Annotated in this window: 36 protein-coding genes, 7 tRNA genes and 3 pseudogenes; 17 read left to right on the top strand and 29 right to left on the bottom strand. The window is 73.4% G+C overall.

Annotated features, from left to right (window positions below):
- Window positions 1-112: 112 nt before the first annotated feature.
- Complete coding sequence (gene thrS, locus ABT084_RS30230; RefSeq protein WP_351050573.1) at window positions 113-2,092, bottom strand: threonine--tRNA ligase; 1,980 nt, start codon at window positions 2,090-2,092, stop codon at window positions 113-115.
- A 128-nt stretch (window positions 2,093-2,220) separates the two neighbouring features.
- Here thrS and ABT084_RS30225 point away from each other — a divergent pair, with 128 nt between their 5' ends.
- On the top strand, window positions 2,221-2,748 hold the full coding sequence (locus ABT084_RS30225) for a GNAT family N-acetyltransferase (protein WP_351050570.1): 528 nt from the start codon (window positions 2,221-2,223) through the stop codon (window positions 2,746-2,748).
- Between the two features lie 12 nt (window positions 2,749-2,760).
- Here the strand turns inward: ABT084_RS30225 and ABT084_RS30220 are convergent, their stop codons facing one another.
- Together ABT084_RS30220 and ABT084_RS30215 are read right to left on the bottom strand one after the other, a co-directional pair.
- Window positions 2,761-4,017 (bottom strand): hypothetical protein, encoded by a 1,257-nt coding sequence (locus ABT084_RS30220; RefSeq protein ID WP_351050567.1) that lies wholly within the window; start codon window positions 4,015-4,017, stop codon window positions 2,761-2,763.
- The gene (locus tag ABT084_RS30215) at window positions 4,017-4,601 is read right to left on the bottom strand and encodes a DUF4365 domain-containing protein (protein ID WP_351050565.1); all 585 of its coding nucleotides are present in this window, start codon (window positions 4,599-4,601) and stop codon (window positions 4,017-4,019) included. Before ABT084_RS30215 ends, ABT084_RS30220 begins: the two co-directional genes overlap by 1 nt.
- Window positions 4,602-4,847: 246 nt before the next feature.
- Here ABT084_RS30215 and ABT084_RS30210 point away from each other — a divergent pair, with 246 nt between their 5' ends.
- Complete coding sequence (locus ABT084_RS30210; protein WP_351050562.1) at window positions 4,848-5,573, top strand: 3'-5' exonuclease; 726 nt, start codon at window positions 4,848-4,850, stop codon at window positions 5,571-5,573.
- Between the two features lie 71 nt (window positions 5,574-5,644).
- On the opposite strand, the gene ABT084_RS30205 is transcribed toward ABT084_RS30210, so the two are convergent.
- Window positions 5,645-5,716, bottom strand: a tRNA-Val gene (locus ABT084_RS30205).
- A 39-nt stretch (window positions 5,717-5,755) separates the two neighbouring features.
- Window positions 5,756-6,214, bottom strand: a complete 459-nt coding sequence (locus ABT084_RS30200) for an SRPBCC family protein (protein ID WP_351050559.1) — start codon at window positions 6,212-6,214, stop codon at window positions 5,756-5,758.
- Window positions 6,215-6,403: 189 nt separating this feature from the next.
- Here ABT084_RS30200 and ABT084_RS30195 point away from each other — a divergent pair, with 189 nt between their 5' ends.
- Window positions 6,404-8,851, top strand: a complete 2,448-nt coding sequence (locus ABT084_RS30195; RefSeq protein WP_351050556.1) for an SCO7613 C-terminal domain-containing membrane protein — start codon at window positions 6,404-6,406, stop codon at window positions 8,849-8,851.
- Window positions 8,852-8,920: 69 nt separating this feature from the next.
- Here ABT084_RS30195 and ABT084_RS30190 read toward each other — a convergent pair.
- A tRNA-Val gene (locus tag ABT084_RS30190) sits at window positions 8,921-8,992 on the bottom strand.
- Between the two features lie 59 nt (window positions 8,993-9,051).
- The gene (locus ABT084_RS30185; protein WP_351050553.1) at window positions 9,052-9,519 is read right to left on the bottom strand and encodes a TIGR02611 family protein; all 468 of its coding nucleotides are present in this window, start codon (window positions 9,517-9,519) and stop codon (window positions 9,052-9,054) included.
- A 177-nt stretch (window positions 9,520-9,696) separates the two neighbouring features.
- Between ABT084_RS30185 and ABT084_RS30180 the strand changes: the two genes are divergently transcribed.
- Window positions 9,697-10,110, top strand: coding sequence for an SsgA family sporulation/cell division regulator (locus tag ABT084_RS30180; RefSeq protein WP_030011909.1), 414 nt, complete (start codon window positions 9,697-9,699; stop codon window positions 10,108-10,110).
- A gap of 204 nt (window positions 10,111-10,314) precedes the next feature.
- Window positions 10,315-10,869 (top strand): annotated as a pseudogene (locus ABT084_RS30175) (CGNR zinc finger domain-containing protein); the annotation flags it as partial.
- A 435-nt stretch (window positions 10,870-11,304) separates the two neighbouring features.
- On the opposite strand, the gene ABT084_RS30170 reads toward ABT084_RS30175, so the two are convergent.
- Entirely contained in the window at window positions 11,305-11,823 is a 519-nt protein-coding gene (locus ABT084_RS30170) for a hypothetical protein (RefSeq protein WP_351050550.1), read from the bottom strand.
- A 152-nt stretch (window positions 11,824-11,975) separates the two neighbouring features.
- Here ABT084_RS30170 and ABT084_RS30165 point away from each other — a divergent pair, with 152 nt between their 5' ends.
- Window positions 11,976-12,500 (top strand): DsbA family protein, encoded by a 525-nt coding sequence (locus tag ABT084_RS30165; protein ID WP_351050547.1) that lies wholly within the window; start codon window positions 11,976-11,978, stop codon window positions 12,498-12,500.
- A gap of 10 nt (window positions 12,501-12,510) precedes the next feature.
- Here ABT084_RS30165 and ABT084_RS30160 read toward each other — a convergent pair whose 3' ends face one another.
- From ABT084_RS30160 to ABT084_RS30150, 3 genes are all read right to left on the bottom strand, one after another.
- Window positions 12,511-13,338, bottom strand: coding sequence for a GNAT family N-acetyltransferase (locus ABT084_RS30160; protein WP_351050544.1), 828 nt, complete (start codon window positions 13,336-13,338; stop codon window positions 12,511-12,513).
- 81 nt (window positions 13,339-13,419) lie between these two features.
- Window positions 13,420-14,241, bottom strand: coding sequence for an aminotransferase class IV (locus ABT084_RS30155; RefSeq protein ID WP_351050578.1), 822 nt, complete (start codon window positions 14,239-14,241; stop codon window positions 13,420-13,422).
- An 83-nt stretch (window positions 14,242-14,324) separates the two neighbouring features.
- Window positions 14,325-15,416: a chorismate-binding protein gene (locus ABT084_RS30150; protein ID WP_351050541.1), complete on the bottom strand. Its 1,092-nt coding sequence runs from the start codon at window positions 15,414-15,416 to the stop codon at window positions 14,325-14,327.
- Window positions 15,417-15,684: 268 nt separating this feature from the next.
- Between ABT084_RS30150 and ABT084_RS30145 the strand changes: the two genes are divergently transcribed.
- From ABT084_RS30145 to ABT084_RS30125, 5 genes are all read left to right on the top strand, one after another.
- Window positions 15,685-15,757, top strand: a tRNA-Gly gene (locus ABT084_RS30145).
- A gap of 41 nt (window positions 15,758-15,798) precedes the next feature.
- A tRNA-Cys gene (locus ABT084_RS30140) sits at window positions 15,799-15,872 on the top strand.
- A 1-nt stretch (window position 15,873) separates the two neighbouring features.
- Window positions 15,874-15,945: transfer RNA gene (locus ABT084_RS30135), tRNA-Val, on the top strand.
- Window positions 15,946-15,966: 21 nt separating this feature from the next.
- Window positions 15,967-16,038, top strand: a tRNA-Val gene (locus tag ABT084_RS30130).
- 45 nt (window positions 16,039-16,083) lie between these two features.
- Window positions 16,084-16,158 (top strand) — tRNA-Val (locus tag ABT084_RS30125).
- A 258-nt stretch (window positions 16,159-16,416) separates the two neighbouring features.
- Here the strand turns inward: ABT084_RS30125 and ABT084_RS30120 are convergent.
- Window positions 16,417-16,602 (bottom strand): hypothetical protein, encoded by a 186-nt coding sequence (locus ABT084_RS30120; RefSeq protein ID WP_351050538.1) that lies wholly within the window; start codon window positions 16,600-16,602, stop codon window positions 16,417-16,419.
- 560 nt (window positions 16,603-17,162) lie between these two features.
- Here ABT084_RS30120 and ABT084_RS30115 point away from each other — a divergent pair.
- Window positions 17,163-18,452: a serine/threonine-protein kinase gene (locus ABT084_RS30115; RefSeq protein ID WP_351050535.1), complete on the top strand. Its 1,290-nt coding sequence runs from the start codon at window positions 17,163-17,165 to the stop codon at window positions 18,450-18,452.
- A gap of 75 nt (window positions 18,453-18,527) precedes the next feature.
- Here the strand turns inward: ABT084_RS30115 and ABT084_RS30110 are convergent, their stop codons facing one another.
- The 9 genes and pseudogenes from ABT084_RS30110 to ABT084_RS30070 form a co-directional block, all read right to left on the bottom strand.
- Window positions 18,528-19,370 carry a TrmH family RNA methyltransferase gene (locus tag ABT084_RS30110; protein WP_351050533.1) on the bottom strand — a complete coding sequence of 281 codons (843 nt, stop codon included), beginning with the start codon at window positions 19,368-19,370 and terminating at the stop codon, window positions 18,528-18,530.
- A gap of 79 nt (window positions 19,371-19,449) precedes the next feature.
- The gene (gene cobA / locus ABT084_RS30105; RefSeq protein WP_351050530.1) at window positions 19,450-20,670 is read right to left on the bottom strand and encodes a uroporphyrinogen-III C-methyltransferase; all 1,221 of its coding nucleotides are present in this window, start codon (window positions 20,668-20,670) and stop codon (window positions 19,450-19,452) included.
- A 783-nt stretch (window positions 20,671-21,453) separates the two neighbouring features.
- Window positions 21,454-24,819 (bottom strand): nicotinate-nucleotide--dimethylbenzimidazole phosphoribosyltransferase, encoded by a 3,366-nt coding sequence (gene cobT, locus ABT084_RS30100; RefSeq protein WP_351050528.1) that lies wholly within the window; start codon window positions 24,817-24,819, stop codon window positions 21,454-21,456.
- A 251-nt stretch (window positions 24,820-25,070) separates the two neighbouring features.
- The gene (cbiE, locus tag ABT084_RS30095; RefSeq protein WP_351050525.1) at window positions 25,071-26,324 is read right to left on the bottom strand and encodes a precorrin-6y C5,15-methyltransferase (decarboxylating) subunit CbiE; all 1,254 of its coding nucleotides are present in this window, start codon (window positions 26,322-26,324) and stop codon (window positions 25,071-25,073) included.
- A gap of 336 nt (window positions 26,325-26,660) precedes the next feature.
- Window positions 26,661-27,272 (bottom strand): annotated as a pseudogene (locus ABT084_RS30090) (GNAT family N-acetyltransferase); the annotation flags it as partial.
- A gap of 173 nt (window positions 27,273-27,445) precedes the next feature.
- The gene (locus tag ABT084_RS30085) at window positions 27,446-28,309 is read right to left on the bottom strand and encodes a MetQ/NlpA family ABC transporter substrate-binding protein (RefSeq protein ID WP_351050522.1); all 864 of its coding nucleotides are present in this window, start codon (window positions 28,307-28,309) and stop codon (window positions 27,446-27,448) included.
- 94 nt (window positions 28,310-28,403) lie between these two features.
- A complete protein-coding gene (locus tag ABT084_RS30080) occupies window positions 28,404-29,072 on the bottom strand; it encodes a methionine ABC transporter permease (RefSeq protein WP_351050520.1) in 669 nt (222 codons plus the stop codon).
- Window positions 29,069-30,154, bottom strand: a complete 1,086-nt coding sequence (locus ABT084_RS30075) for a methionine ABC transporter ATP-binding protein (RefSeq protein WP_351050517.1) — start codon at window positions 30,152-30,154, stop codon at window positions 29,069-29,071. Before ABT084_RS30075 ends, ABT084_RS30080 begins: the two co-directional genes overlap by 4 nt.
- A gap of 435 nt (window positions 30,155-30,589) precedes the next feature.
- Entirely contained in the window at window positions 30,590-31,237 is a 648-nt protein-coding gene (locus ABT084_RS30070) for an HAD-IA family hydrolase (protein WP_351050514.1), read from the bottom strand.
- 67 nt (window positions 31,238-31,304) lie between these two features.
- On the opposite strand from ABT084_RS30070, the gene ABT084_RS30065 reads away from it, so the two are divergent.
- Window positions 31,305-31,673: a hypothetical protein gene (locus ABT084_RS30065; protein ID WP_351050512.1), complete on the top strand. Its 369-nt coding sequence runs from the start codon at window positions 31,305-31,307 to the stop codon at window positions 31,671-31,673.
- A 76-nt stretch (window positions 31,674-31,749) separates the two neighbouring features.
- Window positions 31,750-32,130: a hypothetical protein gene (locus ABT084_RS30060; RefSeq protein WP_351050576.1), complete on the top strand. Its 381-nt coding sequence runs from the start codon at window positions 31,750-31,752 to the stop codon at window positions 32,128-32,130.
- A gap of 54 nt (window positions 32,131-32,184) precedes the next feature.
- On the opposite strand, the gene ABT084_RS30055 is transcribed toward ABT084_RS30060, so the two are convergent.
- The 3 genes from ABT084_RS30055 to ABT084_RS30045 all read right to left on the bottom strand — a co-directional run bounded on the left by ABT084_RS30055 (window position 32,185) and on the right by ABT084_RS30045 (window position 34,598).
- Window positions 32,185-32,682: a GNAT family N-acetyltransferase gene (locus tag ABT084_RS30055; RefSeq protein ID WP_351050509.1), complete on the bottom strand. Its 498-nt coding sequence runs from the start codon at window positions 32,680-32,682 to the stop codon at window positions 32,185-32,187.
- A gap of 37 nt (window positions 32,683-32,719) precedes the next feature.
- Window positions 32,720-33,238, bottom strand: coding sequence for an RNA polymerase sigma factor (locus tag ABT084_RS30050; RefSeq protein WP_351050506.1), 519 nt, complete (start codon window positions 33,236-33,238; stop codon window positions 32,720-32,722).
- A 151-nt stretch (window positions 33,239-33,389) separates the two neighbouring features.
- Window positions 33,390-34,598 carry a glycerophosphodiester phosphodiesterase gene (locus ABT084_RS30045; RefSeq protein WP_351050504.1) on the bottom strand — a complete coding sequence of 403 codons (1,209 nt, stop codon included), beginning with the start codon at window positions 34,596-34,598 and terminating at the stop codon, window positions 33,390-33,392.
- A 292-nt stretch (window positions 34,599-34,890) separates the two neighbouring features.
- Between ABT084_RS30045 and ABT084_RS30040 the strand changes: the two genes are divergently transcribed.
- A complete protein-coding gene (locus ABT084_RS30040) occupies window positions 34,891-35,520 on the top strand; it encodes a lysophospholipid acyltransferase family protein (RefSeq protein WP_351050501.1) in 630 nt (209 codons plus the stop codon).
- Between the two features lie 58 nt (window positions 35,521-35,578).
- Here the strand turns inward: ABT084_RS30040 and ABT084_RS30035 are convergent, their stop codons facing one another.
- The 3 genes from ABT084_RS30035 to ABT084_RS30025 all read right to left on the bottom strand — a co-directional run bounded on the left by ABT084_RS30035 (window position 35,579) and on the right by ABT084_RS30025 (window position 39,259).
- Window positions 35,579-37,075 carry a membrane-associated oxidoreductase gene (locus ABT084_RS30035; RefSeq protein ID WP_351050499.1) on the bottom strand — a complete coding sequence of 499 codons (1,497 nt, stop codon included), beginning with the start codon at window positions 37,073-37,075 and terminating at the stop codon, window positions 35,579-35,581.
- A gap of 88 nt (window positions 37,076-37,163) precedes the next feature.
- Window positions 37,164-38,711, bottom strand: a complete 1,548-nt coding sequence (locus ABT084_RS30030) for an MFS transporter (protein WP_351050496.1) — start codon at window positions 38,709-38,711, stop codon at window positions 37,164-37,166.
- On the bottom strand, window positions 38,708-39,259 hold the full coding sequence (locus ABT084_RS30025; RefSeq protein ID WP_351050493.1) for a TetR/AcrR family transcriptional regulator: 552 nt from the start codon (window positions 39,257-39,259) through the stop codon (window positions 38,708-38,710). Before ABT084_RS30025 ends, ABT084_RS30030 begins: the two co-directional genes overlap by 4 nt.
- Before the next feature lie 84 nt (window positions 39,260-39,343).
- Between ABT084_RS30025 and ABT084_RS30020 the strand changes: the two genes are divergently transcribed.
- Window positions 39,344-39,859, top strand: a complete 516-nt coding sequence (locus ABT084_RS30020; protein ID WP_351050490.1) for an HAD domain-containing protein — start codon at window positions 39,344-39,346, stop codon at window positions 39,857-39,859.
- Between the two features lie 66 nt (window positions 39,860-39,925).
- Here the strand turns inward: ABT084_RS30020 and argH are convergent, their stop codons facing one another.
- Together argH and ABT084_RS30010 are read right to left on the bottom strand one after the other, a co-directional pair.
- Entirely contained in the window at window positions 39,926-41,353 is a 1,428-nt protein-coding gene (gene argH, locus ABT084_RS30015) for an argininosuccinate lyase (RefSeq protein ID WP_351050487.1), read from the bottom strand.
- Window positions 41,354-41,488: 135 nt separating this feature from the next.
- Complete coding sequence (locus ABT084_RS30010) at window positions 41,489-42,682, bottom strand: argininosuccinate synthase (protein ID WP_351050484.1); 1,194 nt, start codon at window positions 42,680-42,682, stop codon at window positions 41,489-41,491.
- Between the two features lie 120 nt (window positions 42,683-42,802).
- On the opposite strand from ABT084_RS30010, the pseudogene ABT084_RS30005 reads away from it, so the two are divergent.
- Window positions 42,803-43,811 (top strand): annotated as a pseudogene (locus ABT084_RS30005) (hypothetical protein); the annotation flags it as partial.

Raw genomic sequence — 43,811 nt, 5'->3', positions numbered from 1 at the left:
TCCGGCTCACTCGTCATGGGATGCAGCATATGACCTTGCCGTCACGGACTAGGAAGGCCCCCGGGAAGTGATCACTTCCCGGGGGCCTTCCTCGTCCGTGACGGCGCACGGATCAGACCTGGACGCGGTCCTCGACGACCTTGACCAGCTTGGCCAGGGCGTCGGCCTTGGGGACGCCGTTCTCCTGCGAACCGTCGCGGTAGCGGAAGGAGACGGTACCGGCGGCCATGTCCTCGTCACCGACGATGATCATGAACGGGACCTTGAGCTTCTGCTGGTTGCGGATCTTCTTCTGCATCCGGTCCGACGAGGCGTCCACCTCGACCCGCAGGCCCTTCTTCTTCGCCTCGGCGGCGAACTCCTGCAGGTACTCGATGTGCGCGTCGCCGATCGGGATGCCGACCGCCTGGACGGGGGCCAGCCACGGCGGCATGACGCCCGCGTAGTGCTCCAGCAGCACCGCGAAGAACCGCTCGATGGAACCGAACAGCGCGCGGTGGATCATGACCGGCCGCTGCTTGGTGCCGTCGGGGCCGGTGTACTCCAGGTTGAAGCGCTCCGGCAGGTTGAAGTCGAGCTGCACGGTCGACATCTGCCAGGTGCGGCCGATCGCGTCCCGGCACTGGACCGAGATCTTCGGGCCGTAGAACGCGGCGCCGCCCGGGTCCGGGACCAGCGGGAGGCCCTGCTTCTCGGCGACCTGGCGCAGGGTCTCGGTCGCCTCTTCCCAGATCTCGTCCGAGCCGACGAACTTCTCCGGGTCCTTGGTCGACAGCTCCAGGTAGAAGTCGGTCAGGCCGTAATCGCGCAGCAGGTTCAGGACGAAGGTGAGGGTGCGGTCGAGCTCCTCCGCCATCTGCTCCTTGGTGCAGTAGATGTGCGCGTCGTCCTGGGTGAAGCCGCGCGAGCGGGTCAGGCCGTGCACGACGCCCGACTTCTCGTACCGGTACACCGTGCCGAACTCGAAGAGGCGCAGCGGCAGTTCACGGTAGGACCGGCCGCGCGCGTCGAAGATCAGGTTGTGCATCGGGCAGTTCATGGGCTTGAGGTAGTAGTCGGTACCACCGTCGAGCTGCATGGGGGGGTACATGCCGTCCGCGTACCAGTCCAGGTGGCCGCTCTTCTCGAAGAGGGTGCCCTTGGTGGCGTGCGGGGTGTAGACGAACTCGTAGCCCTCTTCCTCGTGCCGCTTGCGCGAGTAGTCCTCCATGACCCGGCGGATGGTGCCGCCGCGCGGGTGGAAGACGGCCAGGCCGGAGCCGATCTCGTCCTGGACCGAGAAGAGGTCCAGCTCGACGCCGAGCTTGCGGTGGTCGCGCTTCTCGGCCTCGGCGAGGAAGTCGAGGTGGGCCTTCAGCTCGTCCTTCGACGGCCACGCGGTGCCGTAGATGCGCTGGAGCATCGGGTTCTTCTCGCTGCCGCGCCAGTAGGCGGCCGCGTTGCGCATCAGCTTGAACGCCGGGATGTTGCGGGTGGTCGGCAGGTGCGGGCCGCGGCACAGGTCCGACCAGCACAGGTCGCCGGTCTTGGCGTCGATGTTGTCGTAGATGGTCAGCTCGCCGCCGCCCACCTCGACGTCCGCGCCGTCGTCCGAGGTCGCGGCCGAGCCCTTGAGCCCGATCAGCTCCAGCTTGTACGGCTCGTTCGCCAGCTCCTCGCGGGCCGCCTCGTCGGTGACGACACGGCGCGAGAAGCGCTGACCGCGCTTCTGGATCTCCTGCATCTTCTTCTCGACGGCCTTGAGGTCGTCGGGGGTGAAGGGCTTCTCGACGTCGAAGTCGTAGTAGAAGCCGTCCCGGACCGGCGGGCCGATGCCCAGCTTGGCCTCGGGGAACAGCTCCTGCACGGCCTGCGCCATGACGTGCGCGGTCGAGTGGCGCAGGATGTTCAGTCCGTCCTCGGAGGAGATCTCCACCGGCTCGACGGTCTCGCCGTCCTTGACCTCGTAGGCCAGGTCCTTCAGCTCTCCCGCGACGCGCGCCGCGACGACGGTGCGCTCACCGGGGAAGAGGTCGGCCGCCGTAGTGCCCGTGGCCACCACGCGCTCGTCCCGCTCGGAATCGCGTTGGATGATCACACGGACGTCTGACACCGGTCTCTCCTGACTCAGGGGGTGCGCGAGCGAACACTGCGCGCCTGAATCGTACCGAGCCGGACCGCTCAGCCGCTAAACGGTTACCGCGCGGCCCCCGGCCGCGGGGCCGACGTACCGTGGCGCGGGTGACCGACACCCCGCTGAGCGACACCCCCGCGACCGTCCCCCCGGCCGTCTCCCCGCTCGTCCGTCCGCTGGACCTCACCGACGACGCGACCGCCGCCGCCGTGTACCGGGTCGGGCGGGCCGCCTACACGGTGGAGGCCGAACTGATCGGCTTCGACGGCATACCGGCGCTGCGGGAGAGCCTGGCGGAGCTGCGGGCCCGCCCGCTGAACTGGCTCGGCGCGGTGTCCCCGGCCGGTGAGGTGGCCGGGTTCCTCGCCTGGGAACGGGTGGCGGAGCCCGGGGCCGCGCGCGCGGAAGCCTCCATCGACCGGCTGTGCGTGGATCCGGCCTGGTTCCGCCGGGGCATCGGCTCCCTGCTGCTGCGGCACCTGCTGGACGACGTGCTCCCGGGCCGCTCGGTCGGGGTCACCACCGGCGCCGCGAACACGCCCGCCATGACCCTCTATCCCCGCATGGGCTTCACGCGGGGCGCGGACTTCTCGCCCGTCCCCGGCCTGGTGATGGCGTCCTTCACCAGGCCCTAGGAACGCCCGCGTTCAGGCGTCGGGGTCCGCGTCCGGGTCCGGGTCCGCGTCCGGGTCCGCGAAGGGCAGCCCGTCCGAGGGCGGGAAGTCCGCGTACAGGGACTTCATCAGCCGGTCCCGCTCGACCTCGTCCAGGCAGACCGGCGTGACCTCCGCCGCGTCCGTCAGCCGCCGGAAGCCGCCGCGCCGCTGGAGGCGCCCGCTGAGCCGGACCGGCAGCCCGGCGAGGTGCGCGTGGCCCGCCACCCGGTACGCCTCCTCGCCGAGCGCGACCCGGACGTACGGGACCTCCGCGCCGGACAGGACGCGCAGCCGGACGGTGCCCCCGCCCCCCGGCCCCGAGCGCCGCATCCGCACCACCGCGCCCACGATCCGTACCGGTACGGCGGGCTCGTCCCGGGTGTAGCGGGCCGCCGCCGCGCGCAGCACCGGCAGGTCGCCCGGGGAGAACTCCACCGGCTCCGGCCGGGCGGCGCAGCCCGCCGGGACCCCGGCGGCCGGCGACCAGGCCAGCGCGATGCGGGCCCCGCCCGAGCCCCTGACCAGGGCGATCAGCGCGTCCGCCAGCTCCCGGCTGACCCCGGCCCCGACGGCGGCGTCGAAGGCTTCCATGCCGCCGGTGGCCCGCTGGTAGTCCACGGCCTCCCGGGCCGCGTGCAGCGCGTGGTGCAGCCGGGTCACCGGACCCCGGCCGCCGTCGACGGGGACGTACGCCGTGAGCCTGCGGCCGCCCGGAGCGGGACCCACCAGCACGCCGTCCAGGGCCCGTTCGGCCTGCCCCCGGTGCCGGGCGCCGTGATATCCGGCCCGGGCCCGGTCGGCGAGGGCCCCGGCCAGCAGGAGCTGGCGGGCCGCCGTGCGCAGCTGTTCCTGCGCCGACCACGAGGCTTCGCCCCGGGGCCCGTACAGCCCCTCGGCCTCGGGTATCTCGCGGATCCAGCGCACCTCGTCGCTGGGCACGCTCAGCCCGTACAGCACCTCGCGCGCCGACGGCAGCCCGCTGCGCGAGAGGGCGGTGAGCGCCTCCTCGACCAGGTCGGCGCAGTCGGGGAAGGCCCGGTTCTCGGGGACGAGCAGGCTGGTCCCGGCGAGCCCGGGCGGCGTCCAGCGCCCGTACCGCCCCGCGGAGCCGCCGCGGCGCAGCCAGCCGTGCCGCCGCAGCAGCGCGGCGAGCACGGCGGGGTCCACCTGCGCGGGATCGGGCGTCTGCGCCCCGTCGGTGTCGGCGGTGTCCGGCGGTCCCGCCGGTTCCAGGTTCGGCCAGTGCATCAAGGCGTCCCTCCCGACCCGACCCGGGTCATGATCTCGCACAGCGCCCGGTCGTCGAAGATCCGCGCGGTCGGTATCCGTACGGTGGTCCGGCGCCGGCCGGTCACGGGGTGCCCGGCCAGATTGGTCCAGTAGCAGCAGTGCCGCAGGTCGAGCCGGTCGTGCCCGGCGCTCAGCCACTCGCCGCGCTCCCGCGGTACGAGCATCACGACGAGGATCTTGGGCACCGCGGCCGGGGTGCGGGCGAGCTTGACCAGGTGCTCGTTGTCGAGGGTGAAGGCGAAGGTCGGTCCGGGCGGGTTCGGCGGGGTCTGGTAGGTGGCCTTGAGCTGCACCTTGACCGTCACCTCGTCGTCTATGGCGTGCTCGGGCGAGCCGTGGCTGACGTGCCAGTCGATGCCGTTGTCCGGAAAGGGCTGGGAGAGGGAGCAGCCGGCCGCGGCCGCGACGGCGTGCAGGTAGCCCACCTGGAGGGTCTCCATGCAGGCGGTGGTGGCGAGTGTGCCGCGCAGCGGTCCGGTCCCGGTTCCCGGCTCGGTCCGCCCGTGCAGCGCCCCACCCGGTTCGGGATGCGCGAGCGCCATGGCTCCCCATGCCTTTCGGGCTCTGCGTGAGGCGTTGTGCTCATGAGGTCGGGGGCCCGCGGCGCGACAGCGGCGGCATGGCGGTGACGGTCGCTCACCCGTGCGGTCCCCCAAGGGAGTTGTCTCCGCACCCGGCACCCCGCAAACGGCGTACACGGCAAACAGCACGGGTATCACCGTTTCGGGCAGGGGTCGCGCGCCACGGGCGTCGGTGCCCATCTGCCGATCGGGGACGAGGAGTTCGCCATGACGCGCTGGTACGAGGGCCCGCTGGCCGCATTTGACACCGAGACCACCGGGGTGGACGTCGAGCGGGACCGCATCGTGTCCGCCGCGCTCGTCGTGCAGGAGTGTGCGGGCGGCCGGGCCCGCTCCACCCGGTGGCTGGTCAACCCGGGGGTCCCGGTACCCCCCGGCGCCACGGAAGTGCACGGACTGACCGACGACCACCTCCAGCGCAACGGGCGCTGGCCGGCGCCGGTCGTGGACGAGATAGCGCAGGCCCTCGCGGAGCAGCAGGCCGCGGGCCGGCCGGTGGTGGTGATGAACGCGCCGTTCGACCTGACCCTGCTGGACCGGGAGTTGCGCCGCCACCGGGCGTCGCCGCTGAGCCGCTATCTGGACAACCGGCCGCTGACCGTGCTGGACCCGCGGGTGCTGGACAAGCATCTGGACCGCTACCGCAAGGGCCGCCGTACGCTGACGGACCTGTGCGCGCACTACGGCATAGAGCTGGAGGCGGCGCACGACGCGGCGGCGGACGCGATGGCGTCGCTGGAGGTCGTCCGGGCGGTGGGGCGGCGGTTCTCGGGGCGGCTGGAGCGGCTGTCCCCGGCCGAGCTGCACACCTTGCAGGCGGTGTGGCACGCGGCACAGGCGCGCGGGCTGCAGGCCTGGTTCGCGCGCAACGGCACCCCGGAGCCGGTGGATCCGCACTGGCCGCTGCGTCCGGAGATGCCCGCCGCGGCCTAGGCCGTCCCTTCCGGGACGGCCCCGGACATGCGGAAGGCCGGTCCGTCTTTCGACGGACCGGCCTGTCCCGGTGGGCGATACTGGGATCGAACCAGTGACCCCTTCGGTGTGAACGAAGTGCTCTCCCGCTGAGCTAATCGCCCGGGAACGGATCGAACAATACAGGCCCGGAGGCCGTGCGTTCAAACCGCCTCCGGCCGGCCCGCCAGAGCGGCCGCCAGCCCCCGCCGCCCGGACCGCATCATCAGCGCGTGGTTGAGCCGGAAGACGGGCCGCCCGGGCACCGCGAGCCGCCGCATCAGCGCCCGGCGCACCTCGACCTCCTGCTCGTACAGGACCCGGGTGCCGCGCCCGCGCGGCCGTACGGTCCACCGCGCCCACCCTTCGAGGTCCCCGGTCAGGGCCACCTCCAGGACGCCTGCGGCCGGGTCGCGCAGCAGCTCGGCGGCGATGACCTCCAGCTCATAGGGCAGCACGGAGCGGAAGGACCCGGCGCCGCTGCGCGGGCCGAGCGTCCGCACCGCGCGGACCTGGGGCCACCAGCGCGGGTACTCCTCGGCGCGTTCGAGCACGGCGTAGACCCGCTCGGGCGGGGACGCGAGGTCCCACACACTGCGGAAGCGGTAGTGGCTCCAGTCCATGGGTCCAGTGTGAACTCCTGGGGCGCGCCCGGGGACCCGCTCGGGAAACGCGTTCACGAAGGGGACCGCTCGGCCTGAACGCGCGTGCGTGCGCAGGCGTGAGCACGCCGGTGAGTACGCACGCGTGAGTACGCGGATGAGTACGCGCACCCATGTCCCGGGGGCGTGAGCGGCGCCACACTGCGCAGCATGGAGAATCCGCTGCCGCCCGCCTCGGAGCTGGCGTTCATCGACCGGGAGCTGGCCCACCTCGACGCGAGGCGGCTGCAGTTGCTCGGTCGCCGGGAGTGGCTGGTCCGGGTGCTGAACGCGCCGGTCGCGCCGCCCGTGTCCGGGCCCGTGCCCCCGGGGCGGCCCGCGCCGGGCCGGGGGCCCGGGCCGTCCTGGCCGCCCGCGCCGCCCGTCGCCGCACGGCGGGAGACCTCGGCGCCGGGCGCGCAGAACGTGCTGCTGGTGCTGGGCGCGGTGCTGCTCGCGGTGGCCGCGCTCGCCTTCACGCTGGTCAGCTGGGGGTCCCTCGGGATCGGCGGGCGGGCCGTGGTGCTGGCCGCGCTGACGGGTACGGCGCTGGCGGTGCCCGCGCCCCTGCTGCGCCGGGGGCTGGCCTCGACCGCGGAGTCGGTGGCGGCGGTGGGGCTGCTGCTGACGGTGCTGGACGCGTACGCGCTGCGCGAGGTGGCCCTCGGGGACGTTCCGCCCGCCTGGTACGCGGCGGGTGCGTCCGCCGTGCTGGCCGCGCTGTGGTCGGGGTACGGGATGAGCCTGCGGAAGCTGCGGCTGCCGCTCCCGGTCGCGCTGGCGGCGGCCCAGTGGACGCTGCCCTGCCTCGCGCTGGCGCTGCATGTGGGCCGGACCGCGGGCGGCTGGACCCTGCTGGTCCTCGCGGCGCTGAACGCGGCGCTCGGGCTGTGGGCGGGCCCTTCCGCGGCGGCGGCGCCCCGGGTCTGGCCCGCGGTGCGGATCCTGGCCGGGGTGTTCGCCGCCCTGGCGGGTCTGGGCGCCGTGGGTGTCGGCCTGGCGCTGGCGGCCGACGCGTCCACGCCGGGGGGCGGGCTGTCGGCGGCGGCACTGCTGGGGGCCGCGGGGTCCGCGTTCGTCGTGGTGGCCTGCCGGATCCGGCAGGAGCAGCTCGTGCCCCTGCTCGCGGGGGCCGGGGGCCTGGTCTGGGTCCTGGTCGTGCAGACGCTGGTGATCCCCCGGGGGACCGCCTGGGGTCCGGTGTTCTTCGTGCTGGTGTCGCTGCCGCTCCCGGCCGCGCTGCGGGTGACCGCGCTGCCGGTGCGGGTGCGGCACGGGCTCGCGGGGGCCGGGGTGGCGGTGGCCGGGCTCGGCGGTCTGGTCGCGTTCCTGTGGGCGCTGCGGGTACTGGTGGCGCCCGCTCCGGTGCTGGACGCGGTGTGGGGCGCGGGGAGTCCGCGGGTGGAGCTCGACTGGCGCGGGCCGCAGGTCGTGGTCGTGGCGCTGATCGCGGCCGCGGTGGCGCTCTGGCTGGAGCGGGCGTCCGGGCGGCGGGAGGCCCGGGTGGCCGCGGTGCCGCTCGCCTGGGGCGCCCTGTTCGCGGCGCCGGTGGCGTTCTCGGTGCCGGTGGCGGGGGTGTGCGCGGGGCAGCTGGCGGTGACGGCGGCCGCGCTGCTGGTGGCCCTGGGGCTGGCGCGGGCGCCCGCTGCCGCCGGGGTGCGGATCGCGGCGGGTGCGTGCGGGGCGGCGGGGGCCGCGAGCCTGACGGTGGCCGCGCTGGACGGACGTGCGGCGACCTTCGCGGTGTGGGCGGCGCTGGGCGCGCTGTGCGCGGCGGGCGCGGCGTACGGGCGCGGGCCGCTGGCACCGCGGGCGGTGGCCACCGTGGTGGGCACCGGGTACGCGACGGGGCTGCTGCTCGCGCTGGCGGCCGTGCTGGAGCTGCCGGCGCGCCAGTGGCCGCTGCTGGTCCTGCTGGTCCCGGCCGCGGCGGCGCTCCCGGGGCCCCGGGCCGGTGCGCTGCGGATCCCCCTGGAGGCGGCCGGGGCGGCCGCGGGGGGCCTGGCCCTGGTCCTGGCGCTCGGGGCGGGTGAGGCGCCCTTCCTGGCCCTGGTCCTGGGCCTGGCGGGGGTCGTGTGCGCGGGGGCGGCGGTGCGGGTGGACCGGCGCGCGGTGGGCTGGGCGGCGGGGGCGCTGTTCCTGGCGGCCGCGTGGGTCCGGCTGGCGGCGTCCGGGGTGAGCGTGCCGGAGGCGTACACGCTGCCGGTGACGGTGCCCGCGCTGGTGGTGGGGTGGCTGCGGCGGCGCCGGGATCCGGCGGCGTCCTCGTCCTGGGCGACGTACGGCCCGGGGCTCGCGGCGACCCTGCTGCCGAGCCTGATCGCGGTCTGGGCCGACCCGCACTGGACGCGCCCGCTGCTGCTGGGGCTGGGCTCCCTCGCGGTGACCCTGGCCGGGGCGCGCGGGCGGCTCCAGGCTCCGCTGGTGCTGGGCGGGGTCACCCTGGGGCTGGTGGCGCTGCACGAGCTGGCGCCGTACGTCGTCCAGGTGGTGGACGCGCTGCCGCGCTGGCTGCCGCCGGCCCTGGCGGGGGCGCTGCTGCTGGCCGTGGGGGCGACGTACGAGAAGCGGCTGCGGGACGCGCGGCGGCTGCGGACGGCCCTCGGGAAGCTGCGCTGAGGGGCGGCGGGAGCGCCGGGAACGCCAGAGGCCCGGAGACGGTGAAAGTCTCCGGGCCTCTGGTCCGGGTGGGCGATACTGGGTTCGAACCAGTGACCCCTTCGGTGTGAACGAAGTGCTCTCCCACTGAGCTAATCGCCCGGACGCACCGCAAACATTACCGCATGTGAGCGGCGCTCCCGACCAGCGCCGGACGGTCGCTACTTCTTGACGTTCCAGGGCAGGACCAGCCCGTACTTCCACAGGTAGAAGCCGATCAGCGCGCCCGCGATCACGAGGCCGACGCTGGTCAGGATGATGTTGCGGCGGCGGACCTTCGGGTCGAGGGCCTTCTGGGCCGCCTCGGAGACCTTGCGCTTGGTCCAGCGCAGCACGACCTGGGCCCAGGCGAACTCGGTGGCCCAGATGACCAGGCCCGCGAAGATCGCGACCCAGCCCGGACCGGGCAGCACGAGCATGGCGATGCCCGCGGCGATGACGGCCAGGCCGACGATGAAGACGCCGACCTGCCAGCTCAGGTGCAGGCCGCGGCGGGCCTGGATGAAGGCGGGCGCCTTCGACACGTGGCGCTCTTCCTCCGGAGCCGCGTCCGACGGAGTGGATCCGGTGGATTCCGGCGATGCGCTGCTCGCGGACTCGTGGGTCTCGCGGTTACTCCCCGTATTCATGGGGTCGAATCTACCGGAGCCCGATGCACACGTGAATCGGCGATTGGATCCGCCGTCCGAGGGACCCAGAGGTCCGCAAAACGGTCAGAGGGGTTTACAACGGCACCGTAGGTGGCATGTCGATTTCGCCGACGTGCGAATCCCCGAGCGCACACTGAGCGAAAGGCCCTGGCGCTTATGAACACCACGGTCAGCTGCGAGCTGCACCTGCGCCTCGTTGTGTCGAGCGAGTCCTCACTGCCTGTTCCCGCGGGCCTGCGGTATGACACGGCCGACCCCTACGCCGTGCACGCCACCTTCCACACCGGCGCCGAGGAGACGGTCGAATGGGTATTCGCCCGCGACCTCCTCGCGGAGGGTCTTCACCGGCCCACCGGTACCGGAGACGTCCGCGTCTGGCCGTCCCGCAGCCACGGTCAGGGCGTCGTATGCATCGCCCTGAGCTCACCGGAGGGAGAAGCACTGCTCGAAGCACCCGCACGAGCACTCGAGTCGTTCCTGAAGCGGACGGACGCCGCGGTCCCACCCGGGACCGAACACCGGCACTTCGACCTCGACAAGGAGCTCTCCCACATCCTGGCCGAAAGCTGAGCCAGGCCTACCTGCGCTCGACACCGTCCGACTCGGGGCGACGGTGTGGGCCGGACAACCACATACGCATGTGTCGGCGCTGTTCCCGCGGAAGCCACCCGCGGGGACGGCGCCGCTGCGCGTGGGTGCCTCTGGGCTAAAGTCGGCGACCAGCGGCGGCCTTCGTTCCGCGCCGCCGCCAGCCCGGCCCCCAGGGAGCACCCGTTGCAGATCCCCCACGACACCCGGCGCGCCTTGGACGTCGTCGTCGCCGTGGTGAACACCGCGCCCGAGGCCGGTGAGCCCGACGGGCTCGCGGACATCGGCACCCTGCGCGCTTTCGTACACGAGTTCGCCATCAGCGACGTCGGCGAGCTGAGCGCGCGCGACCTCTCCGGCGTGCGCGCCGTCCGCGCCAAGTTCGCGCAGATCTTCGCGGCACCGAACTCCCGTGCGGCCTCCGTACTGATCAACGAGCTGGTGGCGACGGCGGGCACCACGCCCCAGCTGACCGACCACGACGGCTACGCCTGGCACGTGCACTACTTCGCCCCGGGCGCCTCGGTCGGCGACCACCTGGCGGCGGACGGCGGGATGGCGCTCGCGTTCATCGTGGTCTCCGGCGAGCAGGAGCGGCTGCGCCGCTGCGAGGCCCCGGACTGCCGACGCGCCTTCGTCGACCTCTCGCGCAACCGCTCCCGGCGCTACTGCGACAGCCGGACCTGCGGGAACCGGCTGCACGTGGCGGCGTACCGGGCGCGCCGCAAGGAGGCCGGGGCCGAGCACGCGGAGCCGGGCGCACCGCTGGAAGCGCGGCAGGAGACGCAGCAAGAGACGCAGCCAGGATCACAGCAGGAGTCACAGCAGGAACAGGTCGTGCACGGCGGCGAGCAGCAGCAAGGTGCCGATCACCGCTAGAAAGATCATCAGCGGCGGTTGGGACAGCGCGAAGAGGCAGCCGCGCGCCTCGTCGGGCGGCGGTACGGGCCGCACCGGTCGCACGGGCGCGACAGGACGTGGGGGTGCCCCGGCGGGCACGGCGGATCGCGTCGGGGCGGGGACCGGAACGGACGCGGAGGAGGGCGCGGCAGCGGGGACGAGGGCCGGGACCGGAACCGGCGGCTCACCCGGCGAAGTGTCGGGCATGTCGGGGCGATGATGACGTAATGCGCCCCTGTTCGTCCCTCAACACGCCAACACCGACGCGGTAGTTCGTCAGATTCCGTGCTTCTTCAAGATCGCTTCGATGTCGGAGAAGTCCTCCGTGGGCGCCGCGGCGCCGGGCCGCGGCGCGGCCTGCGGGCTCGCACCCGCCCCGAGCGAGGGCGCCGAGGCGGCCGGCGCGACCGCGGCCTGCCGCTCGGACCGGCCCGCGCGGGCCGCCCGGCCCCGCCGGCCCGCCGCCGTCCCGACCTCCGCGGGCTCCCCGTCGGCCGCCCCCAGCCGTCGGCGCTCGATGGCGCGGGTGATGGTGAAGAGCAGCCAGGAGAAGCCGAGCAGTCCGAAGCCGGCCCAGACCGTCGGCCGGAAGGCGATCCCGGACACCCACTCCACCAGGCCGGTCATCACCAGGGCCACCGGGACCAGCGCGTACGCGGCGATCCGCGCCGCCGCCAGGAACCGCTTGCGGTACGCGGTCAGCGTGGCGATGCCCAGGCCCGCCGCGGACACCGCGGAACATATGGTCTCGGCGAGCATGGGTTCCTCCAGCCGTGGGCGATCCGTCCCCTCCATCGTGCACCGGGGGGTGCCGCGGGGGCCATGCGCCGGACCCGATCCCGGGCGATCTCCGGGAGATCTCCGGGTCGCCCCTCCTCCCCAGGTCCCGGTCGGGCCGCGTCGGTCCCCGGGCGCCGACGCGGCCCGGGGGCTGGGAGACTGTCCGCATGACCGATTCCCAGCCCGCCGGCTCCCCCTCCCCCGTGACCCTCGAGGTCTGGTGCGAACTGCAGTGTCCCGACTGCGACCGCGCCCTCGACGACGTGCGCGCCCTGCGGGCCCGGTACGGCGACCGGCTGGACATCGTGCTGCGCCACTTCCCCCTGGAGAAGCACAAGCACGCCTTCGCCGCCGCGCAGGCCGCCGAGGAAGCCGTGGCCCAGGGCCAGGGCTGGCCGTACGCGGAGGCCGTCCTGGCCCGCACCGCGGAGCTGTCCACCCGGGGCGAGGCGCTGCTGCTCGATGTCGCGCGCGAACTGTCGCTGGACGTCGAGGAGTTCGACGTCGCGCTGATCGACGGCCGGCACATCCTGATCGTCGACGCCGACCAGGCCGAGGGCAAGGCGATCGGCGTGACCGGTACACCGACGTACGTCATCGGCGGCGAGCGGCTGGACGGCGGCAAGAGCCAGGAGGGGCTGCGCGAGCGCATCGAGCAGATCGCCGACCGGCTCCTCGCCAACCCGGCCTAGACCTCCCCTCTCACCTCAGGTCCTTGGCGAAGTTGACCGCGGTGTAGCGGTAGCCGAGGGACTCGTAGAGGCGCTCCGCCGGGGTGTTGCCGGCGAAGACGTGCAGGCCGAGGGTGGCCAGACCGGCCGCGCGGACGGCTCCCTCGGCGAGCAGCATGAGGGAGCGGCCGTGGCCGTGGCCGCGCTGCTCCGCGGCCACCTCGACGTCGAAGACGTAGGCCCTCCCCTCGGACCGCCCGATCCAGATGCGCCCGACGGGTATCCCGGCCGCTTCCAGGACGAGGATGTCCACGCCGGGGGTGTCGGGTCCCTGGGGCAGCTGGCCGGCGTGGTCGGCGACCGATTTGGCGTGGGCCGCTTCCGGTGACAGGCCCCGGGCCTCCCAGCTGCCGGCGTACCGCACGGTGGCGGCGTCCAGCCAGGGCCCGTACTCCTCGGCCGTCATCGGGCGGCCGGTCACCCCCGCGGGCAGCGGCGGCGGGGCGGACCCGAGGTCCTTGACCATGGTGCGGCCGGTCGGCGCGTACCCGAGGACCGCGGCCAGCCGCAGCCCGCCCTCGGCGTCCGCCGGGACGGAGAGCGTGACGCGGCGGCAGCCCCAGGAGCGCAGCACCTCCTCCGCGGCGAGCCCCGCCACCGTGGCCCGGCCGCGGCGGCGGTCGGGTTCGTCCACGGACAGGTCGTCGATCTTTCCGATGACGAAGGACCCGAGGGGCTCGGCCGCGGTCAGCAGCAGGGCGCCGACCCGCCTGCTGTTGACCCGGATCTCGTACGGGCGCGAGCGCGCCCCCGACGGACTGGTCTGGAGCGGCGCCGAAGGCCGCAGTGTGGTGGTCATCACGGTCTTTCTACCCGCCGTACGAGCCCCAGTCAGCCCTTTATCGCCCGGAACGCCCCGCGGGCGGGCGCGGCGGCGCGCTCACGGGTCCAGGTCGGCCCCGGAACGCTCCTCGAAGACGCGTACGGCCTTGGCGGTGACGGGGCCGGGCACCGCCGTCAGCGCGCGCCCGTCGATCCGGTGGACGGCCTGGACGTCGCGCAGCGAGGAGGTCACGAAGATCTCCTCGGCCCGCTCCAGCGCCTCGAAGGGCAGGTCGGTCTCCTGTGCGCCCGTCCACTCGAGGACGAGGTCGCGGGTGATGCCCGCGAGGCAGCCGGAGGCGAGCGGCGGGGTGTGCAGCTCTCCGTCGAGGACGACGAAGACGTTGGAGCCGGTGCCCTCGCAGAGCCGGCCGACGGTGTTGGCGAAGAGGGCCTCGGAGGCGCCGGCCCGGTGGGCGGCGGCCAGGGCGACGACGTTCTCCGCGTAGGAGGTGGTCTTCAGGCCCGCGACGGCGCTGCGCTCGTTGCGCACCCAGGGCACCGTGATCACGGCGGTGGTGTCGGGGCGGCGGGTGGCCGGGGCCAGCGCGACGATCAGGGTGGGCCCGGCCGCGCCGCGGTCGGAGCCGAGCGGGGACAGCCCCCCGGTGTAGGTGATCCGCAGCCGCCCGTACGGGACGTCGGCGGCGCCCGCCTCCAGTACGGCCGCGCAGGCGCGCCGGACCTCGGCGAGATCGGGGTCGGGCAGTCCCAGGCCCCGGGCGGAGCGGGTCAGCCGGTCGAGGTGGCGGGTGAGGGCGAACGTACGGCCGCCCTCGGCCTTGAGGGTCTCGAAGACGCCGTCGCCGACGGTCAGCCCGTGGTCGAAGACGGACACCTTGGCGCTGTCGGCGTCGCGCAGCGCGCCGTCGAGCCAGATCGGCGGGGCGGCCTGCACGGGTGCGTGCGGTGTCGGGTCCGGGGTTGCTTCCGGTGTCGCATCCGGTGTCGCATTCGGCGTCGTCACTGAACGGTCCCTCCACTTGCGCTGTGCTGGTACGTGCCCGACGCTACCGCGAGCAGCCGGGCCGCCTTGAGCTCGGTCTCCGCCCACTCGCGCTCGGGGTCGGAGCCCCAGGTGATCCCCGCGCCGGTGCCGAAGCGCAGGCGGGGGCCGCCCGGAGCCTCGCGGTCGATCCAGAAGGTGCGGATGCCGACGGCCAGCTCGGCGGTGCCCCGGTCGGCGTCGACCCAGCCGATGCCACCGCAGTAGGGGCCGCGCGGGGCGGTCTCGAGGGCCTCGATGATCCGCAGGGCGGAGGATTTGGGGGCGCCGGTGACGGAACCGGGCGGGAAGGTCGCGGCGAGCAGCTCGGGCCAGCCCGCGCCGTCGGCGAGGTCGCCGCTGACGGTGGAGACGAGGTGGACCAGGCCCGGGTGCTCCTCGACGGCGCACAGCTCGGGGACGGTGACGGAGCCGGTGGCGCAGACCCTCCCGAGGTCGTTGCGCACGAGGTCCACGATCATCACGTTCTCGGCGTGGTCCTTCTCCAGCAGGTCCTCGGCGGTGCGGCCGGTGCCCTTGATCGGGCCGGACTCGATGCGCCGGCCGCTGCGGCGCAGGTACAGCTCGGGGGAGGCGGTGGCGATCTCGACGCCGTGGGCGGGGAGGCGAATCGTTCCGGCATAGGGGGCCGGGTTGCCCCGGGCCAGCAGCGCGGTCAGCGCGTCCACGTCCGCGTCCTGCGCGGGGCCGCCGTCGAGGGGGCTGCCGGGGGCCGGGAGCGGCGCGGACATCACGCGGCAGAGGTTGGCCTGGTAGACCTCGCCGGCCGCGATGTGCTCGCGGATGCGGCGTACGCCCGCGATGTACGCGTCCCGGTCGAGCGAGGAGGTCCAGTCCCCCGCGGCGGGACCGCGCCAGGCGCCGGGGACGGGCGCGGGGACGGGGTCGGGGCGTATGTCCCCGAAGCGCGCGCAGGTCAGCCGCCCCTCGAAGTCCGCGGTCACCGCCCAGAAACCGGTGGAGTCAAGGGCCGAGGGATCGCTGGTGACGTCGCGGAGGTCGGATGCGAGGAGGCCGCCGAAGCGGGCCATGGGAGCCAGGTCGTGCACGGCTGCGAGTCTATGACCGGTGGCGGGCGGGTGCCGGGTCGGCGACCGCCGGTGCCCGGGTCCGCGACGGGTGGACGACGGGTGGACGCCGAGCGGAAGCCGGGTGGGCGACGGGTGGGCGACGGGGCGGCACCCGTGAGGTGACCTGTGGTGATCGGGCGGCAGCACGCTGCGGAAACGCGTTTTTGAGCTGGCTCGGGAATCCGCTAGAGTTCAACTCGTCGCCAGGGAGCGCCGGGGGAAACCCCCGCCGCGAACACGGTGACCTGCGGACGTAGCTCAGTTGGTAGAGCACCACCTTGCCAAGGTGGATGTCGCGAGTTCGAGTCTCGTCGTCCGCTCGAAGTGGGGGATCTTCCCGAGAACCCTTGCTCAGCTCCATGGTGGAGTGGCCGAGAGGCGAGGCAACGGCCTGCAAAGCCGTCTACACGGGTTCAAATCCCGTCTCCACCTCCAAGGACGATTAGCTCAGCGGGAGAGCGCTTCCCTGACACGGAAGAGGTCACTGGTTCAATCCCAGTATCGTCCACTTGATCCGCAAGGATCACCCGCGCGATTAGCTCAGCGGGAGAGCGCTTCCCTGACACGGAAGAGGTCACTGGTTCAATCCCAGTATCGCGCACGCTGTACAGTTACGAACGAACTGCGGCTTCACCGCCGCGGTCCCGCGCGATTAGCTCAGCGGGAGAGCGCTTCCCTGACACGGAAGAGGTCACTGGTTCAATCCCAGTATCGCGCACCACCTGAAAGCCCCGGCCGTTTCGACGGCCGGGGCTTTCGCGTTGGGCGGCGATCAGGCGGTCGGTCGTGCTCACGCTCACCCCCGGGCCCGCGCGGGAACCGCGCGCCCCGGGCCCGAAAACCGGAAGAGGGTGCTGCTCGTACGACGTCTCCGTCGTACGAGCAGCACCCTTCTCCTGCCGTCCGCCGCACCCCCGTCCCCACGGGGCTGAAGGCCGATGTCCCGATCCGGGCCGCTCTCCCGGACCTGGGGCGCCGCTCAGCGCCCCAGCATCGCGCCCACGGACGACGCTTGCGCCACCAACTGGTCCCATCCTCCGAAGACGAAGACCAGAACGGCGGCCAGGGGGAGCACCATCGCCGCGGCGACCAGCGGGTGCCGCGTGCCGGACTCGTGGCCGTTGAACGCGAATGCCTTGCGTCCCTGCCGTGCGACGTCCGCCATGGCCCTCTCCCTGTGGTTGGCAGCGGCGGGCTTGTGACCTCGGGGGACGAGTGCGCCACCCGCCGCTTGTCTTCAACACTAGGCGGGCCGAAAGCCTCTGGCCTCATGCCTTCGTATCCATGACGGGCCTCCAGGAGGATGACTGCGGCGGCCCCCGTCTACACCCCTGGGTGGAGACCGCTCCCCCGGTGTAGGGGTCATCCCCGAGGGGATGACGCCGGAGCCGGTCGGACGCGCGCGGAAACCCTCACGGGTCGTGACTTCCCTCACTTCCATCCCTGCCCGCACACCGCTGAGCGCCGCGCGCACGCCGGGCACGCGCTCTCCCCCGGTCGGGTGCGCGTCCGGGCGGGGGCGCGCCAATCCCCTTGGCCCAAGGGCCGTTTGGGGGAACGGCCGTTACCCCGGGCCCCTGACGCTCGTACCCCTGATTCTCCCTCAAGTGGCCTTCCCCGCACTGACAATCGAATCTCCCGGCGAGGGCGCGGCCTCTGAGCGCAGGTGCCGGATGGTCCGTAAGCTGTGCCACGTCAACAGGACGACCGGTCAGCGGGGTGGACATGGCGATGATGCGGCTCCGGCGGGAGGACCCGCGTGTCGTCGGTTCGTTCAGGCTGCACCGGCGGCTCGGTGCGGGCGGCATGGGCGTGGTCTACCTCGGCTCGGACCGGCGCGGGCAGCGCGTCGCGCTCAAGGTGATCCGTCCCGATCTCGCCGAGGACCAGGAGTTCCGCTCGCGCTTCGCGCGCGAGGTCTCCGCCGCCCGGCGGATCCGCGGCGGGTGCACGGCCCGGCTGGTGGCGGCGGACCTGGAGGCGGAGCGGCCGTGGTTCGCCACGCAGTACGTCCCCGGGCCCTCCCTGCACGACAAGGTGGCCGAGGAGGGACCGCTCACGGCCGCCCAGATCGCCGCGATCGGCGCCGCGCTCTCCGAGGGCCTGGTCGCCGTCCACGAGGCGGGGGTGGTCCACCGCGACCTCAAGCCGTCGAACATCCTGCTGTCGCCCAAGGGCCCCCGGATCATCGACTTCGGGATCGCCTGGGCGACCGGCGCGAGCACCCTCACGCACGTGGGCACGGCCGTCGGCTCCCCCGGCTTCCTCGCGCCCGAGCAGGTGCGCGGCGCCGCCGTCACGCCCGCCACCGACGTCTTCGCGCTGGGCGCCACCCTCGCCTACGCCGCGACCGCCGACTCGCCCTTCGGGCACGGCAGTTCCGAGGTCATGCTCTACCGCGTGGTGCACGAGGAGGCGCACCTGCTCGGCGTACCGGACGCCCTCGCGCCGCTCGTCCAGGCCTGCCTGGCCAAGGACCCGGAGGACCGGCCGACCACGCTCCAGCTGTCGATGCGGCTCAAGGAGATCGCGGCGCGGGAGGCGCAGGGGATCACCGACGGGCGGCCGCCCGCCCAGCGGGCCCGGCCCGAGCGTCCGACCGGCCGGGCCGCGGACGGGTACGCCGAGCAGCGCACCGAACGGCGCACGGCGGGCACTCCGGCGCTGCGCCCCCACGGTGAGCCCGGCGCGCCTTCCGCGAGCGGCTCGCACGGCGCGCACGACGGAGCGCACGGCGCGCACAGTGGTCCGCACGCACGCCCCTCGGGCCCGCGCGAGCCCGGCGGCCCCTCCTCCCGGCCCACGGCGGGCCGCACGGGCGAGCGCACGGCGGGACGCACCGGAGGCGGACGCGCCCCGGGGCGTACGGGCGGTGGGCGCCAGGGTCCGCGTACGACGGGCACGGGCCGCAGGCCCTCCCGGCCGGACCCGCGGCTGATGCGGCAGCGCCTGATCGTGTTCGTGCTGGTCACGCTGATCGTCGCGCTGGGGATCGCCGCCGCCCAGAAGCTCTGACGTACGCCCGCCCTCCTCCGGGGCCGGAGGAGGGCGGGCGTACGGGGTCCGGGCCCCGCGCGGGGCGGGGCGCGGTCAGCCGCGCGGGCGCGTCGCGTAGAAGGCCACGGCCGAGGCCGCCGCCACGTTCAGCGAGTCGATGCCCTCCGACATGGGGATGCGGACCCACTCGTCCGCGGCGCGCAGGGCGTAGGTGGAGAGGCCGTGGCCCTCGGAACCGAGCATGATCGCGGACTGCTCGAAGCGCTCCGGCGGGACCTGGTCCAGCGGCGTGGCCTTCTCGCTCGGCGTCATGGCGAGGATCCGGTAGCCGGCCTCGCGGACCTGCTCGAGGTCGGCCGGCCAGTCCGTCAGGCGCCCGTAGGGGACGGAGAAGACGGACCCCATCGAGACCTTGATGGCCCGTCGGTACAGCGGGTCGGCGCAGTCCGGGGAGAGCAGGATCGCGCTGATGCCGAGGGCCGCGGCGCTGCGGAAGGCCGCGCCGAGGTTGGCGTGGTCGACGAAGCCCTCGAAGATCGCGATCCGGCGGCCGCCGCTGCCGCCGCTGTCGCTGCCGCCGGACTCGCCGCCCAGCAGCTCGTCGGCGGTCGGCAGGGGCTTGCGCTGCATGGAGGCGAGCGCGCCGCGGTGCACGTGGTAACCGGTGACCCGTTCGGCCAGCTCGGGGCTGACCGCGTAGACCGGTGCCGGGAGCTCGTCGATGACGTCGCGCATGACGTCGACCCACTTCGCGGAGAGCAGCATCGAGCGCATCTCGTACCCGGCGTCCTTGGCCCGCCGGATGACCTTCTCGCCTTCCGCGATGAAGAGTCCTTCGGCGGGCTCGCGCCGACGGCGCAGCTCGACGTCGGTCAGGCCCGTGTAGTCGCTCAGGCGCGGGTCGTCGGGGTCCTCGACGGTGATGAGATCAGCCACAGGGTGATACTGCCTTGTCCGGGGTGTGGTGCCAACGGCTGTGCCGTGTGGGGGGTTTGCGGGGCGGGCGTGCCGCGGGTCAGGCGGCGGGGCCGACGTTCACGACGTCGCCGATGACGATCACGGCGGGCGGGCGGACCTCCTGGGCGCGGACCGTCTCGCCGACCGTGGCGAGGGTGGCGTCCACGCGGCGCTGGGTGGCGGTGGTGCCCTCCTGGACCACGGCGACCGGGGTGTCCGCGGAGCGTCCGTGGCGGACCAGCGCCTCGGCGATCAGGCCGATCTTGTCGACGCCCATGAGGATGACCAGGGTGCCGGTCAGCTTGGCGAGGGAGGCCCAGTCGACCAGCGACCGCGGGTCGTCCGGTCCGACGTGGCCGCTGACGACGGTGAACTCGTGGGCCACGCCGCGGTGGGTGACCGGGATGCCGGCCGCGCCGGGCACCGAGATGGAGCTGGAGATGCCGGGGACGACGGTGCAGGGAATGCCCGCCTCGGCGAGCGCCTGGAGCTCCTCCATGCCGCGGCCGAAGACGTACGGGTCGCCGCCCTTGAGCCGGACCACCGACTTGCCGGCCTTCGCGTGCTCGATGAGCGCGTTGTTGATGGCCTCCTGGGCCATGAACCGGCCGTACGGGATCTTCGCGGCGTCGATGACCTCGACGTGCGGGGCCAGCTCGTCGAGCAGGCCGCGGGGGCCGAGGCGGTCGGCGATGACCACGTCGGCCTCGGCGAGCAGCCGACGGCCGCGGACGGTGATCAGGTCCGGGTCGCCGGGGCCGCCGCCGACCAGGGCGACGCCGGGGTTGCGCTTGGTGCGGCCGTGGGCGGGGGCCGCGAGGCTGCCGTCGCGCAGTCCCTCGACGATCGCGTCGCGCACGGCGGCGGAGCGGCGCGGGTCGTTGCCGGTGAGTACGGCGACGGTGACGCCCTCGCTGCGGCCGGTGGCCGGGGTCCAGGCGGTGGCCGCGTCGGCGTCGTCGGCGCGCACGCACCAGACCCGCTCGCGCTCGGCCTCGGCGGAGGCGGCGTCGTTGGCCGCCTTGTCGCGGGTGGCGATCAGGGCGTACCAGGTGTTCGCGAGGTCGCCGTCCTGGTAGCGGCGGCGCTCCCAGCGGATCTCGCCGGTCTCGGCCATGACGTCCACGGAGGGGGTGGCCGACGGGGAGATCAGCAGCACGTCGGCGCCGGCCGCGACGAGCGCGGGGAGGCGGCGCTGCGCGACCTGGCCGCCGCCGATGACGACGACCCGGCGGCCCGCCAGACGAAGGCCTACGGGGTAGGCGGGGTGTGCGGCCATGCGGCTCTCCTCGTGTGGTGTTCTGGTGCGGGGTGGTCTCGCGGCGGCGGTGGCGCGAAGCGCGTGGTCAACGTTACGGGCCGGGGCGGGCGGGTGCCGGGGCGGGGGCCGGGTTGCGCCTGCCGGGGGCGTACCCGGCCCCGGCCCGGGGGGCGCCCGGCCCGGGGCCGGGGGACGCCCGGCCCGGGGCCGGGGGCCGTCGGTGCGGTGCGGGGCCGCCGGCTCCCCGGGGTTCGCCTCAAACGCCGGCGGGGCTGGAGTGGGGTGGGCTGCCCGTCGGTCACGTGCCGGTCCGCTCGCCCTCCGGGGGCGCCTCAAACGCCGGCGGGGCTGGGGTGGGGTGGGCCGGCCCCACCCTGCGAAAGCGGCGGGCCCGATCGGGGCATGTCAGCCTCGCCGGCGATTGAGGCACCCCCGGAGGGCCGACGAGCCCGCGCCCTTACGACTCAGGACGGGACAATGCAGCCTCGCCGGCGATTGAGGCACCCCCGGAGGGCCGACGAGCCCGCGCCCTTACGACTCAGGACGGGACAATTCAGCCTCGCCGGCGATTGAGGCACCCCCGGAGGGCCGACGAGCCCGCGCCCTTACGACTCGGGACGGGACAATTCAGCCTCGCCGGCGATTGAGGCGCCCCCGGAGAGCCGACGAGCCCGCGCCCTTACGACTCGGGACGGGACAATTCAGCCTCGCCGGCGATTGAGGCGCCCCCCGGAGGGCCCGCTGACCCGCACCCTTAGGACGCGTCAGCCCCGCCGGCGATTGAGGCGGGGCCGGGCGGGGTTACTTTTCCGTCACGCCTGCCGAGTCGAAGGTGGCGACCTCGTGCATCGCCCGGGCCGCGCTCTGGACCAGGGGGAGGGCCAGGAGCGCACCGGTGCCTTCGCCGAGGCGGAGGTCCAGGTCGACCAGGGGGCGCAGCCCGAGGGTGTTCAGGGCCGCGACATGGCCCGGCTCCGCACTGCGGTGCCCCGCGATGCACGCGGACAAGGACTCCGGCGCGATGGCCCGGGCCACCAGCGCCGCCGCCCCCGCGCTCACACCGTCCAGGATCACCGGCGTACGCAGCGACGCCCCGCCGAGCAGCAGACCGACGATCGCCGCGTGCTCCAGACCGCCGATGGCCGCGAGGACACCGACCGGGTCGGACGGATCCGGCTGGTGCAGCTCCAGCGCCCGGCGGACGACCTCGACCTTGCGGGCGTGCGTCTCGTCGTTGATGCCGGTGCCGCGACCGGTGACCTCGACCGGGTCGACCCCGGTGAAGACCGAGATGAGCGCGGCGGACACGGTGGTGTTCGCGATGCCCATCTCACCGGTGAGCAGCGCCTTGTTGCCCGCCGCGACCAGGTCACGGGCCGTCTCGATGCCGACCTCGATGGCCGCGACGGCTTCCTCGCGGGTCATCGCGGGCCCGACGGAGAGGTCGGCGGTGCCGGCCCGGACCTTGCGGGGCAGCAGCCCCGGGGTGGCGGGCAGGTCGCCCGCGACGCCGACGTCGATGACGCAGACCTCGGCGCCCACCTGGTTGGCGAACGCGTTGCAGACCGCCCCGCCGCCCAGGAAGTTGGCCACCATCTGCAGGGTGACCTCCTGCGGCCACGGGGTGACGCCCTGGGCGTGCACACCGTGGTCACCCGCGAAGATCGCGACGGCGGCCGGCTCCGGGATCGGCGGCGGGCAGACCCGCGAGAGGCCGCTGAGCTGGGCGGAGATGATTTCGAGCATGCCCAGGGCCCCGGCGGGCTTGGTCATGCGCTTCTGCCGCTCCCACGCCTCGCCGAGCGCCTTGGCGTCGAGCGGGCGGATGCTCGCGACCGTCTCGGAGAGCAGGTCGTGCGGCTCCTCGCCGGGCAGCGCGCGGCGGCCGTACGTCTCCTCGTGGACCACCCAGGACAGCGGGCGCCGCTTGGACCAGCCGGCCTGCATCAGCTCGGGCTCTTCGGGGAATTCGTCGACGTACCCGACGCACAGGTAGGCCACGACCTCCAGGTGCTCGGGCAGGCCGAGGGTACGGACCATCTCGCGCTCGTCGAAGAAGCTGACCCAGCCGACGCCGAGGCCCTCGGCGCGGGCGGCGAGCCAGAGGTTCTCGACGGCGAGCGCGGAGGAGTACGGGGCCATCTGCGGCTGGGTGTGCCGGCCGAGGGTGTGGCGGCCGCCGCGGGTGGGGTCGGCGGTGACGACGATGTTCACCGGGGTGTCGAGGATCGACTCGATCTTCAGTTCCTTGAACTGCTTCGCCCGGCCCTTGGGCAGCGACTTGGCGTACGCCTCGCGCTGGCGCTGGGCCAGTTCGTGCATCGTCCGGCGGGTCTCGGCGGAGCGGATGACGACGAAGTCCCAGGGCTGGGAGTGCCCGACGCTGGGCGCGGTGTGGGCCGCCTCCAGCACGCGGAGCAGTACCTCGTGCGGGATCGGGTCGGTGCGGAAGCCGTTGCGGATGTCGCGGCGCTCGCGCATGACGCGCAGGACCGCTTTGCGCTCGGCGTCGTCGTAGGCGGGTGCGGGGGCGCTGCGCTCGGCGGGCTCGACGGTCTCGGCGGGTTCCGCCTGTTCCGCCGGTTCCACGGCGTCGGCCGCTTCGACGGCGACGGGCTCGGCCGGGGCCTCGGCCGCCGGAGCCGCCTCCGGCTCGGGCAGCGTCTCGACGGCGGGCGCGGGGGCTTCGACGGCCACGGGCTCGACGGCCTCGGCCACCACCTCGGGCGCGGGCTCGGCAGCCGGAGCGGCGGCCTGGGCCACGGCTTCCACGGGTGCCGCGACCAGGACCGGTTCGGCCACCGGCTCGGCCACCGGGGCGGCCGTCACGACGGGCTCGGCCACGACGACCGGCTCGGGCTGCTGCTGTTCGGGATGCGGCGCGGCCGGGGTGGCCGGCTCCGCAGCCCACGGGGTGCCCGCCTGGAGCGGGATCTCACCGAGCTGGGCGACGGGCGGCGCGCCCTCGAAGTATTCGGGGCCCGCGGTCTCCGGCTCCGGGACCGCCTGGAGCACCGGCTCGGGGGCTTCGGCCACGGGGGCCTCGGCGGGCACCTCGGCGGCCTCGACGGGGGCCGGGGCCGGCGCCTCGACGGGGGCCTCGGCCACGACCGGGACCTCGGCCGGCGGCGCGGCCACGGCCACGGCCTCCACGGGAACCTCGACCGGCGCGGGAACCTCGGCGGGGGCTTCCGCCGGGGCCGGAACCGGGGCCTCCACGGCTGCGGGAGCCTCGGCCACGGCCGCGGGAGCCTCGGCCTGGACGGCGGCCTCCGCCTGGACGGGCGCCTCGGCCTGCACCGGCACCTCGACCGGAGCCTCGGCCTGGACCGGCACCCCGGCCTGAACGGGAGTCTCGACCTGAACCGGGGCCGCGGCCCCGACGGGGGCCTCGGGCTCGGCCTGCGCGGGAGCCACGACCGGAACCTGTGCCGGAGCCTGCGCCGGAGCCTCAACAGCAACCGCAGCCTGAGCCGCGGCCGCGGCCGGCGCCTCGTCCGGCGCGGGAGCCACAGGAGCCGCGGGGGCCACAGGGGCCGCCGGAGCACTCGCGACGGCCGCGAGCGGCTCAGCCGCGGCGGGGGCCGCGGGGGCCGCGGGCGCTGCCGGGGCCGCGGCCGGGCCGCGGTCGGCGAGGGAGCGTACGACGCCACCCGACGCATCGGGAACCGGCGGGCCCATGTGCAGCGGGCGCCGGGCCGGGGTCACCGGCGCGGCCATGGCGGCGGGCGCGGCGACGGGGGCGGAGGGGGGCGGCAGCAGTCCGCCGAGGTCCAGGGAGCCGGAGTCACGGCCGCCCGCCTCGTGCGCACCGTGCGTGTAGGACCCGGTGTCCGTGAAGCCCGGTTCCGTGAAGCCGGGGTCGGTGAATCCGGCGGCGGGCTCGTAGAACCCGTCGGAGTAGCCGCCCTCGGCGGGGAAGACGGGCGCCGGGGGCACCACCTGCGGGTCGCTCCAGGCGCCCTGGCCGCTGGGCATCAGCAGCAGGTCGTCGTCCTCGGCGGGATTGTCCACCAGGTCCTGGAAGGCGTACCCGCCCGTGCCGTGGAGCGGTGCCTGGAGCGGAGCCTGGGGCTGTGCCGGGACCGGCGCGGGGATGCCGTGCTGATCCACCATGCCCGCGCTGTCCGGGAGGCCCTCGCCCGGAACCTGGCCGGTGTCAGTCATGCGTACCCCTCGCCCATCGGTGTTGCTGCTTCGATCGCCCGTCCCCGTATGACCACGAGCGCGGCCGCCGTGCGGTGCGAACCCCTCGGGCACGCCCCCGCCGACAACCAGTAAGCATTGTCGCGCTCGTTCGCTTCCATGGCGGCCATAACTGCCACGGTCTGCTGTGGACTGCGCCACGTCGGGCGTCCTGTGGTGCCGCTGTGCCCTGAGTGACGGGCAGTACGACGATCGGCCAGCCTACCCCGGGGCTACGCGGGGCGGCTGAGGGGGCGTTCGGCCGCGATGAGGAAGACCACGGAGCGCTCCTGCTCGCGCCAGGTCCGCGTGTCCATGCCGACGGACTGCAGGAGGGCGCACTCGACGGTGTATCCGCGTTCGGTCAGGGCGGTTCCGATCGCCTCGGCCTCGTCGCGGGTGGAGGCGTGGGTGACGATCCGTTCGGGGCGGCGGTCGGCGCAGGCCTCGACGACCGGGACTCCCCCGCCACCGATGCGGATGACGTCGGGTTCGGGAAGGTTTTCGAGGACGTGCGGCGCGCGGCCCGGGACGGCCTGGATCAGTACGCCGCGGCGGCGGGCGGCGACTTCGATCCGGTCGCAGGCGCGGGGGTCGGCGTCGACGGCGATGACGGCCGCGCCGAACGAGGCCGCGTCCACGGCGAACGCGCCGGATCCGGCGCCGATGTCCCAGACGAGGTCGCCGGTGCGCGGGCCGAGCCGGGCCAGCTGCGCGGCGCGCAGCAGCGCCGACTCCCCTTCCGCGGCGGGCACCCCGGCGGGGGGCCGGGTCCCCGCGTCGTTGCGGCTCTCCGGGCGGGCCCAGCCGCGGGCGCCCGCGGCGGCCACGGCGACGGCGGTGGGCTGGCCCATGAGCCAGCCGGGGTCGGCCGGGACGGGCCCGCCGCCACCGACGACGATCACGACGTTGGGGTCGCGCCAGCTGTGGTCGGCGGCCCGGTCGGAGGTGAGGACGGTGACGCGTTCCTCGTCGGTGCCCAGCTCCTCGCAGATCACGAAGGTGCGGTGGACTCCTTCGAGCAGCAGGGCGAGTTCGGCGGGGCCGGCGCCGGGCGAGGTGAGGACGGCGACCTTGGTGTGGGCCCGGCAGACGTTGACGGCGCGGCGCAGGGTGCGGCGTTGGGCCACGACCACCTGGGCGTCGTCCCAGGGCATGCCGGCCCGGGCGAAGGCGGCGGCCACGGAGGAGACGGCGGGGACCACTTCCACCTCGAGGCCGTGTTCGGGGGCGCGCAGGGCCCGTACGACGCCGAAGAAGCCGGGGTCGCCGTCGGCGAGGACCACGGCGGTGCCGCGGTGGCCCGCGATGCGGCGGGCGGCGAGGCCGAGGCTGCCGAGCCGGATGCGTTCGGCCGTGGGCGGGATCTCGGGGAGCGCGAGGTGGTGGGCGGCTCCGGCCACGAGGGTGGCGGCGGAGAGCGCTGACCGGGCGGCCGCGGTCAGGGGCGAGCCGTCCCAGCCGATCACCGTGACCCGGTCGGCCATCGTCGTCGGTCTCCCTGGTGTGGGTGGCGCTGCGGGGGCGGCCCGGCGGTGTGGCGGGCACGGTGAGACTACCTGGTGAGGGCCGGGTCAGGTCCGGTCGGCCCTGGCCGCGTGGTCGTACGGGTGGCTGCGCGGGGCGTGGCCCGGGGCCTGCCCGTGCGCGGCGCTCTGCTGACCGTACGCCGTGCTCTGCTGACCGTACGCGGGGTTCTGCAGACCGTACGCGGGTGTGGGCCTGCCGTGCACGGACGGCCGCCCGTCGGGCGCCTCGGCTCGCTGCTCGTGCGCGACGGGCCGGTGGTCGGGTGTCTCGGGCCGCTGTTCCGGTACCGCGTGGAACTCGCCGTAGCCGTCGAGCAGGTCGAGGTCGTCCAGGTCCTCGGGGACCAGGCCCCAGACGAGCAGATCGGTGCGGGTGTCGGCCCATCTGCCGTCGGGCGTCTGGGTGCGCACTATCCAGGCGTTGCGCAGGACGCCCTCGCTGATGCAGCCGATCTTCTGGGCGACCTGCTGGGCGGCGGCGTTGTCGGCGGCGGTGCGCAGTTCGAGGCGCTCGAAGCCGTGGTCGCGGAAGAGCCAGTGGGCGACGGCGAGTACGGACTCGCAGGCGTAGCCCTCGCCGCGGGCCCAGGGGGCGGTGGCGTAGCCCACCTCGGCGCTGAGGCAGCGCCAGTCGGTGTGGCGGACGTGCACGGCGCCGACCAGGCGGTGGGTCAGGAACTCGGTGACGGCGAAGACGATGCCGCGGCCTTCGGTGCGCTCGCCGGGGGCGGCGCGGGTGACCCAGTCATGGGCGTCGGCGCGCGTGTAGGGGTGCGGGGCCTCGGTCCAGGCCGTGAGGAGTTCGTCGTTCATCATTTCGGTGAGCGCGCTGACGTCCTCTTCCTCGAACGGGCGCAGCACCAGCCGGTCCGTGCTGATGGAGACGTCCGGGAAGGTGGTTGTCATGCGCAGCTCCATGCCTGAGACCGTGGCCGTAGAGCCACAGCATGCAGTATCGGTCCGGTGGTGTGCAGGGCCGGGCTGCCCGGGAGCGGGCAGGTCGCGCGGTGCCGTGCGCGCAGCGGCGCGGCCCCGCCCGCCCGGGGAGGGCGTGCGGGGCCGGGGCGGCGTGCGGGGGGTCAGGAGGCGGGGGCGCCGAAGGCCGGGATGACCGAGCCCTGGTACTTCTCCTCGATGAACTTCTTGACCTCGTCGGAGTTCAGGAGCTTGGCGAGCTTCTGGATCCGGGGGTCGTTCTGCTTGCCGTCCTTCACCGCGAGGAGGTTGGCGTAGGGGTTGCCCTCGGCCTTCTCCAGGACCAGCGCGTCCTTGGCGGGCACGAGCTTCGCCTCGATGGCGTAGTTGCCGTTGATGACGGCGGCGTCGACGTCGTTCAGGGCGCGCGGGACCGTGGCGGCCTCCAGCTCCTTGAACTGCAGGCCCTTCTTGTCGGTGATGTCGGCCAGCTTGGCGCCGGTGCCGACACCCTCCTTGAGGGTGATGAGCTTGTTGGCGGCGAGCAGCTGGAGCGCGCGGCCCTCGTTGGTGGGGTCGTTGGGGACGGCGACGGTCTGGCCGGCCTTGATCTCCGTGAGGGACTTGACCTTCTTGGAGTAGAGGCCGAGGGGCTCCAGGTGGACGTTGATCACCGGGACGATGTGGGTGTTGTTCTTCTTGTTGAAGTCGTCCAGGTACGGCTTGTGCTGGAAGAAGTTCGCGTCGACCTGGCCCTGCTCGGTGGCGGTGTTGGGCAGGACGTAGTCGGTGAACTCCTTGACCTCGATCTTGAGGCCGTCCTTCGCCGCCAGCTTGTCCTTGACGAAGTTCAGGATGTCGGCGTGCGGGCTCGGGGAGGCCGCGATGACGAGGGGCTTGCTCTCGTCGGTCTTGCCGCCGTCGGACGAGGCCGAGGACGGGTCCGAGGAGGTGCCGCAGGCAGTGAGGCCGAGGGCGAGGGCCGCGGTGGTGGCGGCGAGGGCGGTGAACTTGATGGAGCTGCGCACGAAGAGTGCCTCTTTCCTGGTGGTGCGGACAACGCCCGAGCACGACGAGTGCGGGCTGTGGGAGGGAGAAGGTCTGTGGGGGGCGGTGCCCCGGTCAGGCTGTCCGGCCGCGGCGGGCGAGGAGGCGGACCACGCCGTCGCCGAGCAGCTGGATCACCGTGACGAGTGCGATCAGTACGACCACCGTGGCGACCATGAAGCCGGTCTCGAAGCGCTGGAAGCCGTAGGTGATGGCCTTGGAGCCGAGGCCCTCACCGCCGACCGCGCCGGCCATGGCGGAGTAGCCGACCAGGGTGATCACGGTGGTGGTGACGGCGGCGATCAGCGAGGGCAGGGCCTGCGGGAGGAGCACCTTGCCGACGAGGGTGGGCACGCCACCGCCCATGGACTCGACCGCCTCGACGAGCCCGTGGTCCACGCCGCGCACCGAGGTCTCGACGAGCCGGGCGAAGAAGGGGATGGCGCCGATGGCGAGCGGGACGATCATCGCGGTGGGGCCGATGAAGGTGCCGACGACGGCGGTGGTCACCGGGATCAGGAAGATCAGCAGGATGATGAACGGCATCGAGCGGCCGACGTTCACGATCACCCCGAGGACCTTGTTGACCACCCTGTTCTGCAGCAGGCCGCCGGTGTCGGTGAGGACGAGCAGGATGCCGATGGGGAGTCCGCCGAGGACGGTCACCAGGGTGGACCACAGGACCATGTAGAGGGTGTCGTACGTGCCCTGTGTGAGCAGGGGCTGCATCTCGGACCAGGTCACTTGGCACCATCCTTGACCAGCTGGGCCGGGACGGCGCCGGCGACTGCGGAAGCTCGGGGGGCGGTCGCCGCGGGGGCGTCGGCGTCGACCGGGTCGACCTGGAGGCCCCGCTCGCGCAGGAAGCCGACCGGGACGACGTTGTCCTCGTAGCGGCCGGGCAGTTCGATGCGCATCCGGCCGACCTGGCGGCCCGCGACGGTGTCCATCGCGGCGCCGAGGATCGATATGTCGATGTTGTAGGTGCGCGACAGCTGGGAGATGACCGGCTGGGTGGCTTCCTCGCCGTGGAAGGTGACGTCGATGACGGTGCGGTCGATGCCGGTGGCGACGCCGCTGACCGGGAAGAGTTCGTCGGCGAGTTCGGAGCCGGGGGTGGCCAGCAGTTCCGGGACGGTGCCGGATTCGACGATCCGGCCGCGCTTCATCAGGGCGGCGGAGTCGCAGACGGCCTTGACCACGTCCATCTCGTGCGTGATCAGCAGGACGGTCAGGCCGAGCTGCCGGTTCAGGTCGCGCAGCAGCTGCAGGATCGAGCGGGTGGTCTCGGGGTCCAGGGCGCTGGTGGCCTCGTCGGAGAGCAGCACCTTGGGGTCGCCGGCCAGGGCGCGGGCGATGCCGACGCGCTGCTTCTGACCGCCGGAGAGCTGGCCGGGGTAGGACTTGGCCTTGTCGGCGAGACCGACGAGATCCAGGAGTTCCAGGGCCTTGCGGGAGCGCTCGCGGCCGGAGATGCCGAGGATCTCCAGGGGCAGCTCGACGTTGCCCTGCACGGTGCGCGAGGACAGCAGGTTGAAGTGCTGGAAGACCATGCCGATGCGGCTGCGGGCCTCGCGCAGCTCCTTGCCGGCGCGGCGGCCGCGGCCCGCCAGCGCGGTGAGGTCGACGCCGTCGACGCTCACGGTGCCGGCGGTGGGGCGCTCCAGCAGGTTCACGCAGCGGATCAGGGAGGACTTTCCGGCGCCGCTCTGGCCTATGACTCCGTAGACCTCGCCCTCGCGGACGTGGAGATCGACGCCGTCCAGGGCGGTGACCTCGCGGCCACGGGACTGATAGACCTTCGTGAGGCCCGATGTGGTGATCACAGGAATTCCGTCGCTGTCGAGTGCACGGCATGGCAGACCGGGCACGGGGCAATCATCTGGGGACGCGATGCGGGACGAACCGTGACGAATCGGCGGTTCGGCGCCGGGCGTGGGGCAGGAGCGGTCCGGGGTGGTGGTGCGGAGTGGCTCTACAGCGCGGAGGCTCTACAGCCAGCATGGTCCGGACGGACTCGGCCGGTCTCGCTTCGGGGCGCGAGGCTCAGGAAGGGGGCCCTCAGAAGGCGCGCATTCGACACATACAACGAGCACCGGGCGTCATCGTCGCCTCGGTCGCAAGGGTGCGGCTGCTCGTCGTGGTCATGGCTTCAGTAAACCAGACGTATCGCTTCACCGATCAACGCTGTCCGGATAGCGGACGGATTTGGACCGCCATCCGGACGGCGCGGCCGGGTGGCGCGGTGTCGCCGGGCGGGGTCAGCCCTCCGTCGCGATCACCATGCCCTCGTCCGTGACCTGCACGGACACCGCCGAAAGGTCCCCGACCACCACGTCCGCGACCAGTTCGCCGACCGGGTGCGTTGTGGTCAAGGCCACGGTCCGCATCCCCGCCGCGCGCGCGGCGGCCAGCCCCGCCGGAGCGTCCTCGAAGACCACGCAGCGGCCCGGGTCCACGCCCAGCCGGGCGGCGGCGAGCAGGAAGGGCTCGGGGTCGGGCTTGCCGCGCGTGATGTCCTCGGCGGCCACCATCTCGGGGAAGTCGATGCCGACCTCGCGCAGCCGCGCCTCGGCGAGCGGGCGGGTGGCGGAGGTCACCACGGCCCAGCGGCCGGCGGGCAGCGCGGAGAGCAGTTCCTTCGTACCGGGGAGCAGGACGACGCCGCCCGCGACGTCCTCGACCTCAAGCCGCTCGATCCTGGCCAGGGCCCCGGCCCGGGCCGGTCCGGGCAGCAGGTCGGCGATGATCTCGGCGGCGGGGCGGCCGTGCAGTTCCACGGCGGCGAAGTCGGCCTCGGTGATGCCGTACTCCCCCGCCCAGCGGGTCCAGCAGCGGTGGACGGATTCCATGGAGGAGACGAGGGTTCCGTCGTTGTCGAACAGCAGGGCTTCGGCGTGCAGCTTCATACCTTCCAGGAAAGCCCGGCCCAGGGGCGGGCGCATCGGGCCTTTGGACCCGTAATACCCTCGCTCCATGCTCGACGCCCTGACGGTCGCCATCGGCGTGGCCGCACTCGCCCTCGCCGCCTGGTGCGGATTCGCCGCCTGGCGGGACCAGCCGACCAAGGACTGGCACTTCGCCGGAATGGCCCTGGTCACCCTGCTGGTCCTGGCCCAGCTCGTGGTCGGGCTGGTCAAGCTCGCCCAGGGCGCGGAGCCGCACGACGGGTCGGTGCTCTTCGTGGCGTACCTCGTCGGCGCCTTCGCCGCGATCCCGGCCGCCGGGTTCCTCTCGCTGACCGAGCGCAGCAGGTGGGGTTCGGTGACGGTGGCCGCGGGCGCGGTCGTCCTCGCGGTGCTCGAAGTACGGCTCTACGACATCTGGGGTGGCACCGGTGCCTGACACGGACCCGAACACGGACACGGGCGCGCACACGCACTCGGTCAAGCGCGCCGCGACGCCGGCGGGGCGCACGAAACTGGTCTCGGGACCGGGGGTCCTGCTGGTCTGGCTGTACGGGGTGATCACCGTCGGCGCGGTGTCGCGCTCGGTCTTCCAGATCTCCACCGAATTCGACCGGGCCCCCCTGCCCTACGCGCTGAGCGGGGTGGCGGCGCTCGTGTACGCCTTCATCACGTACTCGCTGGTGCGCGGCGGGGAGACGGCCCGCAAGGCGGCGCGGGTGTGCTGCGCCGCCGAGCTGACCGGCGTGCTCACGGTGGGGACGTGGACCCTGGTGCGGCCCGATGCGTTCCCCGACACGACGGTGTGGTCGCAGTTCGGGATGGGCTACCTGTTCATCCCGGTGATCCTGCCGATCACCGGGATGCTCTGGCTGCGCGCCAAGCGCGAGCGGTAGGGCGCGAGGCCCGGGGGGCGGAGGCCGGGTCAGCGGCCGGGGCCGACAGCCGGGTCAGGCGCTGACGGCGTAGTCCGTGGCTTCCTTCTCCAGCATGATCAGCTCCACGCCGTCCGAAGCGGTCCGGCCGCCGACCGCCACATAGCCCGCCTTGCGGTACATCCGCAGGTTGGACTCGCTCTTGCGGCCGGTGAAGAGCCGGAAGCGGGACGCCTTGGAACCGTCGGCCAGCGCCTCCTCCACGCCGCGCAGCAGGCGGGCGCCGAGCCCGTGCCCCTGCATCCGCGGGTGGACGCACAGTTTGGCGATCTTGCCGGTGCCGTCCTCGTCGGTGCTGCCGCGCACCGCGCCGACCACCTCGTCACCGAGCCGGGCGACCAGCACGATGTCGCGGGCCAGCTCGCCCTTGAGGGAATCCAGGGACTGGGTGAGGGGCTGGATCAGGTAATTGCCGTACAGCTCGGCCTCGCTCTGGAAGCACAGATACTGGAGCTTGAAGATCTGCTCCGCGTCCTCGGCCGCCGCTGCCGAAATGGTCACGCTCATGCCCATGTGCGCATGCCTCCCGCTCACCTGGTAGCCCGTTGGTCTACCGCTCCTTTCCCCGCAGGCCAGGAGCCTCAACCTCTGCAGCCAGCATTCTGCGCAGACATCCCAGGCAACGGGAACGTACCGGCCCCAAACTTCCTTGTGAGATACCCAACTCTCCTGCGATTTCACGGTAAGTGAGGTCCCTGGGCGAAAGAAACGCATTCATGAGCTCCGGGCAGCGTCCGGGCAGCCGGGCGACCGCCGACCGGACGGCGCGGTCCTGCTCCCGGTGCAGGAGCTCGCCCTCGGGCCCGTGTTCGGGTGCCTCGTCGGCGCAGGCCGTCGGTCCCGCGTACGGGACTTCGCGCTGGGCGTGGCGGCGGGCCAGGCGGGCCTCGGCGCGTACGGCCCGGCGCAGCCAGCGGGCGGGTTCGGCGGGCGCGGGCCCGCCGCGGTCCCGCTCCAGCAGCCGCACCCACACGGCCTGTTCGAGATCGGCCGGATCCATCCCGGCGAGCGGTGCTTCGGCGGCGGCCTCCGCCGAGAGCAGGGGTCCGAGTTCCTTGAGCAGGTCCATGCCGGGCGGGACGCGAAGACCGCGCCCGGTGGTTTCCCCACCGGGCGCGGCACACTCGTACGAGAAGTTCCGGCCGCGCGTTGACGGCCTTCGGATCAGCGGGCGCGGGCCGGCGGGCGCGGGCCGGCGGCCGCGGACCCGGCGCCGCGGATCAGCGCGGGCGGCGGCCCGGGCGGAAGTCCTCGGCCGCGAGCAGCGCGGTGTCGGCGTTGTCCGAGAAGATCCCGTCGATCCCGAGGGCGAAGTAGGCGCGGAAGGCGCCGAAGGCGTCCCCGTAAGCGTTCGGGTCGGTGCCCTTGCGGTACTCGGCGGGCAGGAAGGTGTTCTCGTTGCGCGCGGTGTAGGGGTGCAGGATCAGCCCGCGCGCGTGGGCGTCGCGCACCAGGGTGGTCGGCGTGCCGAGCTTGCCCGCGGCGTCGCGCGGCACGATCAGGTCGAGCGTCGGGCCGATGGCCTGGGCGTAGCCCGCGATCCACTTCAGGCCCTCGGGCGTGACCAGGTCGGCGACCGTGCGCGGGTCCTTGGCCAGCTCGAAGTCCCAGGGGCGGGTGTTCGCGGCGCCCAGCAGCACGACGCGGGGCGCGGAGACCAGCTGGGCGAGCCGCTGGATGCTGGAGGGTTCGAAGGACTGAAGGAAAACGGCCGAATTCCGCCGGTCGCGGCCGTAGCGGCGCAGCAGTTTCGCGAGCGGCTCCTCCAGGCCGAGGCCCAGGGCGCGGAAGTAGCTGGGGTGCTTGGTCTCGACGTGCAGCCAGACCCGCTTGCCGCGCTTCCTGCCCTCTCGGTCGGCCCAGCGCAGCACCTCCTCGAAGGTGGGCACCTCCCAGCGGCCGTCGTAGAGCGTGTTGCGCTGGCGGACGGCGGCGATACGTTCCTTCGCGCGCAGGGTCTTGAGCTCGGCCAGGGTGAAGTCCTCGGTGAACCAGCCCGTGACCGCGACGCCGTCCACCGTCTTGGTGGTGCGCCGGGAGGCGAATTCGGGGCGCCCGCCCACGTCCGTGGTGCCGCCGATCTCGTTCTCGTGACGGCAGACCAGGTGCCCGTCCCGGGTGGGGACCAGGTCCTGCTCGATGACGTCGGCGCCCAGGTCGAGGGCCAGCTGGTAGGAGCCGAGGGTGTGTTCGGGCCGGTAGCCGCTGGCTCCCCGGTGTCCGATGACCGTCGGGTAGGGCAGCTCCCGGTAGCCCCCGCCGTCGCCGTACGCCTGCGTGTCGGCCGCCGCGCCCGCGGCCGCCGCGCCCTCGGGGGCCGTGCCCCCGGCCGCCGCCGCCGGGCCCGCGCCGAGCCCCAGCGCTCCGCCGCCCGCCGCCAGTACGGCCGCTCCCAGAACCGCGCGCCTGCCTGCCCCGCCCTGCGTCATGAATGCCCCTCGTCCCGTTCGCGTCGCCCGGGGCGTGCGCCCCCGATCGGCCGACCGATCGTAGGCAGCGGCCGGTGGCGCGCGGGCGATGCGGGGCGGGACGGGCGGAGAACATGGCGGAAACGTGCGTCAACTTTGCGTATCGGCCTCGTGAACCCGATGTGCGATCAGAGCGGACCCGCGAGTATCGTCCTCACCTGCACTGAGCACGCGCGGTGCTGAAGACGCATTCGATACCGGAGGGCCCACGTTGTCCCGTCTTGCGCTCATCAAAGCCACTGTCGGACCGGTCATGCGGATGATGTTCCGCACCCGTGTGGAGGGCGTCGAGAACATTCCGGGCACCGGGCCGGTCATCCTCGCGGGCAACCACCTGACCTTCATCGATTCGATGATCCTGCCCCTGGTGTGCGACCGCCAGGTGCACTTCATCGGCAAGGACGAGTACGTCACCGGCAAGGGCCTCAAGGGCCGCGCCATGGCCTGGTTCTTCACCGGCTCCGGCATGGTCCCGGTCGACCGCGACGGTGCCAACGGCGGGGTCGCGGCCTTGATGACCGGTCGAAGGATCCTCGAAGAGGGCAAGATCTTCGGCATCTACCCGGAGGGGACCCGCTCCCCCGACGGCCGGCTCTACCGCGGCCGCACCGGCATCGCCCGGCTCACGCTGATGACCGGCGCCCCGGTGGTCCCGTTCGCCATGATCGGCACCGACAAGCTCCAGCCCGGCGGCAAGGGCATGCCGCGCCCGGGCCGGGTCACGGTCCGCTTCGGCGAGCCGATGGAGTTCTCCCGGTACGAGGGCATGGACCGCGACCGGTACGTGCTGCGCGCGGTCACCGACTCGGTGATGGCCGAGGTCATGCGGCTCTCGGGCCAGGAGTACGTCGACATGTACGCGACCAAGGCCAAGGCTGCCTGAGCCGGGGGCCCGGGCGCGGTCACACGCCCTACTGCCTGCTGCCCTACTGCCTGCTGCCCTACTGCCGGCTCAGTGACCGGCTGACGCCCGCCGCGGTGGTCGTCGCCAGGACCCAGCCCGTCACGATCAGCAGGTACGACAGCCACTGGTACCACCCGCGCGGACCGAAGGCCTCCTCCTGCCCGAAGCCGATGATCGGCAGCATCAGGTCGAGGGTGTAGAAGACCGGGTTGAACTCGGGCGCCTCGCCCGGCTTGAGCGGGGCGGGCGGCCGCAGCCCGTAGGCGAGGGCTCCGGTGCACAGGAGGGCCACGAGCCAGCCCGCCGCGCGCAGCGGCCGGAAGCCGTACCCCACGGTCGCGTCCTGGAGCAGCCCCCACACCCGTGCGTGCCGGGGCAGGGTGCGCCGGTGCCGGCGGAGCTTGGCGAGCTGGACGCTGCGGGCGGCCCCTTCGTCGCCCGCCGTGCGGTAGGCGGCGGCCAGCTGCTCGTAGGCGTACGGAAGGTACCCCGCGTCCTCCCGCTCCAGTACCGGCAGCCGCTCCTCGGGGGGCAGGTGCGGGCGCAGGGACCGGTAGCCCAGCCCGTCGAGGCGGACCGTGCCGGGCCACCCGGCGGGCTCCACGTAGAGCATGTCGAACTGGGAGCGCCGCAGGTTCACCGCGCCCTGGATCGTGTCGCACGCGCGCAGCCACACCTCGCCGATCGCGCAGCTGGAGGCGCGCAGGGCGGTGCCGCCGGGGTTCACGAGGCGGGCGTAGGCCAGGCCCAGCTGGCCCGGTATCCGGGAGCCGGTGAGGTTGACCCGGCCCTCGGCGCGCAGGCCGCGGGCGCGGACGTCGGTGCCGACGGAGAGGGTCTCGGCGTACAGGGCCTCGCCGCCGGGGTTGAGCAGGCGGGCGCCCTCGAGGTTGATCTGGCCGCCGACGGTGGCGCCGTTGATGCGCGTCTGGCCGTATACGGTCAGGCCCGGGGCGATGACGTCCGTACCGATGTCGGCGTGGTTGAACTGGAGCGGGGGTTCGGCCGAGCCCTCGGGCTCATCGGGGTCCGCGCCGTCCGGTGCGAGCGGGCCGATGACGGCGCGGGTGAGGAACAGGCCCCCGGCGATCCGGGCTCCGGCGAGCCGGACCGGTCCGGTGATCCGGCAGCACGACAGGCGCAGGACCACGTCGACGGTGACAGTGGAGGCGGTCAGGCCCGGCAGGGCGGAGTCGCTGAGGACGAACGCGCGCAACCGGGCCCCGTACAGCAGGGGCTTGCGTTCGAACCAGCAGCCGCGCAGCCGGATCGCGTGCTCGACGGTGGCGTACTTGAGGTTCAGCTTGCCGGTGACGCGGAAGCCCTTGAGGTCGAGCCCGGCGACCCGGCCCTCGGCCGCGGCCCCGCCGAGGAGCAGGGCGGTGAGCACCTCGGCCCGCACGGTCCGTTCGGGGCCCCAGCCGGCGCCGTCGGCGGCGTTCTCTTCGGGGCCCTCACGGACGTCGACGCGTGCGCCGTGCGGGAAGGCGTCCCACACGCGGCGTTCGGCCGGGGTCAGATCGGTGATCTCCATCGTGGGGATGGTGTCGCGCGCGCGATCACTGTGTCAACTCCGCGCGCGGCACCACCCTTTGGGGTCGGTTCGCGAGGTCCGGTGGGCGTCAGTGCTCGATGCCGTCCTGCAGTTCCTGGCCCTTGAGCAGGAACCACGCGGCGGCGGCGGTGGCGAGCAGGACGGCCGCGCCGACGCCCGAGGCGAGCCGCAGCCCGTCCACGAAGGCGTCCTGGGCCGCGCTCACCATCACCTCGGCGGTGTGCGGGTCGAGCCCCTGGGCCGCGTCGACGGCCCCGCCGAGGGATTCGTGCGCGGCGTCGGCGACCGGTCCGGAGACGGAGGCGGGCGCGGTGAAGCCCTGGTAGACGCCGGTGACGATGGAGCCGAGCAGGGCGATGCCGAGGGCCGCGCCGAGTTCGTACGCCGTCTCGGAGACGGCCGAGGCCGAACCGGCCTGCTCCTTGGGCACGCTGGAGAGGATCACATCGGCGGTGACGGTGAAGGAGAAGCCCGCGCCGAGGCCGACGACGAGCAGGGCGGCGCCGAGCAGCGGGTAGCCGGTCTCCTTGCTGATGACGGTGAGCGCGGCCAGCGCCAGGCCGATCGCGGCGAGACCGCCGGTCACGATGACGCGTACGGAGTACTTGCGGGCGAACTGCCCCGCGAGCAGACCGGTGACCACCGCGCCGACGGCGGCGGGCAGTTCGGCCAGGCCCGCTTCCAGCGGCTGGCGGCCCTGGACGAGCTGGAGGAACTGGGAGAGGAAGAAGACCAGTCCGGAGAGGCCGAAGACGGTGAGCAGGTCGGCGAGGACCGCGCCGGAGAAGCCGCGGTGCTTGAACAGCTTCATGTCGAGCAGGGGCGCGGCCAGCGTGTGCTGGCGGCGCACGAAGGCGTAGAGCAGGGCGGCGCCGAGGATCGCGGCCGCCCAGACCTCCCAGGTGAGCCCGTGGGTGGCGACCTGCTTGACGGCGTAGACGACGCCGATGATGCCGACGAGCGAGAGGGCGACGCTGAGCAGGTCCCAGGGGCCCCTCGCGGGGTTCTTGGACTCGGGCAGCAGCTTGATGCCGACGACGACCAGGACGATCATCACGGGCAGGTTGATGAGGAAGACCGAGCCCCACCAGAAGTGCTGGAGCAGGGCTCCGCCGACCACCGGGCCGATGGCGGCGCCGGCCGAGGCGGTGGCGCCCCAGATGCCGATGGCGAGGCTGCGTTCCTTGGGGTCGTGGAAGATGTTGCGGATCAGCGCGAGGGTGGACGGCATCAGCGTCGCACCGGCGACGCCGAGCAGTGCGCGGGCCGCGATCATCATCTCGGGGCTGGTCGCGTAGGCGTTCAGGACCGAGACGAGGCCGAAGGCGGTGGCGCCTATCAGCAGCAGTTTCTTGCGGCCGATGCGGTCGCCGAGGGAGCCCATGGAGACGAGCAGACCGGCGATGACGAAGGAGTAGACGTCGCCGATCCACAGCAGCTGGGTACCGGACGGCTTGAGGTCCTCGCTCAGGGAGGGAGTGGCGAGACCGAGTACGGTGGCGTCGACCGCGACCAGCAGGACGGCCAGCACGAGGACCGAGAGCGCGATCCAGCGCCCGGGGCTCTTGCCGTCCTGCGTCCCCTTCCGCCTGCTCAGCTCTTCGGTTCTGCTCATTTCTCCACACTCCGTCGTGCGCCACCGAGCAGCAACTCGGTGATCATGTACTGAAAGTCCTTGGCGGCGACCCGGCCGTCCATGACGGCCCAGGCGCAGGTGCCGATGAGGCCGTACAGCGCCTCGGTGAGCCAGGCGGGGCTGAGGTCGATCCGGATGTCGCCCTCCTGCTGGCCGCGCCGGAAGAGCGCGGAGACCCGCGCGTCGAGCCGGGCCCAGCCCTCGTTGATCTCGTCGCCCTCGAAGAGCTGGTTCTCGGTGACGAGGAAGGCCAGCAGCAGGGCGTTCGGCTCGGCCTCGGCGACGAGGCGGCCGAGGGCGTCGACGGCGCTCCCCTGGTCCAGGCGGGCCTTGTCGAAGGCGACCTCGAACTCGCGGATGCCGAGCTCTTCGAGGGCCCGTACGAGGGCGTCGCGCCCGGCGAAGTGCCGGTGCAGGGTCGCGCGGCCGATGCCGGCCGCACGGGCGACCTCGTCCATCGTCGCGGTCGATTTGCGGGAGAGCAGGGCCGCCGCTGCGCGGAGCACCTGGTCACGATCCATGGCCATGAGACAACCATAACCCGAATGAGACGTCATTGTCTCATCGAATATTCAGGTGCCCCGCACGGGCACGGAAGGAATCCTGCCGTGATGACGAAGAAGCCCCTGCTGCTCATCGATGTGGACGGCCCGCTGAACCCCTACGCGGCCAAGCCCCAGCGCCGCCCCGAGGGCTACACCACCCACCGGATGCGGCCCACCGGCTGGTCGGAGGCGGAGAGCGCGAAGCCGCTGCGGGTCTGGCTGCACCCGGGGCACGGGGCGGAGCTGCTGGCGCTGGCGGAGGCCTATGAGCTGGTCTGGGCGACAACCTGGAAGGACGAGGCCAACGACTGGATAGGGCCGCACCTGGGGCTGCCGCGGCTGCCGTTCATCGACTGGCCGCAGATGCACGGGCGGGCGCCGCGGGGGACGTTCTGGAAGACGCAGTACGTCCTGGAGTACGCCGGGGAGCGGCCGTTCGCGTGGATCGACGACGGCATCACGCCGCTGGACCGGGAGTACGTCGCCCAACGCCACCCGGCCCAGGCCCTGTTGCTGCGCATCGACGAGCGGATCGGGCTGGTGCGGGGGGACTTCGAGCGGCTGGCCGCGTGGGCGGCGTAGGCCTGCGGGCATGCCGGAGGGGGCGGCCCGGGCGGGTGCCCCGGCCGCCCCCTCGACGGGCTTGCGCTAGTTCTTGTGGTTCGCCCAGGCGTGCTGGATGACCAGGTCCGCCTTCAGTTCGTTGAGCTGGACGGCGACGGCGCTCGGGGCGGTGCCGCCGCGGCCGTTGCGGGAGGCCAGGGCGCCGGGCACGTTGAGGACCGTCCGCACCTCCGGGGTCAGGTGCTCGGAGATCTTCGCGAACTGCTCGTCCGTGAGCTCGTCCAGCTCGATGCCGAGGCCCTCGCACTCCTTGACGCACTCGCCCGCGACCTCGTGGGCGACCCGGAAGGGCACGCCCTGGCGGACCAGCCACTCAGCGATGTCGGTGGCGAGCGAGAATCCGGCCGGAGCCAGCTCCTCCATCCGCGCCCGGTTGACCGTGAGGGTCGCCATCATGCCGGTGAAGGCGGGCAGCAGGACCTCGAGGGTGTCGCAGGAGTCGAAGACCGGCTCCTTGTCCTCCTGGAGGTCCCGGTTGTAGGCCAGGGGAAGGGCCTTCAGGGTGGCCATCAGGCCGGTCAGGTTGCCGATCATCCGGCCGGACTTGCCGCGCGCCAGCTCCGCGATGTCCGGGTTCTTCTTCTGCGGCATGATCGAGGAGCCGGTGGAGAACGCGTCGTGCAGGGTGACGAAGGAGAACTCCTTCGTGTTCCAGATGATGATCTCCTCGGCGATCCGGGAGAGGTTGATCCCGATCATCGCCGTGATGAACGCGAACTCCGCGACGAAGTCCCGCGAGGCCGTGCCGTCGATGGAGTTGCCGACCGAGCCCCGCTCGAAGCCGAGGTCGGCCGCGACCTGCTCCGGGTCCAGGCCGAGCGAGGAGCCCGCGAGCGCGCCCGAGCCGTACGGGGAGACCGCGGTCCGGGTGTCCCACTGCCGCAGCCGCTCCGCGTCCCGGGACAGGGACTGCACGTGCGCCAGCACGTGGTGCGCGAAGAGCACCGGCTGCGCGTGCTGGAGGTGGGTCCGGCCGGGCATCGCCACGTCGGCGTGCGCCTCGGCGAGGCCGACGAGCGCGTCCTGGAGGTCGGCGATCAGCGAGCCGATGATCCGGGCGTGGTCGCGCAGGTACATCCGGAAGAGCGTGGCGACCTGGTCGTTGCGCGAGCGGCCCGCCCGCAGCTTGCCGCCGAGGTCGGGGCCGAGCAGCTCCAGCAGGCCGCGCTCCAGGGCGGTGTGCACGTCCTCGTCGGCGATGGTGCCCACGAGGGCGCCGGACTCGACGTCGGCCGCGAGCCGGTCCAGCCCGTCGGACATGCGCTGGAGTTCTTCGGCCGTGAGCAGGCCCGCCTTGTGCAGGACGCGGGCGTGGGCGCGCGAACCGGCGATGTCGTACGGCGCGAGGCGCCAGTCGAAGTGGACCGACGCGGACAGCTTCGCGAGGGCCTCGGCCGGTCCGTCGGCGAACCGGCCGCCCCAGAGCCGGACGTCACCGTTGTTGCTGCTCACAGCTACTGCTCCTCAAAGGGTGGGTGTACGACGGCCTCCCCGACGCGGAGGTACCGGGGAGGCCGTCAAAGCACTGCGCGTACGTGTACGTGTACGTGTACGTGTACGTGTACGTGTACGCGTAACGACAGAACCTCAGGCGAGGTCGCGGCGCGCGGCGATCTTCGAGGACAGGCCGAAGATCTCGATGAAGCCCTGGGCCTTGGACTGGTCGAAGGTGTCGCCCGAGTCGTAGGTCGCGAGGTTGAAGTCGTACAGCGACTCCTCGGACTTGCGGCCGGTGACCACGGCGCGGCCCGCGTGCAGGGTCATCCGGATGTCACCGGTGACGTGCTGGTTGGCCTCGTTGATGAAGCCGTCCAGGGCGCGCTTGAGCGGGGAGAACCACAGGCCGTCGTAGACCATCTCGCCCCAGCGCTGCTCGACCTGCCGCTTGTAGCGGGCCAGCTCGCGCTCGACGGTGACGTTCTCCAGCTCCTGGTGGGCGGTGATCAGCGCGATCGCGCCCGGGGCCTCGTAGACCTCGCGGGACTTGATGCCGACGAGGCGGTCCTCGACGATGTCGATCCGGCCGATGCCCTGGGCACCGGCCCGCTCGTTGAGCTGCTGGATGGCCTGGAGCACGGAGACGGGCTTGCCGTCGATGGCGACCGGGACGCCCTCCTTGAAGGAGATGACGACCTCGTCGGCCTCGCGCGGGACGGCCGGGTTCGAGGTGTACTCGTAGATGTCCTCGATCGGCGCGTTCCAGATGTCCTCCAGGAAGCCCGTCTCGACGGCGCGCCCGAAGACGTTCTGGTCGATGGAGTACGGGGACTTCTTGGTGGTCGCGATCGGGAGATCGGCCTTCTCGGCGAAGGCGATCGCCTTGTCACGGGTCATCGCGTAGTCCCGGACCGGGGCGATGCACTTGAGGTCGGGGCCGAGGGCGGCGATGCCGGCCTCGAAGCGGACCTGGTCGTTGCCCTTGCCGGTGCAGCCGTGGGCGACGATCGTCGCGTTGTGCTTCTGGGCGGCGGCCACGAGGTGCTTGACGATGGTCGGCCGCGAGAGGGCGGAGACCAGCGGGTAGCGGTCCATGTAGAGGGCGTTGGCCTTGATCGCCGGGAGGCAGTACTCGTTGGCGAACTCGTCCTTGGCGTCCGCGACCTCGGCCTCGACGGCACCGCAGGCGAGCGCGCGCTTGCGGATGACGTCCAGGTCCTCGCCGCCCTGGCCGACGTCCACGGCGACGGCGATGACCTCGGCGCCCGTCTCCTCGGCGATCCAGCCGATGGCGACGGAGGTGTCCAGGCCGCCCGAGTAGGCGAGTACGACGCGCTCGGTCACGGGTTTCTCCTTACATGGTGCATCTGACGACAGGCATAACTATGCACTACTCCGTATGTTTCGTCAACGCGCCTGGAAAACCGCTGGTCGGAGGGGGTGTCCCTGCCTAGGCTCAGGGTCATGAACGCCACCACGGGGAACGCGCGGCGGGGCCGGCGCTGGAACGGGAGGGCCGGCCGCGAGGTTGCCGAGCGGCTGGCGCGGGGCGCCGCGCTCACGGAGGTGCTCGACCCCGCCGACCCGGCCGCCTGGATCGCGCTCGACCTCGGCGTGCGGGAGGTCCCCCTGTGGGACGAGGTCCTGGCCGGGCTGCTGCGGGCACAGCCCGAGACCGCGCTGTGCCACCCGGCGGGCCGGATCCGCGAGGACGCCCTGCGCGGCGCCGGGCGGAGCCGCGCGCTGCTGCCGCTCGTGGCCATCCGCTGCGCGGACTGGATCGAGCCGGTGCGCACCCGCGCCCGCGTGATCCTGGCCGGAGCCCTGGCCGAGGACCCGGCCGGGACGCTGCGGGCGCTGACCCCGCTGGTACTGCGGCTCGGGGCGCGCGGGCGGGGCGCGTGGGCCCGGGAACTGTTCGAGGCGGCGCTGCGCGGGGCTGGGGGCGCGCTGCTGGAGGAACTGGCGGCCGACTCCGACCCGGGCACCCGCCGGTACGCCGGGCGGCTGCTGCTGGAGACCACCCGGCCCGGCGCGGTGGCACTGGCCCGGCGGGCCGCCGCCGAGGCCGACCCGGTGCTGCGACGGCTCTGGACCGACGCGGCGCTCGCCGCCCTGGCCGCTTCCGCGCCGGGCCCGGTGGCCAGGGACGGGCCGGTGGACGGGGACGGCCCCGCCGCGGGGGACGGCGCTGCGGCCCGGGACGATGCCCGGACCGTGGTCGACCTGCTGCTCGGCGCCCGCTCGGGGCAGGTCCGGGCCGCCGGGGTCACCGCCCTGCGCCGTACGGGCCGGGCGGCCGGGGCCGTGGAGCACCTCGCCGACCGGGTGGGCGTCGTACGGGCCTGCGCCCGCTGGCTGGTCGGCCAGGACGGCGGGGCTGCTCCAGCACCGTCTCATCATCGACCTCGCGCCCGAGCAGAAGCTAGTGCTGTAGCCGGAAAGGTCCACCGGGTCGCGGCGTCCGGTGGGG

The organism is Streptomyces sp. NPDC002138 (assembly GCF_040296485.1).
Lineage (GTDB): Bacteria > Actinomycetota > Actinomycetes > Streptomycetales > Streptomycetaceae > Streptomyces.
The sequence above is the reverse complement of the archived record's forward strand: the minus strand, read 5'-3'. Positions and strand labels throughout refer to the sequence as shown.

Bases quoted from the DNA above. Each gene is read 5' to 3' on its own strand.
- ABT084_RS30220 (WP_351050567.1), bottom strand. From the start codon at position 4,017: ATGCACTGGCCGAACCTGGAACCGGCGGGACCGCCGGACACCGCCGAC.
- ABT084_RS30215 (WP_351050565.1), bottom strand. From the start codon at position 4,601: ATGGCGCTCGCGCATCCCGAACCGGGTGGGGCGCTGCACGGGCGGACC.
- ABT084_RS30210 (WP_351050562.1), top strand. From the start codon at position 4,848: ATGACGCGCTGGTACGAGGGCCCGCTGGCCGCATTTGACACCGAGACC.
- ABT084_RS30200 (WP_351050559.1), bottom strand. From the start codon at position 6,214: ATGGACTGGAGCCACTACCGCTTCCGCAGTGTGTGGGACCTCGCGTCC.
- ABT084_RS30195 (WP_351050556.1), top strand. From the start codon at position 6,404: ATGGAGAATCCGCTGCCGCCCGCCTCGGAGCTGGCGTTCATCGACCGG.
- ABT084_RS30185 (WP_351050553.1), bottom strand. From the start codon at position 9,519: ATGAATACGGGGAGTAACCGCGAGACCCACGAGTCCGCGAGCAGCGCA.
- ABT084_RS30180 (WP_030011909.1), top strand. From the start codon at position 9,697: ATGAACACCACGGTCAGCTGCGAGCTGCACCTGCGCCTCGTTGTGTCG.
- ABT084_RS30170 (WP_351050550.1), bottom strand. From the start codon at position 11,823: ATGGAGGGGACGGATCGCCCACGGCTGGAGGAACCCATGCTCGCCGAG.
- ABT084_RS30165 (WP_351050547.1), top strand. From the start codon at position 11,976: ATGACCGATTCCCAGCCCGCCGGCTCCCCCTCCCCCGTGACCCTCGAG.
- ABT084_RS30160 (WP_351050544.1), bottom strand. From the start codon at position 13,338: ATGACCACCACACTGCGGCCTTCGGCGCCGCTCCAGACCAGTCCGTCG.
- ABT084_RS30120 (WP_351050538.1), bottom strand. From the start codon at position 16,602: ATGGCGGACGTCGCACGGCAGGGACGCAAGGCATTCGCGTTCAACGGC.
- ABT084_RS30115 (WP_351050535.1), top strand. From the start codon at position 17,163: ATGGCGATGATGCGGCTCCGGCGGGAGGACCCGCGTGTCGTCGGTTCG.
- cobA (WP_351050530.1), bottom strand. From the start codon at position 20,670: ATGGCCGCACACCCCGCCTACCCCGTAGGCCTTCGTCTGGCGGGCCGC.
- cobT (WP_351050528.1), bottom strand. From the start codon at position 24,819: ATGACTGACACCGGCCAGGTTCCGGGCGAGGGCCTCCCGGACAGCGCG.
- cbiE (WP_351050525.1), bottom strand. From the start codon at position 26,324: ATGGCCGACCGGGTCACGGTGATCGGCTGGGACGGCTCGCCCCTGACC.
- ABT084_RS30070 (WP_351050514.1), bottom strand. From the start codon at position 31,237: ATGAAGCTGCACGCCGAAGCCCTGCTGTTCGACAACGACGGAACCCTC.
- ABT084_RS30065 (WP_351050512.1), top strand. From the start codon at position 31,305: ATGCTCGACGCCCTGACGGTCGCCATCGGCGTGGCCGCACTCGCCCTC.
- ABT084_RS30055 (WP_351050509.1), bottom strand. From the start codon at position 32,682: ATGGGCATGAGCGTGACCATTTCGGCAGCGGCGGCCGAGGACGCGGAG.
- ABT084_RS30050 (WP_351050506.1), bottom strand. From the start codon at position 33,238: ATGGACCTGCTCAAGGAACTCGGACCCCTGCTCTCGGCGGAGGCCGCC.
- ABT084_RS30045 (WP_351050504.1), bottom strand. From the start codon at position 34,598: ATGACGCAGGGCGGGGCAGGCAGGCGCGCGGTTCTGGGAGCGGCCGTA.
- ABT084_RS30040 (WP_351050501.1), top strand. From the start codon at position 34,891: ATGCGGATGATGTTCCGCACCCGTGTGGAGGGCGTCGAGAACATTCCG.
- ABT084_RS30035 (WP_351050499.1), bottom strand. From the start codon at position 37,075: ATGGAGATCACCGATCTGACCCCGGCCGAACGCCGCGTGTGGGACGCC.
- ABT084_RS30030 (WP_351050496.1), bottom strand. From the start codon at position 38,711: ATGAGCAGAACCGAAGAGCTGAGCAGGCGGAAGGGGACGCAGGACGGC.
- ABT084_RS30025 (WP_351050493.1), bottom strand. From the start codon at position 39,259: ATGGCCATGGATCGTGACCAGGTGCTCCGCGCAGCGGCGGCCCTGCTC.
- ABT084_RS30020 (WP_351050490.1), top strand. From the start codon at position 39,344: ATGACGAAGAAGCCCCTGCTGCTCATCGATGTGGACGGCCCGCTGAAC.